This window comes from Paracoccus halophilus, assembly GCF_000763905.1.
GTDB classification, from domain to species: domain Bacteria; phylum Pseudomonadota; class Alphaproteobacteria; order Rhodobacterales; family Rhodobacteraceae; genus Paracoccus; species Paracoccus halophilus.
Genome location: NZ_JRKN01000022.1, coordinates 1 through 57,048, shown reverse-complemented (window position 1 = coordinate 57,048; position 57,048 = coordinate 1). Strand labels below are relative to the sequence as shown.

Annotated in this window: 50 protein-coding genes; 17 read left to right on the top strand and 33 right to left on the bottom strand. The window is 66.0% G+C overall.

The genetic code is table 11. From position 1 onward, the window contains the following. Positions 1-267 precede the first annotated feature (267 nt). The 6 genes from IT41_RS20095 to IT41_RS14095 all read right to left on the bottom strand — a co-directional run bounded on the left by IT41_RS20095 (position 268) and on the right by IT41_RS14095 (position 7,778). Entirely contained in the window at positions 268-1,368 is a 1,101-nt protein-coding gene (locus IT41_RS20095) for a flagellar basal body P-ring protein FlgI (RefSeq protein WP_074948157.1), read from the bottom strand. Next, positions 1,365-2,384: a flagellin gene (locus IT41_RS14115; RefSeq protein ID WP_036742559.1), complete on the bottom strand. Its 1,020-nt coding sequence runs from the start codon at positions 2,382-2,384 to the stop codon at positions 1,365-1,367. The genes IT41_RS20095 and IT41_RS14115 overlap by 4 nt, the downstream gene beginning before the upstream one ends. Further along, positions 2,381-3,841, bottom strand: coding sequence for a flagellar hook-associated protein FlgK (gene flgK, locus IT41_RS14110; protein WP_036742558.1), 1,461 nt, complete (start codon positions 3,839-3,841; stop codon positions 2,381-2,383). The genes IT41_RS14115 and flgK overlap by 4 nt, the downstream gene beginning before the upstream one ends. A 52-nt stretch (positions 3,842-3,893) precedes the next feature. Then, the gene (locus tag IT41_RS14105; protein ID WP_036742555.1) at positions 3,894-5,234 is read right to left on the bottom strand and encodes a flagellar hook protein FlgE; all 1,341 of its coding nucleotides are present in this window, start codon (positions 5,232-5,234) and stop codon (positions 3,894-3,896) included. 86 nt (positions 5,235-5,320) lie between these two features. Further along, positions 5,321-6,121, bottom strand: coding sequence for a flagellar motor protein MotB (locus tag IT41_RS14100; protein ID WP_036742553.1), 801 nt, complete (start codon positions 6,119-6,121; stop codon positions 5,321-5,323). A gap of 64 nt (positions 6,122-6,185) precedes the next feature. Continuing rightward, on the bottom strand, positions 6,186-7,778 hold the full coding sequence (locus tag IT41_RS14095) for a GMC family oxidoreductase (protein ID WP_036742552.1): 1,593 nt from the start codon (positions 7,776-7,778) through the stop codon (positions 6,186-6,188). Between the two features lie 98 nt (positions 7,779-7,876). Between IT41_RS14095 and IT41_RS14090 the strand changes: the two genes are divergently transcribed. Genes IT41_RS14090 through IT41_RS14075 form a run of 4 tightly spaced genes read left to right on the top strand, consistent with a single transcriptional unit; the run spans position 7,877 to position 11,967 of the window. Beyond that, positions 7,877-8,554: a paraquat-inducible protein A gene (locus IT41_RS14090; protein ID WP_036742550.1), complete on the top strand. Its 678-nt coding sequence runs from the start codon at positions 7,877-7,879 to the stop codon at positions 8,552-8,554. Then, positions 8,551-9,243, top strand: a complete 693-nt coding sequence (locus IT41_RS14085) for a paraquat-inducible protein A (RefSeq protein ID WP_052081576.1) — start codon at positions 8,551-8,553, stop codon at positions 9,241-9,243. Before IT41_RS14090 ends, IT41_RS14085 begins: the two co-directional genes overlap by 4 nt. Continuing rightward, on the top strand, positions 9,240-11,312 hold the full coding sequence (locus IT41_RS14080) for a PqiB family protein (RefSeq protein WP_052081574.1): 2,073 nt from the start codon (positions 9,240-9,242) through the stop codon (positions 11,310-11,312). Before IT41_RS14085 ends, IT41_RS14080 begins: the two co-directional genes overlap by 4 nt. A gap of 1 nt (position 11,313) precedes the next feature. Further along, a complete protein-coding gene (locus tag IT41_RS14075; protein ID WP_036742548.1) occupies positions 11,314-11,967 on the top strand; it encodes a PqiC family protein in 654 nt (217 codons plus the stop codon). Positions 11,968-11,978: 11 nt separating this feature from the next. Here the strand turns inward: IT41_RS14075 and ferA are convergent, their stop codons facing one another. From ferA to IT41_RS14055, 4 genes are all read right to left on the bottom strand, one after another. Continuing rightward, a complete protein-coding gene (gene ferA, locus IT41_RS14070) occupies positions 11,979-12,527 on the bottom strand; it encodes a flavin reductase FerA (protein WP_036742546.1) in 549 nt (182 codons plus the stop codon). A 50-nt stretch (positions 12,528-12,577) separates the two neighbouring features. Beyond that, entirely contained in the window at positions 12,578-13,399 is an 822-nt protein-coding gene (locus IT41_RS14065; RefSeq protein ID WP_036742545.1) for a 3'(2'),5'-bisphosphate nucleotidase CysQ, read from the bottom strand. Next, positions 13,386-14,738 carry a TldD/PmbA family protein gene (locus IT41_RS14060; protein WP_036742543.1) on the bottom strand — a complete coding sequence of 451 codons (1,353 nt, stop codon included), beginning with the start codon at positions 14,736-14,738 and terminating at the stop codon, positions 13,386-13,388. The genes IT41_RS14065 and IT41_RS14060 overlap by 14 nt, the downstream gene beginning before the upstream one ends. 100 nt (positions 14,739-14,838) lie before the next feature. Next, positions 14,839-16,425, bottom strand: a complete 1,587-nt coding sequence (locus tag IT41_RS14055; RefSeq protein ID WP_036742541.1) for a DUF2125 domain-containing protein — start codon at positions 16,423-16,425, stop codon at positions 14,839-14,841. A gap of 88 nt (positions 16,426-16,513) precedes the next feature. Between IT41_RS14055 and IT41_RS14050 the strand changes: the two genes are divergently transcribed. Continuing rightward, a complete protein-coding gene (locus IT41_RS14050; protein WP_036742540.1) occupies positions 16,514-17,131 on the top strand; it encodes an enoyl-CoA hydratase/isomerase family protein in 618 nt (205 codons plus the stop codon). An 83-nt stretch (positions 17,132-17,214) separates the two neighbouring features. Here IT41_RS14050 and IT41_RS14045 read toward each other — a convergent pair whose 3' ends face one another. The 3 genes from IT41_RS14045 to IT41_RS14035 form a co-directional block, all read right to left on the bottom strand. After that, on the bottom strand, positions 17,215-17,556 hold the full coding sequence (locus IT41_RS14045) for a DUF2853 family protein (RefSeq protein ID WP_036742538.1): 342 nt from the start codon (positions 17,554-17,556) through the stop codon (positions 17,215-17,217). 73 nt (positions 17,557-17,629) lie between these two features. Then, positions 17,630-19,021 carry an adenosylhomocysteinase gene (gene ahcY, locus IT41_RS14040; RefSeq protein ID WP_036742536.1) on the bottom strand — a complete coding sequence of 464 codons (1,392 nt, stop codon included), beginning with the start codon at positions 19,019-19,021 and terminating at the stop codon, positions 17,630-17,632. Between the two features lie 69 nt (positions 19,022-19,090). Further along, complete coding sequence (locus tag IT41_RS14035; protein WP_052081572.1) at positions 19,091-19,537, bottom strand: hypothetical protein; 447 nt, start codon at positions 19,535-19,537, stop codon at positions 19,091-19,093. A 161-nt stretch (positions 19,538-19,698) separates the two neighbouring features. On the opposite strand from IT41_RS14035, the gene IT41_RS14030 reads away from it, so the two are divergent. From IT41_RS14030 to IT41_RS14005, 6 genes are all read left to right on the top strand, one after another. Continuing rightward, complete coding sequence (locus IT41_RS14030; protein WP_036742535.1) at positions 19,699-20,625, top strand: glucokinase; 927 nt, start codon at positions 19,699-19,701, stop codon at positions 20,623-20,625. Positions 20,626-20,715: 90 nt separating this feature from the next. Beyond that, positions 20,716-22,602: an autotransporter assembly complex protein TamA gene (locus tag IT41_RS14025; RefSeq protein WP_036742534.1), complete on the top strand. Its 1,887-nt coding sequence runs from the start codon at positions 20,716-20,718 to the stop codon at positions 22,600-22,602. Beyond that, complete coding sequence (locus IT41_RS14020) at positions 22,602-27,110, top strand: translocation/assembly module TamB domain-containing protein (RefSeq protein WP_036742531.1); 4,509 nt, start codon at positions 22,602-22,604, stop codon at positions 27,108-27,110. The genes IT41_RS14025 and IT41_RS14020 overlap by 1 nt, the downstream gene beginning before the upstream one ends. A gap of 65 nt (positions 27,111-27,175) precedes the next feature. Beyond that, complete coding sequence (locus IT41_RS14015; protein WP_139221726.1) at positions 27,176-27,517, top strand: hypothetical protein; 342 nt, start codon at positions 27,176-27,178, stop codon at positions 27,515-27,517. A 78-nt stretch (positions 27,518-27,595) separates the two neighbouring features. Further along, entirely contained in the window at positions 27,596-28,042 is a 447-nt protein-coding gene (locus IT41_RS14010) for a DUF411 domain-containing protein (RefSeq protein WP_036742525.1), read from the top strand. Next, entirely contained in the window at positions 28,039-28,506 is a 468-nt protein-coding gene (locus IT41_RS14005) for a c-type cytochrome (protein ID WP_036742522.1), read from the top strand. Before IT41_RS14010 ends, IT41_RS14005 begins: the two co-directional genes overlap by 4 nt. A gap of 52 nt (positions 28,507-28,558) precedes the next feature. Here the strand turns inward: IT41_RS14005 and IT41_RS14000 are convergent, their stop codons facing one another. The 3 genes from IT41_RS14000 to IT41_RS13990 all read right to left on the bottom strand — a co-directional run bounded on the left by IT41_RS14000 (position 28,559) and on the right by IT41_RS13990 (position 33,889). After that, on the bottom strand, positions 28,559-31,240 hold the full coding sequence (locus IT41_RS14000; protein WP_036742521.1) for a DNA translocase FtsK: 2,682 nt from the start codon (positions 31,238-31,240) through the stop codon (positions 28,559-28,561). Positions 31,241-31,243: 3 nt separating this feature from the next. Continuing rightward, positions 31,244-32,437 carry an aminotransferase class I/II-fold pyridoxal phosphate-dependent enzyme gene (locus IT41_RS13995; protein WP_036742519.1) on the bottom strand — a complete coding sequence of 398 codons (1,194 nt, stop codon included), beginning with the start codon at positions 32,435-32,437 and terminating at the stop codon, positions 31,244-31,246. A 123-nt stretch (positions 32,438-32,560) separates the two neighbouring features. After that, a complete protein-coding gene (locus tag IT41_RS13990; RefSeq protein WP_036742568.1) occupies positions 32,561-33,889 on the bottom strand; it encodes an amidase in 1,329 nt (442 codons plus the stop codon). Between the two features lie 90 nt (positions 33,890-33,979). Here IT41_RS13990 and IT41_RS13985 point away from each other — a divergent pair, with 90 nt between their 5' ends. Both IT41_RS13985 and IT41_RS13980 read left to right on the top strand, forming a co-directional pair. Next, a complete protein-coding gene (locus IT41_RS13985) occupies positions 33,980-35,239 on the top strand; it encodes a UbiH/UbiF/VisC/COQ6 family ubiquinone biosynthesis hydroxylase (RefSeq protein WP_139221725.1) in 1,260 nt (419 codons plus the stop codon). Between the two features lie 102 nt (positions 35,240-35,341). Then, positions 35,342-35,938 (top strand): LolA family protein, encoded by a 597-nt coding sequence (locus IT41_RS13980; RefSeq protein ID WP_036742516.1) that lies wholly within the window; start codon positions 35,342-35,344, stop codon positions 35,936-35,938. A gap of 48 nt (positions 35,939-35,986) precedes the next feature. Here the strand turns inward: IT41_RS13980 and IT41_RS13975 are convergent, their stop codons facing one another. From IT41_RS13975 to IT41_RS13955, 5 genes are all read right to left on the bottom strand, one after another. Next, positions 35,987-36,565: a transglycosylase SLT domain-containing protein gene (locus IT41_RS13975; RefSeq protein ID WP_036742513.1), complete on the bottom strand. Its 579-nt coding sequence runs from the start codon at positions 36,563-36,565 to the stop codon at positions 35,987-35,989. Between the two features lie 74 nt (positions 36,566-36,639). Continuing rightward, positions 36,640-37,671 (bottom strand): molybdenum ABC transporter ATP-binding protein, encoded by a 1,032-nt coding sequence (gene modC / locus IT41_RS13970; protein ID WP_036742511.1) that lies wholly within the window; start codon positions 37,669-37,671, stop codon positions 36,640-36,642. Further along, positions 37,664-38,374, bottom strand: a complete 711-nt coding sequence (gene modB, locus IT41_RS13965; protein WP_036742507.1) for a molybdate ABC transporter permease subunit — start codon at positions 38,372-38,374, stop codon at positions 37,664-37,666. The genes modC and modB overlap by 8 nt, the downstream gene beginning before the upstream one ends. Next, a complete protein-coding gene (modA, locus tag IT41_RS13960) occupies positions 38,371-39,108 on the bottom strand; it encodes a molybdate ABC transporter substrate-binding protein (protein ID WP_036742506.1) in 738 nt (245 codons plus the stop codon). The genes modB and modA overlap by 4 nt, the downstream gene beginning before the upstream one ends. A gap of 73 nt (positions 39,109-39,181) precedes the next feature. Beyond that, positions 39,182-39,532, bottom strand: a complete 351-nt coding sequence (locus tag IT41_RS13955; RefSeq protein ID WP_036742503.1) for a winged helix-turn-helix domain-containing protein — start codon at positions 39,530-39,532, stop codon at positions 39,182-39,184. Between the two features lie 111 nt (positions 39,533-39,643). Between IT41_RS13955 and IT41_RS13950 the strand changes: the two genes are divergently transcribed. Beyond that, complete coding sequence (locus tag IT41_RS13950) at positions 39,644-40,825, top strand: acetyl-CoA C-acyltransferase family protein (protein WP_036742500.1); 1,182 nt, start codon at positions 39,644-39,646, stop codon at positions 40,823-40,825. 407 nt (positions 40,826-41,232) lie between these two features. Here the strand turns inward: IT41_RS13950 and IT41_RS13945 are convergent, their stop codons facing one another. Continuing rightward, positions 41,233-41,847 (bottom strand): VUT family protein, encoded by a 615-nt coding sequence (locus tag IT41_RS13945; RefSeq protein WP_036742499.1) that lies wholly within the window; start codon positions 41,845-41,847, stop codon positions 41,233-41,235. A gap of 211 nt (positions 41,848-42,058) precedes the next feature. Between IT41_RS13945 and IT41_RS13940 the strand changes: the two genes are divergently transcribed. Next, a complete protein-coding gene (locus IT41_RS13940) occupies positions 42,059-43,402 on the top strand; it encodes a hypothetical protein (RefSeq protein ID WP_036742498.1) in 1,344 nt (447 codons plus the stop codon). A gap of 24 nt (positions 43,403-43,426) precedes the next feature. Here IT41_RS13940 and IT41_RS13935 read toward each other — a convergent pair whose 3' ends face one another. Genes IT41_RS13935 through IT41_RS13920 form a run of 4 tightly spaced genes read right to left on the bottom strand, consistent with a single transcriptional unit; the run spans position 43,427 to position 47,204 of the window. After that, the gene (locus IT41_RS13935; RefSeq protein WP_036742496.1) at positions 43,427-44,389 is read right to left on the bottom strand and encodes an esterase-like activity of phytase family protein; all 963 of its coding nucleotides are present in this window, start codon (positions 44,387-44,389) and stop codon (positions 43,427-43,429) included. Continuing rightward, on the bottom strand, positions 44,362-45,234 hold the full coding sequence (gene mepA / locus IT41_RS13930) for a penicillin-insensitive murein endopeptidase (protein WP_036742494.1): 873 nt from the start codon (positions 45,232-45,234) through the stop codon (positions 44,362-44,364). Before mepA ends, IT41_RS13935 begins: the two co-directional genes overlap by 28 nt. Continuing rightward, positions 45,231-46,589, bottom strand: a complete 1,359-nt coding sequence (locus IT41_RS13925) for an MFS transporter (RefSeq protein WP_036742566.1) — start codon at positions 46,587-46,589, stop codon at positions 45,231-45,233. The genes mepA and IT41_RS13925 overlap by 4 nt, the downstream gene beginning before the upstream one ends. 42 nt (positions 46,590-46,631) lie before the next feature. After that, entirely contained in the window at positions 46,632-47,204 is a 573-nt protein-coding gene (locus tag IT41_RS13920; RefSeq protein ID WP_036742491.1) for an acyl-CoA thioesterase, read from the bottom strand. 135 nt (positions 47,205-47,339) lie between these two features. Between IT41_RS13920 and IT41_RS13915 the strand changes: the two genes are divergently transcribed. Continuing rightward, positions 47,340-47,633: a YggT family protein gene (locus tag IT41_RS13915; RefSeq protein WP_036742489.1), complete on the top strand. Its 294-nt coding sequence runs from the start codon at positions 47,340-47,342 to the stop codon at positions 47,631-47,633. 1 nt (position 47,634) lies between these two features. Beyond that, positions 47,635-49,659: a DNA helicase RecQ gene (gene recQ / locus IT41_RS13910; RefSeq protein WP_036742487.1), complete on the top strand. Its 2,025-nt coding sequence runs from the start codon at positions 47,635-47,637 to the stop codon at positions 49,657-49,659. Here recQ and IT41_RS13905 read toward each other — a convergent pair whose 3' ends face one another. The 7 genes from IT41_RS13905 to IT41_RS20805 all read right to left on the bottom strand — a co-directional run bounded on the left by IT41_RS13905 (position 49,660) and on the right by IT41_RS20805 (position 56,785). Beyond that, on the bottom strand, positions 49,660-52,755 hold the full coding sequence (locus IT41_RS13905; RefSeq protein WP_036742486.1) for an efflux RND transporter permease subunit: 3,096 nt from the start codon (positions 52,753-52,755) through the stop codon (positions 49,660-49,662). It abuts the gene before it with no gap. Beyond that, the gene (locus IT41_RS13900) at positions 52,752-53,852 is read right to left on the bottom strand and encodes an efflux RND transporter periplasmic adaptor subunit (RefSeq protein ID WP_036742485.1); all 1,101 of its coding nucleotides are present in this window, start codon (positions 53,850-53,852) and stop codon (positions 52,752-52,754) included. The genes IT41_RS13905 and IT41_RS13900 overlap by 4 nt, the downstream gene beginning before the upstream one ends. Then, positions 53,849-54,913 (bottom strand): efflux RND transporter periplasmic adaptor subunit, encoded by a 1,065-nt coding sequence (locus IT41_RS13895; RefSeq protein ID WP_052081570.1) that lies wholly within the window; start codon positions 54,911-54,913, stop codon positions 53,849-53,851. The genes IT41_RS13900 and IT41_RS13895 overlap by 4 nt, the downstream gene beginning before the upstream one ends. Positions 54,914-55,093: 180 nt before the next feature. Next, complete coding sequence (gene fliP, locus IT41_RS13890; RefSeq protein ID WP_036742484.1) at positions 55,094-55,819, bottom strand: flagellar type III secretion system pore protein FliP; 726 nt, start codon at positions 55,817-55,819, stop codon at positions 55,094-55,096. Next, positions 55,816-56,073: a FliM/FliN family flagellar motor switch protein gene (locus tag IT41_RS13885; protein WP_036742562.1), complete on the bottom strand. Its 258-nt coding sequence runs from the start codon at positions 56,071-56,073 to the stop codon at positions 55,816-55,818. The genes fliP and IT41_RS13885 overlap by 4 nt, the downstream gene beginning before the upstream one ends. 2 nt (positions 56,074-56,075) lie before the next feature. Next, complete coding sequence (locus tag IT41_RS13880; RefSeq protein ID WP_139221724.1) at positions 56,076-56,639, bottom strand: hypothetical protein; 564 nt, start codon at positions 56,637-56,639, stop codon at positions 56,076-56,078. Next, positions 56,636-56,785, bottom strand: coding sequence for a hypothetical protein (locus IT41_RS20805; RefSeq protein WP_156116961.1), 150 nt, complete (start codon positions 56,783-56,785; stop codon positions 56,636-56,638). The genes IT41_RS13880 and IT41_RS20805 overlap by 4 nt, the downstream gene beginning before the upstream one ends. Positions 56,786-57,048: the final 263 nt, after the last annotated feature.

The window sequence follows — 57,048 nt, the reverse complement described above, 5'->3', positions numbered from 1 at the left end:
GAGCCGCTTTGCGCTCGTATCGTTTCCGGGTGATTTCGGTCCAGGGCATCATGATCTCCGTTCGTTCTCACAAACAAACAGAATCATAACTCGCTGAAATCACCCAACTCATTTCCGATCAGGCTCTTAGACCGATGGCGGGCAGGCCCTCATTATTGCTGCTCGGACTGTGTGCGTGGTCGTGGCGCTTCCGTGACGAACCTGTCCTATAGGGCATCCTTCCATTCCGAAGAAAGGATCGCACCATCAAACTGTGGGATCAGACAGCTAGTTCACGATGAGCTCAGCATGTAGGGCGCCTGCCGCGTGAACCGCTTTTAGGATATCGATCATTTCGCGGGGTCGGATTCCGAGGGCATTGAGTCCCGCTACCACATCCGACAGCGACGATTCACCAGCAATCTCCGCAAAGCCGATACCCGGCTCATGTGTGATTTCTGCCTGCGTACGGGGCACCACTATCGTTTCTCCCGGCGAGAATGGATTTGGTTGAGAGACTAGCGGTGTTTCTCGCACACGGAGGGTGAGATTCCCCTGTGATACGGCGACGCGAGAGATGCGTACGTCTTCACCCATGACAATTGTGCCCGATTTGTGGTCAATAACAACCCGTGCCGCCGCCTCGGGTTCAACCGTGATATTTTCGATTTCGCCCACCAACCGTGCCGGATTCACCTGCCCCAGAACACTTGAATCGATAGCAATCGTCCCCGAATCAACAAGTTCGGCCAAACTGCGGCCAAGCTTTTTGTTGATCGCTGCCTCTACACGCGCTGCTGTCGTGAAATCAGGGTTCCGCAATGCAAGGCGCAGGCTGGTCATTTGCGAAAAATCAAATGCGACTTCGCGTTCCACCCTGGCGCCTGAAGGAATTGACCCAGCGGTCGGAACACCTTGGACGACTGATGCGCTCGCTCCTGATGCTTCGGCGCCACTGGCCAAAACGGACCCTTGGGCGACGGCATATATCTCGCCGTCAGCACCATTAAGCGGTGTCAGAACGAGAGTCCCGCCAAGCAGGCTTTTTGCGTCACCGATTGCGGCAACGTTGACGTCAATTTGTGAACCGGCCCGCGCAAAGGGGGGGAGGGTCGCTGTAACGATCACAGCTGCGACATTCTTTGGACGGAAGTTTTCGTCAGTAACGTTTACACCGAGCCGTTCTAGTAAACCTGCCATGATTTCTTCGGTGAAGGGTGAGTTTCGAAGGCTGTCTCCCGAGCCACTGAGACCGACGACCAAGCCATAGCCAATCAGATCATTTCCCCGGACACCATCTATGTTTACAAGGTCCTTGATACGAACCGGGGCGGCGATTGCTGCGCTGAGGTATGCCAAAATCAAGATAACAGCGCTCAGCAACCTCATGATAGATAATCCGTTAAGCTCAGGCGGGCAAGGCGCGCGGTCAGTGTATATAGGTTTTGGATACTGGCCTCTGCTTCTTGTAGGGCCGTTGCGGTTTCATAAGGGTCGGCGCCAATTAATCTTAAGCGCGTGACTGAAAGAGATGAGCTTTCAGCGGCATTGCGGGCTTGTGCTTGGCTGGCCGCTGATTGCTGTATGCCAATCTGAGCGCGGGCGCTGGTCAGATCAGTGCTGGCACTTACAAGCCGAAGGCCCGATACAGTGAACAGCTCACGGATAGTGGCGGAATCCAAACTCGCGCCGGATTTCGCTAGATAGGTCATGATAGCCATGCCCTTCAGTGTGTTTCGCAGTTGTGACGAGTTGGCGGTTAAACTGCTTCCGACTGTTCGGTCAGCGGACACCGCAAGTTCAGTACTTCCGCTTGCACTGCCTTGATACACATTGTCGGTAAAGCCGCCCGCTCCCGCTGGTGCATCGAACCAAGCATCTATCCGCGCCACGATGTCGTTGGCGGAGCTTGCTCCGGCGACTGTTGCATTCAACTCCGCGACCATCGTTTCAAAGTCCCCGAGCGGTGCAGTATCCGTTTTGGCACCGGAAAGCAGGTGACGCCCACTGGAACTTGTGTTGAGTGCACCAACAATGGACCGGAAATCTTCGGAAATCGCGTCCGCACGGAGCCGTAGCATGTCCTCGGATGAGCCGCCGGCTTCGCTCAGAAGACTTGGCCCGGTTTCGTCGACAGATATCTGAATGCGCTCAAGAGTATTTTGCATTGCGTCAAACATGCTGAGGGCTTCCGAAGCATTTTGTTGATATGTATTCAGCACCGTCAGCCGAGATTCGATATGCGCGATGCGCGACAAGTCGCCCTTCAGCGCAGAGGGGATATCGTTCTTGATCCCGGTCGTAGCCTCTTTTGTCAGGCGCTCGAGTTTGCTTTTCAGGAAGTATTGCGACAGTCGCAATTGATACGGTCGGGACTGGTCCCCTATTGAAGGATAACTCGTCATGTCAACCTCAGGACGGTGTCAAGCATGTCGTTGGCGGATTGGAATACCTTGGCGTTGGCGGAATAGGCCCGCTCTAATGCGAGCAGCGATTCCATTTCCTTATCGCTATCGACCCCATCACCCAACAGGGCGGTTCGTAGACTCTCGGCCCGTGAGCGATCTTGCAGTGCGATCGCCTCAGTTCTGATACGATTTGAAGCTGCATATGAAGAAATGTCAGATGAAAGCGAGTAGAGTGTTTTCTGGCTGCTCGAAAGATTTCCCGAAGCCGGGGAGCGAGATGCCGACAAAGCTTCGCTTAGGCCGTTCAGCAGAGCACTTTCGCCAGAATCCCCCGGGTCGGCGGCGTTGATGCCCGCGCGGATACGCCAAAGGTCGCCCCCGCTCGCTGGATCGACCAATCTGTTCACGACGATACGTCCGGCAAACCCTGGCTCGTTGGCGGCCAGAAGCTGGCCTTGATCATCCGTAAAAAGGCCTGCTCCACCCGAAGGAATTGTCGCGTCAATAGTTGGATCCGATGTCCTGTCATAAAGATCCCGCGCGAACGCATCCATCTGTTCCTGATATTTTGGAGCGATTTCATCGCGGATAGAAAAACTTGCGCCAAGACTCCCGCCGGAGAACATAGCTGCTTGTTGAAAGCTTGTCAGTTCTCTGCCGTTGAAGCTCAGATTGCCGAGCGTGCCGGCCGCCAAGCTCATTTCTGGACCGATTGGCCCAGCCGCTCCAAACTCGATCCTCGCGGGCTCGCTACCGTCAAGCAGGGTTGCCCCGCCAGTTGTAAATAAGGCAATCTGACCGTTCTCCCGGGGTACCTGCTTCAACGGTACGATCCCGGAAATGCTGTCAATCGCGGCCTGCCGGGAATCTATAAGGGAGGAGGCGTCCTTGCCTTGCGCCGTACGACCAGCAATTTGCTTGTTGAGAGAGGCAACTTGCTCGAGTGCAGCGTTCAAACGCAGGACATCGTTGGATATTGCCTTCTCGGCATCGGTTCGTGCGCCCTGGATATCCTTGGCAACATTGTTGAGTTTGTTGGCTAGTCCGCTTGCAGACTCAAGCACTGCTGTGAGGCGACTATCACTATCGGGTCTTGCCGCGGCACTGATTATCGCTGAGTCGAAGGCAGCAAGTAATCCCGCCAGCGACGATGGCTCTGTCGGTATTCCGACTGTTTTTTCCATCACGGTATGAAACTCTGCGATGGTATCGGATGCGCTGAACCCGGCCTGGGCCAAACGGCCGTCGGCCAGAAGACTGGCGTTGATGACCCGATAGACGCCATCGATCGTTACACCGCCGCCGTATCCGTGGACGCGCGAAGACAGGTCGAGTTCGCGCCGCCCGTAGCCGTCGGTATGCGCATTGGCGATATTGCTCGCGACGATTTCGGTGCCCCGCGATGTCGCAGTCAGGCCGGAAATCGCATTTGCGATGGCGCCGGATAAACTCATGGCGGAGTCCCTTTCCCTTGCTTTCGTGAAGGCTTGTCTAGTTTGATCAGCGTTAACGTTTTAGGTTCGTGGTTTCCTGCAGCATTTCGTCCACTGTCTGAATAACCTTGGCGTTCGAGGAATAGGCACGCTGGGTTTGGATCAGGTCTGTCAGCTCTGCTGCCACGTCGGTATTCGAGGCCTCGCGCGCATAGCCGACGACCGCGCCAGTGGGTCCGTCGCCTGCGTCCCAGAGATAGAACGCGCCCGAGTCCGGAGATATCCTGTAGGTCTGGTTGTCCAGCGCGATCAGGCCATTCGGGTTCGGGACATCCACCAGCGGGATCTGATACAATGTTTGGGTAAAGCCGGTGTCGTAGGTAGCTTGCAGCAACCCGGTTTCATCTACTTCGAGGCCCACCAGATTTCCCACCGGCGAGCCGTTCCGGGTAGCGTTGGCGGGAGAGAAGGCCGAACTTAGCTGTGTCATTCCCGAACTGTCGCCATAACGTCCGATGTCGATAGAAATCGGGCCGCCTGCGACATTGACCGAAAGCTCACCAGTTGCCGGGTCATATGCGCCGCCGGAAATGGTTGTCACATTGGCAAGGGTTCCGCCCCCGGTCTGGCTGTCGTTGAATTCCAGTGTATAGCTGCCAATCAGTGCTTCATCGGCTGCGGTGGCGGGGTCATCGGTGATTGCGGAGTCGCGAATTTCCATGGTCCAGCTGTTCGACCGGGTGCCCGCCGCCGCGCTGACATCGGGTGTAAACGAGATGGCCAAGGATTCCGAATTGCCGAGGTTTCCAAAGTACTGAACGTCCATCTCGCGAGGGTCGCCGACCGAGCCACCGATCGAGTCATTGGCCGGCAGGTTGATGCCAAGGCTGACTTGGGTGGTCGGATTGGCGGCCGTCTGGCTGGCGCTGATCATGATCGGCTCGAGCCCGGCAACCCCGTCGCGCGGCTGGTCGGGGACGGTTCCATCCGCATTTGCAGGCCAGCCCAACAGCACCAGACCCGAATTGCTGCGCAAGATGCCACGGCTGTCAGGGCTGAACGATCCGGTGCGCGTCATGGTCAGATCCTGGGCGCCGGCAGGCTGCGAACCGACCTGGCCAATGGTGGTGACCGGCAACATGCCGCGGCCTGAAATCGCCAGATCCAACGGGTTCGAGGTGGTCACCAGATTGCCGCGCTGATCGACCGTCCGGGTTGTCGTCGCACGGACCCCGCCTGCCGTATAAATGCCAGTACCTCGGGACTGGTTGATCACCATGCTTTCGAATTCGGTGTTCACCCGTTTGTAGCCATAGGTGCCGGAATTCGCGATATTGTCCGAGATATTGGCCAGGCGCGTGGCGTTGGCGGCCATTCCCGACACGCCGGCGCTGAGGGCAGATGAAATCGACATGCTGTAATCACCCTATGTGAGTCGTATTGCTTTCAGTGTTTCCCGGTCGGGTTAAGATGCAGCTAACGGTTCCGGCCCGGCCCGCATTATCTGAGTAGAATTATCTCGATTCTGTTGTTGTTCGGGTCCATCGGGTTGACCGAGCGGTTGCGACGATCGGCATAGGCGGTCACCCGCTGGATGCGGGTCGGCGCGAACCCGCTTTCCTCAAGCAGGTTCCGCACGGCATGAGCGCGGGCGTCGGAAAGTGCCCAGACGGGCGAATGGATCAGCATTTCCGGATAGGCGCGCACATGGCCCGAGATGGCGGTCTGGTTCTTCACCCGGCCCAGGACGCTGCTGAGGATGCCGGCCAGTTCGCGCATGGCGAGGGTCGGCTGGGCGCTGTCGCCTTCGAACAGGGGCGCATCCAGCAAATCGGTCAGTTCGATAATCAGCCCTTCGTCCGTCATGCGGGTCACGACATGGCGCAGGATATTGGTCTTTTGCATCGATTCGGCGCCGCTGCCGGTCAGCTGATCCTGGATGTGACGCGCCATGGCGTCGAAACCGGATTCCTGGCCGTCGCGCGCCTGGGCTGCCATCGTGTCCCGAGAAGCGCCGGCGCCTTTCCCGGAATCGGTTTCGGCATCCTGAACCTCGCCCCCGAAGGGGCCGTCCTGGCCGCTGCTGCTGGTCTGGACCAGCGTCGGGTTGAAATATTCGGCCAGCCCCTGTCGCTGTTTCTCTGTCGTCGCGTTCAGCAGCCACATCAGCAGGAAAAAGGCCATCATCGCCGTAACGAAATCGGCATAGGCAACCTTCCAGGCGCCGCCATGATGGCTGCCTTCGGCAGTGCCGCGCACGCGCTTGATGATGATCGGGGCGTTGCCCCCGTTCGCAGCCATGACCGTTTCCTTCCGATAGTCGGGGAAAGGTCTAGGCCGCGGCGCCTAATATCCAGTTAACGGCTCAAATGCCGCGCATTTCCTGCAGGATCATGCCCGCCGCCTTTTCGGCGATCATTACGGTCGGGCTGTTGGTATTGCCCGAGGTGATGGTCGGCATGACCGAGGCATCTGCCACCCTAATCCCTTGAAATCCCCGCAGCTTCAAGGTCGGATCGACGACCGAGCCGGGATCGGCGCCCATCCGGGCAGTGCCGACCGGGTGGAAGATGGTCGAGCCGATACGGCCCGCGGCCAGGGCCAGATCCTCGTCGCTGTCGCCGCCTGGTCCGGGCCTGAACTCCTGCGGGCGATAGCGCGCCATCGGCTCTTGCGCCATGATTCGGCGGGTCAGGCGGATGGCATTCGCGGCGGTGATCCGGTCGCCGGGGGTAGACAGGTAATTGGGCGCGATCTCGGGATGGGTCAGCGGGTCGGGCGACACGATGCGCACATGCCCGCGGCTTTCGGGGCGCAGGTGACAAACGCTGGCCGTGATCGCAGGGAAATCGTCGAGATCGCCGCCGAAACTGTCCAGGCTGAGCGGCTGGACATGGTATTCCAGATCGGGCGTCGCGACATCGGACGATGAGCGTGCGAATGCCCCCAACTGGCTGGGCGCCATGCTCATCGGGCCAGAGCGGAACAGCGCGTATTGCGCCGCGATCATTGCCTTGCCCCACAGGCTTTGCGTTATGGTGTTCAGGGTCCTTGCGCCCTCGACCCGATAGGCGCAGCGGATCTGAAGATGGTCCTGAAGGTTTTCGCCCACGGGCGCGTCGCGCAGCACCTCGATCCCCATGGACTGCAAGAGCGGGCCGGGACCGATGCCCGACAATTGCAGGATCTGCGGGCTGCCGATGGCCCCTGCCGAAAGGACGATTTGGGTGCCGCCGATCACCTCGGTCGTGCCGTCGCGCATGATCTCGACGCCGGTGGCGCGGCGCCCGTCAAAGATGATGCGGCGGACCTGCGCATGCGTCATCACGGTCAGATTGGCGCGCGCCATTGCCGGTTTCAGAAACGCCTTGGCGGTGGAAACGCGCCAGCCGCCGCGCTGGTTGACCTTGAAATAACCGACGCCCTCATTGTCGCCGGTGTTGAAATCGTCGCTGGCGGGGATGCCTGCGGCCTGCGCGGCGCGGGCGAAATCGTCCAGCACCCGCCAGCGCAGGCGCTGTTCCTCGACCCGCCATTCGCCGCCGGCGCCATGATCCCCGGACGCACCGGCGAAATAATCCTCGGAGGCCAGAAAATGCGGCTTCACATCCTCCCAGCCCCAGCCGGTGCAGCCCAGCTGCCGCCAGTGATCGTAATCGGCGGCCTGGCCGCGCATATAGATCATGCCGTTGATCGAGGAGCTGCCACCCAGCACCCGCCCGCGCGGATAGAGCAGCCGCCGCCCGCCAAGGCCCTGTTCGGCCACGGTCCTGTATTGCCAGTCGGTGCGCGGATTGCCGATGCAATAGAGATAGCCGACCGGAATGTGGATCCAATGGTAATTGTCGCGACCGCCCGCCTCGATCAGCAGCACGCGATGCCGGGAATCCGCGGACAGGCGATTGGCCAGAACGCAGCCGGCGCTGCCTGCGCCGATGATGACGAAATCGTAGGTCATGGGATCCTCCGGCACGGACTGTAAAAACCGCGTCAACCTTGTGCAAGTCAGTGATTTCGCCCTCTTGCGCGGTGACGCGACGTCGATATCTTGCGCCAATGCAGACCGAGGACGGATATGACCTGACCACGGGCGCGGGGCTGATTGCCTGCCCGCGCTGCGACACGCTGCATGTCGAACGCGAACTGGAACCGGGCGAGACGGCGCGCTGCGTGCGCTGCAATACCGTTCTGGCCAGCCCAAGGGCGGGTGCCTTTACCCGGATCATCGCCTTGTCCTTTGCCTCGCTGGTGCTGATGGTGGGGGCGGTGTTCTTTCCCTTCCTGCAGATTTCGCGAATGGGTTTCGGCAACGAGACCTCGCTTTTCGGTGTCGCCATGGCGTTTTCCGAGGGCGCGCTGATGCCGCTGACTTTCGCGCTGCTGGGCAGCATCGTCGGCCTGCCGGTGCTGCGTTCGCTGCTGCTTCTTTATACGCTGACGCCCCTGTCGCGGAACCGGCCGCCCTATCGCCATGCCGTCGGTGCGTTTCGGCTGTCGGAAAAGCTGCGCCCCTGGTCCATGGCCGAGATTTTCGTCATCGGCACGGCGGTCGCGCTGGTCAAGGTCGCCGGGCTGGCCAATATCAGCCTGGGTCCGGCCTTCTGGGCCTTTTGCGGGCTGATTCTCGTGAACGCGGCCAGCAATGTATTCACCAGCGCGACCACGATCTGGGATGCGATCGAGGATGAAGGCATGGCGACCGACGGGCGCGAAATGGCCGGAGGGCGGGGATGAGCGCGCCGCAAGGGCAGGGCCTGCCCGATCAGGGCCACCCGCAGCAGGGCGGTGCGGTGCTGACGGCGCATCGCGCCGGGCTGGTCGGCTGCCGCGCCTGCGGCCGGGTCTGGCCCGAGGCCGAAACCACCTGCGCGCGCTGCGGCAGCGCGCTGATGCCGCCGGACCGGCGCAGCCTCGGCGCGGTCTGGGCCTGGCTTCTGGCCGGGCTGATCTTCTATATCCCGGCAAATCTGTTTCCCATGCTCCGGACCTCAACACTGGGCGGGCTGATGGGATCGAGCGAATCCACCATTCTGGGCGGCGTGATCGAGTTGATCCATTACGGCAGCTGGGGGATCGCGGCGATCGTCTTTGTTGCCTCGATCGTGGTGCCGATCTCGAAGTTCGTCGTCATCATCTGGCTGGCGCGGGTGGCAGGGCGGCCGGCGACGACCCGCGACGCGCATCGGCGGCTGGTCATCTACGAGATCGTGGAATTCATCGGCCGCTGGTCGATGATCGACGTCTTCGTCGTCGCGATCCTGTCGGCGCTGGTCCAGCTTGGGTTCGTGGCCTCGATCCATCCCGGCCCGGCGGCCGTATCCTTTGCGCTGTCGGTTGCGTTTACCATGCTTTCCGCGCAAAGTTTCGACCCCAGGTTGATCTGGCGCGGCCTGCCGCTGCGCAATCGCAAGGAACATGAATGACGGACGAAAATCCGCCCGGCCGCGACACTGCCGCATTGAAGCCCTCTGAACCCGTCCGCAAGTCCTCGGCCCGTGGCGCCGGCGCGCGCAGCGGCGCCTCGCTGATCTGGCTGGTGCCGATCCTGGCGCTGATCGTGACGCTGGGGGTGGGCTGGAACATGATCGCCGGGCGGGGCACGCTGATCTCGGTGGCGTTCAAGGACGCGACCGGCATCACCCCGGGCGAGACGGCGGTGAAGTTCCGCGAGATCACCGTGGGCAATGTCGAGGCCGTGCGCTTTACCGAGGATCTGCAGCGCGTCGTCGTCGATATCCGGATCGAAAGGGATCTGGCGGAATATATCGACAGCGACGCCGAATTCTGGATCGTCCGGCCGCAGGTCTCGGCACAGGGGATTTCGCGGCTCGACACGGTGCTGACCGGCTCTTTCATCGAGGGGTACTGGGACGACCGGCCCGGCGAGCCGCAGCGAAGCTTTGTCGGGCTCGACAAGCCGCCGCTGATCAGCCAGGGCGAGCAGGGCACCCGGGTCGTGCTCTCGACCAGCCAGACGCGCGGCATGTCCGAGGGCGCGCCGGTCACCTATCGCGGCCTGCAGGTCGGACGGATGCAGAACCTGCGCCTGTCGGATGACGGCGAGAACGTGCTGGCGGATGTCTTCATCGAGGCGCCGCATGACCGGCGGCTGACCACCAGCACGGTGTTCTGGGACACTTCCGGCTTTTCGGTGTCGCTGGGCGCGCAGGGCTTGTCGCTGAACGTGAACTCGCTGGCATCGGTGCTGCAGGGGGGCGCGGAATTCGCCACGCTGACCTCGGGCGGGGCGCCGGTCGAGGACGGGCATGTCTTTGTCCTGCAACGGGATGGGGCGGCGGCCCGCGACAACCTGTTTGCCGACGAATCCAGCCTGCTGCGCCTGACCATGCTGATCGACGAATCGGTGACCGGGCTGGAAATCGGCGCGAATGTGCAGTTCATGGGCCTGACCGTGGGGCGGGTCACCGCCCTGGCCGCGCGTGTGGTTTCGGACGAACAGGGGCGCGACCGCGTCCAGCAGGAGGTGACGCTGGCCGTGACCCCGACCCGGCTTGGCCTGCCCGCCGATACCGGCCAGGACGCGGCGCTCGATTTCATTGCCGGCCAGGTCGAGGCGGGGCTTCGCGCGCGCCTGTCCAGCGCCGGCTTCTTCGGCACCTCGCTGGAGGTGGAACTGGTCGAACTGCCCGATGCCGCGCCGGCGCGGCTGGACCGTGCCGCCCAGCCCCATCCCGTGATCCCCTCGGTCCCCGGCGAGATCACCGATTTCAGCGAGACCGCGCAGGGCTTCCTGAGCCGCGTGGGCAATCTGCCGATCGAGGAGGCGCTGAAATCCGCCACCGACATGATGAACAGCGTCACCGCGCTGGCGAGCAGCGAGGACACGCGTGCCATCCCCGGCGCCCTGCGCGGCACCCTGGACGAGGCCCAGGCCGCCGCCGGAGAGATCCGCGGCGCCACTGCGGAGCTGCGCGAATCCGGCGCGCTGACGCAGATCAGCGCCATGGTCGACGAGGCCACGGCGGCGGCCGAGGCGGTCAAGCTGGCCGCCGCCGATGTGCCCGCGATGGTCGACCAGATCGACGCCACCGCCGCCAAGGTCGAGGCGGTCGATTACGCCGCCATCGGCGCCGAGGCCGAGGGCATCCTGCGCGATATCCGCGCGCTTCTGGGCACCGAGGATGCCGAGCAACTGCCCCGCAACCTGTCGGACACCCTGCAGGCGGCCTCGGGGCTGCTGAACGATCTGCGCGACGGCAATGCCGCCGGCAGCCTCAATGAGGCACTGGCCTCGGCCAGCACGGCGGCGCAGGATGTCTCGGCCTCGGTGCAGCGTCTGCCGCAGCTTTCGGCGCGGCTGGAACGGCTGGCGGCGCGGGCCGATGCGGTGCTGGCCGCCTATGGCGAGCGCTCGAGCTTCAATACCGAAACCGTCAACCTGATGCGCGAGATGCGCCGCGCGGCCAATGCCTTCGGCAGCCTCGCGCGGATGATCGAACGCAATCCGCAAGCCTTCATTCTGGGACGATAAGATGCGCCTGTTTCTTCTACCGCTGGTCTCGGTGGCGCTGCTGGGCGCCTGCTCGAACGGCGAAAGCACCGCCCGCTACCTGATCGACCCGCCGATCGGCGGCGAGCGGGTCGCGAACCGGCTGGGCACGGCCGAGCTGATGGATGTCTCGCTGCCCGAATATGCCGCCTCGGACGAGGTCGCCTGGCAGACCGGCGACGGGGCCGTGCGCTCGAATACCGGCCAGCTCTGGGCGGACAATCCGCAGCGCGCCTTTACCCAGACGCTGGCGCGGGCGATCTCGGACATCTCGGGCGCCACGGTCATCGCCGAGCCATGGCCGCTGGCCGAGCCGCCGCGCCGCCGCCTGCAGGTGCGCGTCGAAAAGGCGCTGGCGCAGGCCGACGGGATCTATCGGCTCAGCGGGCGCTATTTCGTGGCCGATGACGCGGCGGGCGGTGCCAATCAGGCGCGCAGCTTCGATATTTCCGTGCCGCTGGCCGGGGATGGCGACCCCGCCGAGATCGCCCGGGCGCAGTCGCAGGCCATCGCCTGGCTTGCCCGCCAGATCGCGGCGCTGGCCGGGCCGGGCCGCGTGATCACGACCACCGCGCCGCCGGTGCCGCGGATCGATGACCTGTTTTCGCAGCCATTGCCGCCGCTTGAGGGCAGCTGATCCGAAGCGCCTTAAACCGCGTCCTCGGGATCGAACTGCCCGAAACGCCCGGCGGCAAAGACCAGCGGGTGATCGCCGGGGCCGGCCACGGTCACCCGCAGCACGCGGCCGATCAGAACCGAATGGTCGCCCCCTTCATGCGCCGCATGGTGCAGGCAGTCGAAGCGCGCCGCCGCGCCGGGCAGGATCGGCACGCCGTCCTCGGTGATGACCGGGCTCAGCCCCTCGAACTGGCGGCCGCCCTTGGTAAAGCGCAGACAGATCTCCAGCTGCTCGGCGCCCAGGACATGGACCGACCAGGCCTCGGCCTTGGTGAATACCTCGTGGCGGGTCGAGTTGCGCGCCGGGCACCACAGCAGCAGCGGCGGCTCCAGCGAGACGCTGGTGAAGCTGTTCACCGTCATCCCCACCGGGCCGCGCGACCCCATGGTGGTGACCACGGTCACGCCGGTCGCGAAACGGCCAAGCGCCTCGCGCAGCAGCCTCGCCTCGGCATTGGCGGGGTGAAAGGTGATCTCGTCAGCCAGCCGGTCTCGGGTCGCTGGGGGAAGGCGGCTCATGGGCGGGCCCTGTCATCTGCGGCGCACGGCCGGAACGGGTTTGCCCTTTCTTAGCCGCCGCGCGGCAGGGCATCAAGCTGCGCCGCGCCTGCTGCCTTGCGCGGCGTCATTGCCGCCAGCATCTGCCCGTGCAGCGCCGCCCCCGCGACCAGCAGCCCGTCCGTGCGCGCCCCCGGCCGGTTGAAGCGCAAGGGCGCGCCGCCCAGTTCGGTCGCCCGGCAACCGGCGCGTTCGGCGATCAGGCTGCCGGCCGCGATGTCCCATTCCCAGGCCGGGCGCACCGACAGCGCGGCGTCAAAGCGCCCCTCGGCCACCAGGCACAGCCGCCAGGCCAGCGAGGGGCGGAACTTGCGCAGCAGGGGCGGGGCCACGCCCCGCCAATGCGCCGGATCGAGGCCCGGCTTGCCGGTCAGCACGGTCGCGTCCTCGAACCCGTGATCCGAGGCCGAGATCGCCACGCCGTTCAGCGCAGCCGGGCCGGTTTCGGCCGCGCAATAGGTCAGATCCTGCGCCGGCAGATGCACCACGGCGGCGGTGATCCGGCCGCCGCGCGCGATCGCCAGCGAGCTGGAAAATCCCGGCTGACCGTCGATAAAGGCGCGGGTGCCGTCGATCGGGTCGATGATAAAGCAATATTCGGCGGCCAGACGCGCGGGATCGTCGGGGCTTTCCTCGCTCAGCCAGCCGTAATCCGGGCGGGCGCCGCGCAGAAGCGTCTCGAGATGCGCGTTCACCGCCAGATCCGCCTCGGTCACCGGGCCGGCGCCGCCGGGCTTGTCCCAGACCTGCGGGTCGCGCCGCCAGTGGCGCAGCGCGATCTCGCCGGCCTCATGGGCGGCTTGTTGCAGCAGGCTCAGATCATCCGCCGGCAACGGTCATCCCCTCGACCAGCAGGCTGGGCACGCGCATCGCGCGCCAGTCGGGCAGGTCGTCGGCGGCGGTGATCCGGACCAGCATCTCGCGCAGGTTACCGGCGATGGTGCATTCATTGACCGGATAGGCGATCTCGCCGTTCTCGACCCAGAACCCGGCCGCGCCGCGCGAATAATCGCCGGTCGTCGCGTTGACCGAGCTGCCCAGCATCGAGGTCACCACCAGCCCGCGCCCCATGTCGCGGATCAGATCGTCCCGGCCCCTGTCGCCGGGGGTCAGTTCCAGATTGGTGATGCCGGGCGCGGGCGGGCTGCCGGGCCCGCGCATGGCGCTGGCGGTCGAGGCCATGCCCAGCTTGCGCCCGGTGGCCAGATCCAGCGTCCAGCCCTGCAACACGCCGTCCCGCACGATCAGGCGCGGCGCGGTGGCCAGCCCCTCGGCGTCGAACATGCGCGAGGCGCCATGGCGCGGCCGGTGCGGATCCTCGCGCAGGTCGAAGCCGGGGGGCAGCACCGCCTCGCCCAGGGCCTGGCGCAGCCAGCTTGCGCCGCGCGCGACGGCGCTGCCATTGGCGGCGCTGACCAGATGCCCGATCAGGCTTGACGCCACGCGTTCGTCGTAAAGGATCGGAAAGGCGCCGGTCGGCGGCTTGCGCGCCCCGGCCCGTTCTACCGCGCGCGTGCCGGCCAGGCGGCCGATTTCCTCGGGCGGGGGCATGTCGGCGGCGTGGACGCGGCTTTCGCCGGCCCAGTCACGCTCCATCCCGAGCCCCTCGCCGGTGATCGCGATGGCCGACAGGCTGCGCCCGCTGCGCCCGTAGCCGGCGGAGAACCCGTTCGAGCCGGCCAGCCAGATCCGCCGCCGCGAATGGCTGGCGCTGGCCGATTCCACCGTGGCGACGCCGGTGATGGCCAGCGCCGCGGCCTCGGCCCGCCGGGCGGCTTCCTGCAATTCCTCGGGACTGGGATCGGGGCCGGCATCGTTCAGGTCCAGCATCGCAGGATCGGTCGCGCGGGCCAGTTGCTCCGGCTCGGCCAGTCCCAGCGTGTCGTCCACCGGCGCCTCGCGCGCCATGGCGACGGCGCGGGCGGCCATTTCGGCGATCGTGCCCGCCGAATGTTCCGAGGCGGAAACGCAGGCCTGCCGCCCGCCCAACAGCACGCGCAGCCCGATCTCGACCCCTTCGGCGCGCTCGGCATGTTCCAGCCGGCCGCCGCGCACATCGACCGAGACGGCCGCCGCCTCAAGCGCGATGGCGTCGGCCTGATCCGCGCCGGCCTTGGCCGCCGCCGTCAGCAGCGCTTGCGCCAGCCCTTCGAGACGCTGGAATTCGGTCATGCTGTACCTCGGATAGATGAGCGGGGGCCGCGATGCCGGCACGCCCCCCAAAGCGTTCGTCCCGCATGCCGGCGCGGCCGGAACCGCGCCGGGCAGGTTGTTACTTGACCTGCTGGCCGTTGGCAAAGACGGAGCCGTCCTCCTTGAACTCCAGCCGGGTTTCCAGCTTGTCCTCGCCCTCGGCGGCGGGCTTGGCGAACATTGCCAGCATCATGCGCGTGCTCATCAGCTGTTCCTCGGGGATCAGCCCCATCGAGGCCAGCGTGTCGATCAGCCCGTTGACGCCCTCATAGGTGACGTTCAGCTGGCCGGTCGGCGTGCTGGTCAGATCGCCGCCTTCAGGTGCCATCAGCTTGCCATCGGCGTCGATCCGGGCGCCCAGCATCGACAGCGCGACGCGGTTGATCGCGACCTCGACCGGGGTGATCGGCTCGGGCATGGCGGCGTCCATGTCATCGGCCATATCCCCGGTCCCGTCGGTTGCCGCGTCACCCGGCATCGGCGCGTCCTCGGGCATCGGCATGGGCGGCATCATGCTTGCGGGATCGAGCAGGTCGGCATTGACCTTCAGCAATCCGGTTATGTCGAGAGACAGCGAGGCCGGATCGCGCGGCAGCTTGCCGGTGGCGTCGAATATCTCCCAGATCGCGTCGCCGATGGTCAGCCCGTCCAGCAGATAGGACAGCTTGAAGGGCTGCGGCTCGTCACTGACCATCACCGGGAACTGCAGGTCGAAGCCGGCGCTTTCCGCCGCGTATTCGATCGGGAAGGGCAGGGTGCCGCCGCTCATATTCGCGGCAAAGGCGTCCGAACTGCCGCGATAGCTCACGCCTTCCTGCGACATGGCAAAGCTCAGCTCGAAGCCCTTGCCGTCATAGCTGCCGCTGCCGGCCTGCGGATTGCCCTCGGGATCGGCGGCGGTGTAATCCAAGGTGCCGGTGACCGGACCCGATGTGAGCCGGCCCTCCATCTCCATGCCGGATTTCAGCGCGCCATTGATGTCGGCATTGATGTCGATATCGCCGGACACGCTCATCTCGCCCGAGGCTTCCAGTCCGGAAAGGTTCAGATCAAGCGTGATACTTTCGCCCTCGGTGGGCGCCATGTCGCCGGTCAGGGTCACCCGGTCCGAGGTCATGCTATAGTCGTATTTCGCCGGCGGGCCGGCGATCGTGCGCATGCGCCCCGTCGTGTTGACGATGCCCATCTTGATGTCCATCTGCGTTTCCGCGCCGTCGACGGTGACGGTGGCCAAAGCGATATCCATCGTCGGATAGTCGAATTCATGCATCATTTCCTCGGGCGCACCCGAGGTGATCATGGCATTGCCCGGCATGTCGATGGTAAAGGGCACCTCAAATTCCATGCCGTTGACATCGGTGCCTTTGCTCATGCCGGTCACGCGGTCGGAAAATACCGAGCGCACCTTGCCGTCGCCGGTTTCGGTCAGCGTCACCCGGTCCAGGCTCATGCTGACTTCGCCTTCGGCCGGGCCGCCGCTCACGGTCAGGTCGCGGATCGTCAGCGTATCGCCGGCCTTGTCGCGGGCGCTTTCCTCGACGCTGTAGCCGACCGACTCGTAATAATCGATCCAGGATTGCCAGACCTGCTCGGCGGTGACCTCTGCGAGAGCCGGCGCGGCCATGACGATCAGCGCCACGGTCGAGCTTGTCAGTCGAAGATTCATCTTATTACCTCTCTCAAGACGAGAATTGCATGGATATGCTTGCCGGGGTTCTGCCATAGCCAGCCCCCGGCTCCAAGGAGGGATATGCGTGATCACGAGTGAATTTACCGGGGGAATCGGCACTGTCGTCATCGACCGGCCGCACAAGGCCAATGCCCTGACCGAGCCGATGCTGCGCGATCTGACCGCCGCTTTCGACGCTTTTGCGGCAAGGCCCGAATTGCGCGCGGTAATCCTGACCGGCCGGGGCAGGGTGTTTTCGGCCGGGGCCGATCTGGATGCCGCGCGCGCGGGGCTGGCCGTGTCGCCGGAATGGCAGCGCCTGTCGGCGCGGGTGGCGGCGATGCCCTGCCTGACCATCGCGGCGCTCAACGGGACGGCGGCGGGCGGGTCGCTGGGCATGGTGATGGCCTGCGATCTGCGGCTGGCGGTGCCGGATGCGAAATTCTTCTATCCCGTCATGCGCCTGGGCTTTCTGCCCCGGCCCGGCGACCCCGAGCGGATGGTGGCGCTGATCGGGCCGTCGCGCGCCAAGATGATCCTGATGGGCGGCCAGCGAATCGCCGCGGACGAGGCGCTGGCCTGGGGGCTGGTGGACCGGCTGGTCGCGCCAGAGGCGTTGATGCAGGACGCGGCGGCACTGGCCGGCGACGCCTGCGGCGCCGATGCCCGCCATGTCGAGGCGATCAAGTCGCTGATCGGCTAGGGCGGGCGCGCCACAAGGCAGGGGCAAGGCCGCCGGCCGGGCCTTGCCTGCCGTTTCGGGCCGCATCGGCCTGTGGGTCAGGATCAGGCGTAGGCGGCCTGTTTCCCGAAATGCACGCAAAGCGCGTAATAGACGACCGGCCGGTATTTGTTGCGATTGCTGCTGCCGTATTTCGTCAGCACCTCCTGAATCGCGGCCATCAGGTCCGGGCCGTCGGGCAGGCCCAGCTTTTTCATCAGGTAGTTGGTCTTGACCCGTTCCAGCTCGGTCTTGTCCGAGCCGGCGATGGTTTCGGCATCGGCGTTGTAGATCGAAGGGCCGCAGCCGACCACCACCTTGGTGAGCAGCTCCATATCGGGCGAGACGCCCAGTTTTTCCTTCATGTCGGCCGCGTATTTGGCAATCAGATCGTCACGTTTGCTCATCTCCGTCCCCCGGATCGTTATGTCCGGGGAGGAGCCTAGCGCGTGACAGGCAAATATCAACCTGTTCGAAGGTTCAGTAGCGGTAATGATCGGATTTATACGGGCCTTCGGGCGAGACGCCGATATAGGCGGCCTGTTCGGGCGAGAGCTTGCTCAGCTTCACGCCGATCCGGTCCAGATGCAGCCGGGCGACCTTTTCGTCCAGCGCCTTGGGCAGGATATAGACGCCGGGCTGGTAGTCGTCGCCCCTGGTCCACAGCTCGATCTGGGCCAGCACCTGGTTGGTGAAGCTGGCCGACATGACAAAGCTGGGATGGCCGGTGGCATTCCCCAGGTTCAGCAGGCGGCCTTCGGACAGCAGGATGATCCGCGCGCCCGAGGGCATCTCGATCATGTCCACCTGGTCCTTGATATTGGTCCATTTGTGGTTCTTCAGCGCCGCGACCTGAATTTCATTGTCGAAATGGCCGATATTGCCGACGATGGCCATGTCCTTCATCGCGCGCATATGCTCGATGCGGATCACGTCCTTGTTGCCGGTGGTGGTGACGAAGATATCGGCGCTGGCGACGACATCTTCCAGCGTGACCACCTCGAACCCGTCCATCGCGGCCTGCAGCGCGCAGATCGGATCGACTTCGGTCACTTTCACACGCGCGCCGGCGCCGGCCAGCGAGGCGGCCGAGCCCTTGCCGACATCGCCATAGCCGCAGACCACCGCGACCTTGCCGGCCATCATCACATCGGTGGCGCGGCGGATGCCGTCGACCAGCGATTCCTTGCAGCCATATTTGTTGTCGAATTTCGACTTGGTGACGCTGTCATTCACGTTGATCGCCGGGAAAGGCAGCAGCCCTTTCTTGTGCAGATCGTACAGGCGGTGAACGCCGGTAGTGGTTTCCTCGGAAACGCCCTGGATCGCGTCGCGCTGTTGGGTGAACCAGCCGGGGCTTTCCTCCAGCCGCTTCCGGATCTGTGCGAAAAGCGCCTCTTCCTCTTCGCTGGTGGGCGTCTCGATCAGCCCGGTCTCGCCGGCCTCGACCCGGGCGCCCAGCAGCACATACATGGTCGCATCGCCGCCATCGTCCAGGATCATGTTGGCGGTGCCTTCCGCGAAACGAAAGATCTGGTCGGTATAGGACCAGTATTCGGGCAGCGTCTCGCCCTTGATGGCAAAGACCGGAATGCCGGCCCGGGCGATCGCGGCCGCCGCGTGATCCTGGGTCGAGAAGATATTGCACGAGGCCCAGCGGACCTCGGCGCCCAGAGCCACCAGCGTCTCGATCAGCACGGCGGTCTGGATCGTCATGTGCAGGCTGCCGGCGATGCGCGCGCCCCTGAGCGGCCTGCTGTCACCATATTCCGCGCGCAGCGCCATCAGGCCGGGCATTTCGGTTTCAGCGATGTCCAGCTCCTTGCGGCCATAGGCGGCAAGCGAGATGTCCCGGATGATATGATCGGCCATGTGGCACCCTGTACAAGGAAATCTGCCCGGCCCTTACCATTCCGCGGCGCGGTCTGCAAACCGCCGCGATCAGCCGCTCAGCCCGGCGCTGGTGAAAAAGTGCCGCGGGCTGGCACCGTCGCGATAACCGACGCCCGAGGCCACCACGCAGCTTGTCGCATCGGGCCGCTCCAGCACCATCGTCCAGGTGCCCGTCAGGTCCGAGCCCCAGAGCACCGTGCCGCCGCCGCCGGAGGCCACCCTTTCCTCGTCGAAATCATGGCTCAGGACCTGCGCCACCTCGGCGCTGTGGTCGCACCAGGGCTGATCGGGCGAGGCGCTTTCCGACAGCGGCAGGCGGCGCGCCAGTTCGATCACCGCGCGGGTATCCATGCCGGCAATGGCCGGCCAGCCGCGCGGATCGGCGCTGTCGTCGCGCTGCCGGGTCAGCGCCAGCGCACCCGAACCCGCGATGGCCAGAACCGTCGCCGCGACAATGGCCGCAGCCTTGAAATCGTTGCGTTTCGGCAGGGTCATCGTGCAAACCTTTCGCGTCTTGCCTTGGTTTCGCGTAAAAAAACGCCAAAATCCGAAACGGGTTCCCGATAGGTTCCGGCCCATGCCGCCCGTGAGCGCTAGCAGCCGGCAGCGGGATCGCCTAGAACGAAACCTTACCGAGTTGCGGGGGAGGAGGAGTGATGACCTTTTTGCTGGCGGATGTAGGCGGCACCAATGCGCGGCTGGCGCTGGCGCGCGACGGCGCGATAGACGGCGCGACGATCACCCGGTTTCTGGGCGACGATCACGGCAGCTTCGACGAGGTCGTGCGCCTGTATCTGGACCAGCAGGGCGGCCCCCGGATCAACGCCGTCTGCGTCGATGTCGCCGGTCCCGTCTCGGGCGGGGCGGCGCGGTTGACCAATCGCGACTGGGATTTCACCGAGACGCGGCTGCGCGACCTGACCGGCGCACCGCGCGCGCGGCTGATCAACGACCTGCTGGCGCTTGGCTACGCCACCCCGGCGCTGGACGGCGATGCGGCCGGCTTTCTGCGCGTCGCGCCGCAGGGATCGCCGGGCAATGGCCAGCGGCTGGTGGTGAATGCCGGCACCGGCTTCAATGTCTGCGCGGTCAAGGTCCTGCCCGGCGGCGGCATCGCCTGCCTGGAATCCGAAGAGGGACATACCCGCCTGCCATATTCGGTCAGGCTGGCGCTGGCGCGGGAACTGGGCGATGAGGCCACCGATCCGCTTGACTCGGTCGAGGAGCTTTTCGCCGGCCGCGGTCTGGCGAAACTGCATGCGCTGCGAACCGGCCAGGCCGCGGTCCGGGCCGAGGCGGTGTGCGCCGCCGCCGCACAGGGCGATGCCGCGGCCGAGGCCAGCTGCGCGCTTTATGCGCGCCTGTTCGGCCTGCTCTGCCGCGAACTGGCGCTGCGCTTCATGCCGCTTGAGGGCATGTTTCTGGCCGGCAGCGTGGCGCGGTCCTGCACCGACCGTTTCGAGATCTTCGAACAGGCATTTCTGTCGGATCCGCTGATGGCCCGGATCGTTCAGGCGGTCCCGATCGGCGTCATCCGTGACGACATGGCCGCATTGCATGGCTGTCTTGCCGCACTCGCGTGAAAATTACCCGGATCGCGGCCTGCGCGCTGGATTTCGCCGACCATGCCTGCGATGTTGCGACAAAACTCGCGAAACACGGCAGGAGTGGTAATGAAAGCCTGGCTCAGGGCGGGAACGGTTGTCGCGATCACGCTTGGGACCGGTGCCGGCATGGTGCTGGCGCAATCCTCGGGCCCGTCCTCATCCTCGCCCTTTTCGGGCTGGTTCGGTCGCTCGGACGGCAACGAGGCCTCGCCCGTCGATCTTGATTTCCGCATGAACGGCGGCGATGACGGGCTGCTGCGGGCGCTGCGCGCCACCTCGCTCCTGGTCAGCGCGCAGGACGAGGGGCGCGTGACCGGGCAGGACATGCTGGCCGCCGCGCGCGGGGACTATGCCCGGTTCCTGGGCGTGCTTTACGACGAGGGTTATTATTCCGGCCTCATCGACATCAAGCTGGACGGGGTCGAGGCCGCGACCATCGCGCCGCTTGACGCGCCCGAACTGGTCCGCCGGGTCGAGGTCTCGGTCACGCCGGGGCCGATCTTCAAATACAGCCGCGCCGATATCGGCCCGGTCGCGCCGGGCACCGAACTGCCCAGCGGCTACCGCCGGGGCGAGATCGCGCGCACCGGCGACATGAAGGCCGCCGCCGCCAGCGCGGTCGAGGGCTGGCGCGATGTCGGCCATGCCAAGGCCGAGGTCGCGGCGACCGACATCATCGCCGATCACGCGATCAACCGCGTGGACAGCCGCATCACCATGGCCCCCGGTCCCGAACTGCGTTTCGGCAGCATGACCATTCGCGGCTACAAGCGCATGGACCCGCGCCGGCTGCGCAAGATCGCCGGCTTTCCCGAGGGTGAGCGTTTCGACCCCGAAGAACTTGAGGACGTGCGCAAGCGCCTGCGCCGCTCGGGCGTGTTCTCGGCCATCACGCTCAGCGAGGCGGATTACGTCAATCCCGACGACACGCTGGATGTGGATCTGCTGGTGGTCGAACAAAAGCTGCGCCGCCTGGGCGCCGGTTTCGAATATTCCAATACCGAGGGGCTGGCGCTGACCGGCTACTGGATCCATCGCAACCTGTTTCGCGGCGGCGAGCGGCTGCGCGTCGATGCCAGCGTTTCGGATATCGGCGGCAGCACCGGCATGGATTACGGGCTGGGCGTGCGCATCGACCGGCCCGCGACGATCAACGCCGATACCACCGCCTATGTGCAGGCCGAGGTCAAAAGCGAGCAAGAGGATGACTATGATCTGAAATCCGGCACCTTCGGCTTTGGCTTCATCTGGCTGCCCAGCGACGAGCTGACCGCAGATATCGCGCTGCAATACCGCGCGCTGCGCGTCGACGACGAATCCGGGCGCACCAATTTCCGGCTTTTCGCGCTGCCCGCCTCGGTCGAATGGGACAAGCGCGACGAGCCCACCGATGCCAAGCGCGGCTACTGGCTTTCGGGCAAGGTGGTGCCCTTTGCCGGCTTGCAGGATGAAACCGGCAGCGGCGCGCAGACCATCGCCGAGGGCCGCGTCTATTACAGTTTCGGGACCGATGACCGCTTCACGCTGGCCGGGCGGGGGCGGCTGGGTTCGGTCTTCGGTTCGGAGATCGACGAAACGCCGCGCGACTACCTGTTCTTTTCCGGTGGCGGCGGCACCGTGCGCGGCCAGCCCTATGAATCGCTGGGCGTGCGCGTCATCCAGGGCGAGGATGGCCGGGTCAAGACCGGCGGGCTGAGCGTCGCGAACCTGACCGCCGAGGCCCGCATCCAGATCCGCGAAAAGGTCGGCATGGCGATCTTTGCCGATGCCGGGCGGGTCTGGGCCGATAACGGCTTTTCCGGCGACAGCGACTGGCATGCGGGGGCGGGTGCGGGGATCCGCTACAAGACGCCCATCGGCCCGCTGCGCTTCGACCTCGCGGCGCCGGTGGGCGGGGGCTATGACGACGATTCCGGGGTTCAGCTTTACATCGGACTGGGGCAGGCATTCTGATGCGCGATCTTGCTTACCGAATCCTTTTCGCCCTTTGTCTGGCCCTTGCCGTGCCGCTGGCCGCGCAGGCGCAGGACAGCGCCGCCGAAATCTCGCAGGAGGCCGAGGACGACAAGGGCTTCATCACCAGCTTCCTCGAGGAGAAACTGTCCGGCGCCGGGCGCAGCGTGGTGATCGACGGCTTTCAGGGCGCGTTGTCCTCGCGCGCGACCTTCGATCGCATGACCATTTCCGACGATGACGGCGTCTGGCTGACGCTGGAGGGCGGCGCCATGCAATGGACCCGCAGCGCGCTGCTGGGCCGCCGGGTCATGATCAACGAGCTTTCGGCCGAACGCATCATCCTGCCGCGCCTGCCCGGCGCCGGCAAGGACGCCGCGCCGCAGGCCGAGGCGACCGAGTTTTCGCTGCCGGAACTGCCGGTCTCGGTGGCGATCGAACAGATCGCCGTCGAGCGGGTCGAGCTCGGCGCCGGCATCATTGGCCAGGAGGCGGTGCTGGCGATCAACGGCGCAATGAACCTGGCCGATGGCGAGGGAAGCACCAAGCTGACCATCGATCGCGTCGACGGGCCCCGCGGGCAGTTCGCGCTCGAGACCGATTTTTCCAATGAAACCCGAATGCTGAACCTTGACCTGACGCTGGACGAGGATGCCGACGGGCTGTTCAGCAATATCGTCAAGCTGCATGGCCGCCCGGCCGTGCAGGCCGCGATCAAGGGCCAGGGGCCGCTGTCGGATTTCTCGGCCGATATTTCGCTGGCGACCGACGGCCAGCCGCGCGTCACCGGCGCGGTCGCGGTGATGGCGCAGGAACGCGGCGGCGCGCCCGGCACCGGCTTTCGCGCGGAACTGGGCGGCGATGTCGCGGCGCTGGCGCCGCCGCAGCACAAGGCGTTCTTCGGCGGTCAGTCGCAGCTTCTGGCCGAGGGCTGGCGCGGCGATGACGGCCGGCTGCTGATTCCGTCGCTGAACGTCACCACCCAGGCGCTGAAGCTGGACGGCAATCTGGCGACCACCGGGCGGGGGGCGCCGGAAAGCGTGCATCTGACGCTGCTTCTGGGCGAGGATGCGGGGGCGACGCAGCTGCCCGCGCTGCTGCCCTGGGCGGACAAGCCGACGACCGTGCAGACGGGCAATCTGCGGCTGGATTACGAGGCGGCCCAGGGCTCGGGCTGGGCGCTCAAGGGTGTGGTCGGGGATATTTCGCGCGACGATATCTCGCTGTCCGAACTGGAACTGGGCGGGCGCGGCCGGGTGGTGCTGACCGACGAACAGGCGCTCAGCGAGATCCGCGGCTGGATCGCCTTCGGCATGACCGATCTGGAACCCGCCGATCCGGCGCAGGCGCAGGCCCTGGGCGATACGCTGAACGGCGGTCTCAACTTTGCCTTCAGCCCCGGCAATGCGCTGAAGTTCTGGGGCATGAACATCAATGGCGACGCGTTCCGCTTTACCGGCGAGACCGAGGTCGCGGGCCTGGCCACCGGCATCACGCTGTCGGGCAATATCAATGCCGAACATCGCGACCTGTCGCGTTTCTCTGCGCTGGCCGGGCGCGATCTGTCGGGCACGGCGGATATGCAGATCAAGGGCAATTACGCGCTTCTGGGCAAGGGCTTCGATATCGAGGCGCTGGTTCAGGGCAACGATATCGGCATCGGCCAGGACCATGCGGACCGCATGCTGGCGGGCCAGTCGCGGATCGCGCTCAGCGCGCGGCGCGACAGGACGGGGATCAATCTGCGCAACCTGACGGTGAACGCGCGGAACCTGACCGCGCAGGCGCAGGGCCGGCTGGACAGCAATACCGCCGATCTGACCGCGCTGGTGGAAATGCCCGACCTGTCGGTCGCCGATCCCGCCTGGACGGGGGCCTTTCGCACCGAGGCGCGCGTCTCGGGTCCCAACGGCCAGCGCGCGATCAGCCTGAACGGCACCGCCGCGGATGTGGCCCTGGGTATCGCGGAGCTGGACGGTGTGCTGGCCGGCGAGACCACGCTGCTGGTCGAGGCGCTGGAGAATGCCGGCACCTATAACGTGCAGCAGTTCCAGCTGACCAATCCGCAGGTCAGCGCCACCGGCAGCGGCAATTTCTCGGCGCAGATGGTGGACGGCCGGCTGAATGTCTCGATGCCCGACCTGACGGTGCTGGGGCGGGGGCTCTCGGGCGCGCTGACCGCGCAGGCCACGGCCTCGCAACAGGGCGCGACCCGCCGGATCGAGCTGACCGGCCTTGGCACCGATCTGCGGCTTGGTCAGCAGGATGTGAACGGTGCGCTGCCCGGCAATACCGAACTGACCCTGACCGCCGAGGAAGAGAACGGCGACATCACCATCGAGACGTTCGACCTGAAGAACGACCAGATGCTGGCCAGCGCGCAGGGCCGCATCGGCCGCGCCGAAACCGACCTGACCGGCCGCGTCGATATCCGTTCGCTGGCCAGTTTCGGCAAGGGCTGGCGCGGCGCGCTGCAGGCGCAGGGCGCCTTCCGGGGCGATGGCAGCGGCGCGCGGCTTCTGGACGTGACCGGCACCGCGCGCGATCTGTCCTTTGGCCAGGCGCAGGTCGATGGCGCGCTGGCCGGCGAGACCGAGCTGGCCGTCAAGGGGGTCGAGCGTGACGGCGTCTTCACGATCGAGACCGCGCGTGTCGCGAACCCGCGCCTGAACCTGTCGGCCGATGGCCGGGTGGGGCAGGGCGCCACCGATGTCGCCGCCACGCTTCAGGCCGATGACCTGCGCTTTCTGGGCCGGGGTTTTCGCGGGGCGCTGAACGCCTCGGGCCGGGTCGCGGACCAGCCGCAAGGCGGCCGCACGATCACCGCGCAGGGCAATGCGCGCGGGTTGGCGATCGGCAATCCGCAGGCCGATGCCGTGCTGGCGGGGGAAACCAGCCTGGACCTGACCGCCCGGCAACTTGCCGATGGCAGCCTCAAGGTGGACCGCCTGCGCGCCGGCAACGGCCAGTTCAGCGTCACCGGCGACGGCAGCCCGACCGAGGGGCTGAACCTCGATGCGCGGCTGAACGATCTGGGTCTGGTGGCGCGGGGCTTTCCGGGCGCCGCCACGCTGGGCGGCACGATCCGCAATACCGGCACCAGCTATGACGTGAACCTGACGGCCAGCGGCCCGGGCGGCAGCCAGGCCAGTGCGACGGGCTCGGTCGCGACCGACCTGTCCAGCGCCGATCTGCGCATCAGCGGCAGCAGCGATGCCGCCGCCGCCAACCCCTTTCTGCGCACCCGCAGCGTCGAGGGGCCGCTGAATTTCGATCTGCGCATCAATGGCCGGCCGGGGCTGGAATCGCTTAGTGGCCGGGTCGCGCTGAGCGGCGGGCGGCTGGCCGAGCCGCGCTTCGGCCTGCGCATCGACGATCTGAACGCCAATGCCGATTTCAACGGTGGCCGGATCGATGTCGATGTGCGCGGCGGCGTCGCCGCCGGCGGCGTGATCACGGTGACCGGCCCGGTGAACCTGACCGGCGACCGGAGCATGAACCTGGATGTGCAGGCCAGCGATGTCGTGCTGCGCGATCCCAGTCTTTACGAGGTCAATGCCGATGCCCGGATCAATGTCGCGGGGCAACTGGGCGAAGGGCCGCTGGTCTCGGGGCGGATCGATGTCGCGCGGGCGGAACTGCGCATCCCCTCGACCGGGCTGGGCGGCGCCAAGTCGATCCCCGATATCCGCCACCTCTCGGACCGGCCGCCGCAGCGCCAGACCCGGGCCAAGGCCGGGCTGCTGGAATTCTCCAGCCAAGCCTCCAGGGATGCCGGCATGGCGGCCCCGCCCGCCACGCCGCCGGCGCAGGCAGCGCGGTTCGAGCTGCTGCTCTCGGCCCCGGATCAGGTCTTTGTGCGCGGCCGCGGCGTCGATGCCGAACTGGGCGGCGAGATCCGCCTGACCGGCGACGCGCGCCAGCCCATTCCCATCGGCCAGCTGGAACTGATCCGCGGCCGGGTGGCTCTGCTGGGCAAGCGCTTCGACCTGACCGAGGGCCTGATCGAGATGCAGGGCAGCCTGATCCCGGTGATCCGGCTCGTCGCCCAGACCCTGCAGGACGGCATCACCACCCGCATCATTATCGACGGCGAGGCGCGCGACCCCGAGATCACCTTTGAAGCCTCGCCCGAAATGCCGGAGGAGGAGGTGCTGTCGCAGCTGCTCTTCGGTCGCGGTCTGGACAAGATCAGCCCGCTGCAGGCCGCCCAGCTGGCCAGCGCGGTGGCGACGCTGGCCGGGCGCGGCGGCGATGGCATCGTCGGGCGGCTGCGTGCCTCGACCGGGCTCGACGATCTCGACCTGACCACCGATGACGAGGGCAATGTCTCGGTCCGGGCGGGCAAATACCTGACCGAGAACGTCTATACCGATGTGCAGGTCGGCGCCGACGGCAAGACCCGGCTGAACCTGAACCTCGACATGTCCGACACGCTGACCACGCGCGGCTCGGTCGATAGCGAGGGGGAAAGCACCATCGGCCTGTTCTACGAACGCGACTACTGACGGCGGGCCCGCTTAGGCGCTTGTGTCGCATTGCGCCGCCGGGGGCGGGGGCATATCTTGGCGGCATGCCAGTTTTGCGCGGCCTTGTGATTCTGCTGTTCGTCCTGCTCAGCCCCCTGCATGCGGCGGCGGAGCGGGGGGATGGCGGCATGGCCGGGATGCCGGGCATGGCGGCCATGCCGGTCATGCAGGCGGTCGCGGATATGGCGAGCGACGAGGGCATGGCCAGGTGCTGCGACAGCGGCGCGCATCAGGGCTTTTCCTGCCAGAGCCTGACCGCCCTGCCGGGCATTCTGACCCTTGCCGCGCCTGCAACCGCCATGCGCCGGATGGCCGGGCCGCCCGCGCGGCACCTGCCACGCGGATATGAGCCCGCGCTGGATCTGCGCCCGCCGATCGCGCTCTGACGATCCGGTTCCTGCCGGCCGGCTGCCGCTTGCGGCGCGGCCCGGCGCGCTCAGACATCCATTCAAGGGAAGATTCCGATGAAAACCCAGATTGCGGGCCTTGTCGCCCTGTTCACCACCATGGCTCTGCCGGTTCTGGCGCAGGATACCCAGATGACCCTGCACAAGGACCCCTATTGCGGCTGCTGCACGGCCTGGGCCGATCTGGCCGCAGAGGCCGGCTATCAGGTCACCACCGTCGAGACCGAGGATATCGCGGCGACCAAGCTGGAAGCCGGCGTGCCCGAGGCCTTCTGGTCGTGCCACACCACCCGTATCGGCGGCTATGTGATCGAGGGGCATGTGCCGCTGGACGCCGTCGCGCGGCTGCTTGAGACCCGGCCCGACATCAGCGGCATCGCCGTCCCGGGCATGCCCGCTGGTTCGCCCGGCATGGGCGACGACCCCGCCGCCAGCTATGATGTGGTCGCCTGGGGTGGCGATGCCGGCGAGGGCGCGATCTATCAGCAAGTCCGGGGCAAATGAACCGAGGCCTGCTGGGTCGGGCGGTGGCCGGCATGGCCGCCATCGCCCTGATCGCGGCGGGGGCCCGGCTGGTCTGGACCTCCGCCCCCGGAGAGCTGCGCCTGCGCGCCGATGACGCCCGCGTCGTCGCCCAAGGGCGCGAGATCTATGCCGCCCAATGCGCCGCCTGCCATGGCGCGGATCTGGCCGGCCAGCCCGACTGGAAGCGGCCCTTGCCTGATGGCCGGCTGCCGGCGCCGCCCCATGACGAGAACGGCCATACCTGGCATCACGACAGCCAGTTGCTGTTCGATCTGACGAAATTCGGTATCGGCGCGATGATCGACGACCCGGATTACCTGACCGATATGCCGGTCTATGACGGCCTGCTGAGCGATGACCAGATCGTCGCGGTGCTCAGCTATATCAAATCGACCTGGCCGGCCGGTATCCGCGCGCGCCACGACCGGCTGGACCGGGAATGACACGGGCCGGGTCGCTGACCCGGCCCGAAGCCATCCGGCAAGGTCCCGTGCGTCAGACCTCGGGGACCAGTACCTCGCGCTTGCCGACATGGTTGGCGGAGCTGACGACGCCCTGATCCTCCATCTGCTCCACCAGCCGCGCGGCCTTGTTATAGCCGATGGCCAGCTTGCGCTGGATATAGCTGGTCGAGCATTTGCGGTCCTTGGCGACGATCGCCACCGCCATGTCGTAAAGCTCGGCATCGCCCCCTTCGCCCGAGGACAGGCCCAGCACCTGGTCGATGCTGTCGGCGCGGTCCTCGTCCGGGCCTTCGACCACGCCCGACATGTAGCTGGGCGGGCCGAAGCTTTTCAGATGGTTGACGATTTCCTCGACCTCTTCGTCGCTGACAAAGGGGCCATGGACGCGGGTGATTTTCGATCCGCCGGCCATGTAGAGCATGTCGCCCTGGCCCAGCAATTGCTCGGCCCCCTGTTCGCCCAGGATCGTGCGGCTGTCGATCTTCGAGGTGACCTGAAAGCTGATCCGGGTCGGGAAGTTCGCCTTGATCGTGCCGGTGATCACATCGACCGAAGGCCGCTGCGTCGCCATGATCAGATGGATCCCCGAGGCCCGCGCCATCTGCGCAAGGCGCTGGATGCAGGCCTCGATCTCCTTGCCGGCGACCATCATCAGATCGGCCATCTCGTCGACGATGACGACGATATAGGGGAAGGTCTCGGGCTGGAATTCCTCGGTCTCGAAGACCGGCTCGCCGGTATCCTCGTCAAAGCCGGTCTGGACCGTGCGCCGGAACATCTCGTTGCGGGCCAGCGCCTCGCGGACGCGGCCGTTATAGCCCTCGATATTGCGCACGCCCATCTTGGACATCCGGCGATAGCGCTCCTCCATCTCGCCGACGACCCATTTCAGCGCGACGACGGCCTTTTTCGGATCGGTGACGACCGGCGACAGCAGATGCGGGATGCCGTCATAGACCGAGAGTTCCAGCATTTTCGGGTCGATCATGATCAGCCGGCATTCATCGGGCGTCAGCTTGTAAAGCAGGCTCAGGATCATGGTGTTGATGGCCACGGATTTCCCCGAGCCGGTGGTGCCCGCGATCAGCAGATGCGGCATCTTGGCCAGGTTCGCGACCACCGGGCCGCCGCCGATATCCTTGCCAAGCGCCAGCGGCAGCGGCTGCGTGCCGTCGCCATAGGATTTCGAGGCAAGGATTTCGCGCAGCACCACCTTTTCGCGCCGCGCATTGGGCAGTTCGATCCCGATGACGCTGCGCCCGGGCACGGTCGAGACCCGCGCCGACAGGGCCGACATGGAGCGCGCGATGTCATCGGCCAGACCGATCACCCGGCTGGCCTTGAGCCCCGGCGCGGGTTCCAGTTCGTAAAGCGTGACGACCGGGCCGGGCCGGACCTCGGTGATCTGGCCCTTGACGCCGTAATCGTCCAGCACCGCCTCAAGCATGCGGGCGTTTTCCATCAGCGCTTCCTGCGAAAGCTGATGGCGCTGCACGGTATCGGGGGCGGCCAGCAGCGACAGGGGCGGGTGCTCGTACTGGCTGGCGGCATCGTCAAAACGCAGCGCCGGCTGCGCCTCGGACTGCGCCTGGCGCGAGGCCGGGGCGGGCCGTTTCGGCGGCACCACCACCCGCGCCGTTTCGGCGCCAAAGGGCTCGGCGGTGGCCGGCGGCGGCAGGTCGTGGCCGTCCTCGTCCATGCTCAGCGGCGGCTCGACGCGCGGCAGCGGCGCGCGGCTTCCGGTCAGGCGCGAGGTCACCACCGAGAGCAGGCTCTTGCCGTCGCCGCGTTCCGTGCGCTGGCGGATGGCATCGCTGATCCGGGCGCTGATCGCGGCGTTGCTGGGGGCCTCGTCATCGTCGTCGTAATGGGTTTCCGGCTCGACCAGTTCCGGCTCAAGCGCGCGGTCATGGGCCAGCGGCGCGGGCGCCCGGCCCAGCCCCGGCAGGGCGGCATCATGCGCCATTCCGGGCTGCGGCAGACTGGCCGAAGCAGCGCGGCCGACCCGCTCGCGCCGCGCCTCGGAGCGGGATTTCAGGTTCCGCGCCGCGCCCGAGGACATCCGCGCGCCGCGATCCAGCGCCCGCAGCGCCAGCAGCCGCGCGGTGGCCAACCCGTTCAGCAGATAGCCGCGGATGGCGGTCAGCTCCTTGCGGTCGAAACCCAGCACAAAGGTCAGAAAGGCGACCGCGCCCAGGGCGGTCAGCAGCGCCAGGATCTTGATCGCGATGGCGGCGCGCATCGGCATGGCGGACAGCATGCCGCCCATCAGCATGTCGCCCAGATGGCCGCCCAGGCCAAAGCTTTGCGTCCAGCCCGCCGGCGGCGCCATCGAGGTCGCGTAAAGCGATACCAGCACCACCCCGATCGGCAGGAAGACGCCGCGCGTGATGCGTTCCTCGCCCCGATGCAGCATCAGGCGCAGCCCCCAGACCACCGCGCCAAGGACCAGCGCCCAGGTGCCGTAGCCGGTGATCATGACCAGCGCCGAGGCGATATAGGCGCCCGGCCGGCCCAGGTAATTGGTCGCCGGCTGGTCGGTCGCCGACATGACGCTGGGATCTTCGGGCGAATAGCTGATCAGCAGCATCGCGATCAGCACGCCCAGAACGATCAGACCCGCGCCCAGCAATTCCTTGCCGCGCCGTTGCAGCGCGACCTGCGTGTTCTGGTCAAACAACGGATCGCGGTGCTTCGCCTGCCAGCTCGCCATGCGTCAACCCCCTTGGTACAAACAGTTTTTCAGGCGGTTCAGCGCCGCCTCGGTTTCGTCGGCCGACGCGACCAGCGCCACCCGGATGAAGTGCCGGCCCGGATTGCCCTGCGCGGTATCGCGCGACAGATAGGTGCCGGGCAGAACCTGGATGCCGGCCTCGGCCCAGAGTTTTTTTGCCGCATCCTCGCTGTCGCCGATCTCGGCCGGAATGGGCAGCCACAGGAAGAAGCCGCCCGCTACCGGCGCGTAGCCGGGCACATTGCCCAGCACGCGGTCGGCAATGGCGTATTTCTGCTGGTACAGCGCGCGGCTGGCCTCGACATGCGCCTCATCCGCCCAGGCGGCGGCGCTGACGCGCTGTGCGGGCAGCGGCAGCGGTGCGCCGGCATAGCTGCGCAGCCGGCGCATATGGGCGATCCGCCCCGGCCCGCCGGCGGCAAAGCCCGAGCGCAGCCCCGGCAGGTTCGAGCGTTTCGAGAGCGAGTTGAACATCACCACCCGATCCGCCAGCCCCATCCGCGTGGCCACTGCCAGCGCCCCGGGCGGCGGCGCGGCGCGCCAGATCTCGGAATAGCATTCGTCGGAAAGGATCAGGAAATCGTGGCGCTCGGCCAGGGCGATCAGCTCCTCGAGGTAATCCTCGCCGGCGATGGCGCCCTGCGGATTGGCGGGCGAGCACAGATAGGCGATGGCCGCGCGATCCAGCAGCGCCGGGTCCAGATCGGCGTAGCGCGGCATATGGCCGGTTTCCGGCGTGGCATTGACGAAAACCGGCTCGGCGCCGATGGCGGCGGCGGCCACGGCATAGACCTGATAGAACGGGTTCGGGATCAGGATCGCTGGTTGCCGGCCGTTCTTGTCATTCGGGCACAGCGCGAGGGCTGCGTTGAACAGCCCCTCGCGGGTGCCGTTCAGCGTGACGATCCGGTCCGGCGCGACCAGGATCCGGTGACGCCGCGCGATCCAGTCCGATATCGCCTGCAACAGTTCCGGCGTGCCCTCGTTCGAGGGGTATTTGCCGAATTCGGCCACATGCGCGGCCAGGATCGGGCCGGTGAAATCGGGCAGCGCATGGCGCGGCTCGCCGATGGTCATGACCATCGGGGTGTCGCCGGGCTCAAGACCCGCGAGCAGCTTCCGCAGGCGCGGAAACGCGTAATCCGGCAGGTTCGAGAACCGCTCGGTTGATGCCATATCTGCCTCTCATTCGGGGTCGTTGCGCCCCGTTGGTCGTGAGATTACCGGGATTGCGCCAATGCGTCCAGCGTTTCGCGGCCAAATCCCGACAGTTTCCCGGTATTTGGTGGTGACAATCGTTCAGTCGCGCAGCGCGGCCTCGGCCGCGGCTGCCACGGTCAGCAGGGCGCGGTCGCCGCCGGCCCGACCCATCAGCATGATGCCGCAGGCCGGCTGCGCCGTGGGCAGGCTGACGGCGGGCAGACCCAGCAGGTTGCCGATGCGGGTATTGCGCAGGGTCAGCAGGTTCTCGGTAGCGAAAAACCCGGGCTCGGCCAGCAAGCGGTCGGCATCGGGGGGCAGGATCGGCGCGGTCGGCAGGATCACCGCGTCGAACCCGGCGACGATCCGCGCCCAGTCGGCGCGCAGGAGGTGCAACTGCTCCCACGCGGCGACGTAATCCGGGCCGGAGATCTGCCTGCCGCCCCGGAAACGTTCGAGAATCGGCGGATACATCAGTTCCGGCGCGTCCTCGATCTGGTCGCGCCAGATGCCATAGGCCTCGGGGGCGAAGAGCGTGGGCGACAGCGCGATCGCCTCGGCCACGCAGGGGGGCTGGGCGTGGGTGATGCGCGCGCCGGCCGCCGCCAGCCGCTTGACCGCCTCCTCGAAGGCGGCGACGGGGGCTTTGCGGGCATCGTCGAACGGCACGCCGTCCAGCACCATCAGCCGCAGCCGGCGCGATGCCGCGCCATTCAGATCGACCGCCTTCTCGCCGCGCAGGATGGCCAGGATTTCGGCGCAATCCTCGACCGTGCGGGCAATCGGGCCGGCCACGTCAAAGCGGCGGCACAGCGGCAGGACGCCTTTGCTGCTGACCATGCCATGGGTCGGCTTGAAGCCCACCAGCCCGTTCCAGGCCGCCGGCACCCGGATCGAGCCGCCGGTATCCGAGCCGACCGCCGCCGCCGCCAGCCCCAATGCGACCGAGACGGCGGCGCCGGAACTTGAGCCGCCGGGCGCCAGCGCCGGGTCGATGCTGTTGGGCGGTGTCGCGGTCATCGGGTTCAGCCCCAGCCCGGAAAAGGCAAGTTCGGTCATATGCGTCTTGCCCAGGCAAACCAGCCCGTTCAGCGTCGCGCCGGCCAGGATTTCCGCGTCATGATCGGGCTTGCGGCCGCCGAGCAAACGCGAGCCGCCCTCGGTCGCGATGCCGGCGCTGTCGATATTGTCCTTCCAGTTGATCGCGATGCCGTCCAGCAAGGCGCGCCGCAGCCCGGCGCGGGCGCGATCATGGGCGGCGATGGCCTCGGCGCGGGCGCGCTCGGGGGTGGTACGGGCATAGATGCGGTCGGCATAGGGGTGGCGCGCGATTGCCTCGAGATAGGCCTCGACCTGGTCGATCGGGCTGAGCACGCCCGCCAGAATCGCCCGTCCCTGTTCCGCCGCCGGCGCCCTGAGCCAGTCCATGCGCATCCCCCGAAATCACCCGCAGATCCACCCGGCACAGGCTATCCGGGCAGCAAGGCGCCTGCAATGCGCAAGCCGCGGCTTTGTCGCATGGACATTACGCCCGCGCGCGTCATATTGCGCAGCATGAAGACGGATTTCGACATCGTGATCGCGGGGGGCGGGCTGAACGGCCCCGCTTTGGCGCTGGCGCTGGCCGATGCCGGGCTGTCGCTCGCCGTGGTCGATGCCCGGCCCGCCGATCTCCGCGCCGGCGACGCCTTTGACGGGCGCGCCTATGCGCTGGCGCTGGCCTCGCAGCGGCTGCTGGCGGCCCTGGGCCTGTGGGACGATCTGGCCGCGAAGGCGCAGGTGATCCGCAAGGTTCAGGCGCGGCAGGGCCGGCCCGGCGACGGGCCGGGTCCGTTTGGCCTGCATTTCGACGGGGCCGAGATCGAAGAGGGCCGGCTGGGCTATATGCTCGAGGACCGGTTCCTGTATCGCGCGCTGCTCTGTGCGATGCGGGGGCGCATCGACCATCTGCCCGGCATATCGGTCGAGGCGCAGGAGCTTGCGCCGGCCGGCATCCGCGCCACCCTGTCCGATGGCCGCGTTTTGGGTGCGCGGCTGCTGATCGGCGCCGACGGGCGGCAATCGGGCACCGCCGCGCGGGCCGGGATCGGGCGCGTCGGCCATGATTACGGCCAGATCGCGCTGGTCGCCGCGGTCGATCACGAATTGCCGCATGAGGGCACGGCGCATCAGTATTTCATGCCGACCGGGCCGCTGGCGATCCTGCCCCTGCCGGGCAATCGCAGCTCGATCGTCTGGTCCGAGCGGCGGGAAAACGCCCGTGCCATCATGGAATTGCCGGATGATGATTTTCTGGCGGTGCTGCGTCCGCGCTTTGGCGATTTCCTGGGCGCGATCAGCCTGGCCGGGCCGCGCTTTTCCTATCCGCTGAACCTGACCCTGGCCGAGCGTTACGTCGCGCCGCGCGTCGCGCTGGTCGGCGACGCGGCCCATGGCGTGCATCCGATCGCCGGGCAGGGCCTGAACCTTGGCCTGCGCGACGTGGCCGCGCTGGCCGAGGTGATCGTTACCGCCCGCCGCCGGGGCGAGGATATCGGCGCCGCGCAGGTGCTGGCGCGCTATCAGCAGTGGCGCCGGCCGGACGCGACCGCGCTGGCCCTGGGCATGGATGGCGTGAACGCGCTGTTTTCCAATGCCAATCCGGTGCTGCGCGCGGCGCGCGAACTGGGCATGGGGCTGGTCGATGCGGTCCCGCCGCTGCGGCGCGGCTTCATGCGCCAGGCGGCCGGGCTGAGCCTTGACCCGATGCCGCGCCTGCTGACCGGGCAGCGGCTCTAGGCGGGACAGGCCCGAAAGGCTCACGCCCGGGCGAGCGTTTGCGCCCGTATCTCCAAGCGAATGTGATGTGCAAGCCGATCCGGAAACGGTATTCTGCGGCGCATGAAAATCCGATCGCTCGCCCTTGCGCCCGTCCTTGTCCTCGCCATGGTCTTGCCCGCCTTGGCCGAGAAAATTCCGCTCAGCGAGATCTCGCGCTATCTCAACGGCCTGAAGACCGCCCAGGCGGAGTTCACGCAGGTCAACAATGACGGCTCGATCTCGACCGGGACGGTGTTCATCCATCGCCCGAACCGGGTGCGGTTCGAATACAAGGGCGACAATACGCTGGTGCTGGCCTCGGCCGGGCAGGTGGCGGTGTTCGACGGCAAGTCGCGCGGCGGACCGCAGCAATATCCGCTTGCCAAGACGCCGCTGTCGCTGATCCTCGCGCCGGATATCAACCTGGGCCGGGCGCGGATGGTCACCGCCCATGCCGAGCGCAAGAACACCACCGTGGTCACCGCCCAGGACCCGCAGCATCCGGAATATGGCAATATCCAGATGGTCTTTACCGCCAGCCCGACGCAATTGCGGCAATGGGTGGTCACGGATGAAAGCGGGCAGCGCACCACGGTCATTCTGGGCGACATGCGCACCGGGGTTTCCTTTCCGCCGTCGAAATTCGCGATCCCGAACGAAATCGCCCGCCGTCAATAGGCGGGCGAACCGGCGGGCAGTAATGGCCCGGCGTCGCTACGGCATGTCTCAGCGGCAGGAGGCGAGCTGCCGGCGATAGATCTCGGACCGGGCGCTGACCTTGGCCGCGACATCCATCAGCCAGCGCTTGCCGCGATATGTGCCGCGGGAAAAGCCGCCGCGCCCCTCGTGATAGGCCAGATATTGCGAAGCGGCGTCACTGCGGGAAATCCCCAGTTCCCGCGACGAGCCGTCCATGTACCAGCCCATGAAATCGGTCGCGTCGCGGATATCGTTGCGCCGCGCGCGGCGCTTGCCGGTGGCGCGGCGATATTCGTCCCAGGTGCCGTCCAGCGCCTGGCTGTAGCCATAGGCCGAGCTTTGCCGCCCGATCGGGATGATCCCGAGCGCATAGCGATGCGGGGTCCTTGCGTCGCCGATGAAACGCGATTCCTGATAGATCGTGGCCATCTGCACGTGAACCGGGATGTTCCAGCGCCGCGCGGTCGTCTGCATGGCGCGCATATAGGCCGGCCGCTCGGCCGCGATGGCGCAGGCGTTATCCAGATTGCGCGGTGCCTTGTAGCTTCCTCCTGCCCCGCAGGAAGCGACCATCCCGACGATGGCCAGCTTGAGAAACCTGTTCATACTGCCCTCATGTTTTTGCGCAGAGCATAAGCGAAATCGCGGGGGCGGCGCAAATGACAAAGGCTCGAGAGGGTCTAGCTGGGCAGCACCGAGACCGATTTCACGATGGCGTGGCAGGCGATGCCGGGCCGCAGATCCAGCGCCTTGGCCGAGCGTGGCGTGACCTGCGCAAGCATCCGCTCATCGCCAAGCGCAAGCTGCACCAGCCCGTCGCGCATGCGCGTGATCCTGACCGGCAGCACGTTCAGGGCGGAAAGCCCGCGCGGCGCTTCGCGCGACAGGATCACCTCGTGGGCGAGGATACGCAGGCGCAATTGCCGCCCCTCGGCCGCGGGCATCGCCGGCAGCAGGATTTCGCCGCCGGCGGTCGCGGCGCGGATCATGCCATCGCTCTCGGTGCCGACCACCCGGGCCGAGATCAGCGCGCCCGCCTCGCGCGGGCCCAGTTCCGGGGCCAGATCGGGATCGGCAAGCACGTCGGTCAGGGGGGCGGCATGCGTGACGCGGCCCTGCCGCATCAGGACCAGCGTGTTGGCCAGCCGCAGCACCTCGGGAATCGCGTGGCTGACGTAAAGGATCGGCAGCCGGGTATCGTCCCGCAGCCGCTCCAGCCAGGGCATGATCTCGGATTTGCGGGCCGCGTCCAGCGCCGCCAGCGGCTCGTCCATGACCAGCAGCGCCGGGTCGGAGAGGAGCGCGCGGCCGATGGCGACACGCTGGCGCTCGCCGCCCGACAGGTTGGCGGGGCGGCGCCCGAGCAGATGCCCCAGGCCCAGCATTTCGGTGATGCGGTCGAAATCGCGGCCGGCGCCGCGCCGCCAGCGCGCCGGATAGCGCAGGTTCGCGCGCACGGTCATATGCGGGAAAAGCCTTGCATCCTGAAAGACATAGCCGATGCGGCGGGCCTGTGGCGGCAGTTCGGTCAGGTCGCGCCCCTCCAGCAGGATGCGCCCCTGATCGGGTCGCATCAACCCGGCGATGGCATTGACCGTCGTGGTCTTGCCGCAGCCCGAGGGGCCGAACAGCGCGGTAATGCCGGCAGGGGCGCTGAACGCGACATCCAGCGACAGGCCGGGAAAACGGTGGCGAAAGGCGACCTCAAGCATCGGCCCGGCCCTGCAGGCGCGCCTTCATGCGCCGCGCCATCCATTCCGAGACCAGCACCGCGCCAATGGCGATCACCGCCGAGACCGCGACCAGCCGCAGCGCCGCGCTTTCGCCTCCGGGCACCTGCAGCAGCGCGTAGATGGCCGAGGGGAGCGTCTGGGTCTGCCCCGGAATATTCGACACAAAGGTGATCGTGGCGCCGAATTCCCCCATCGCCTTGGCGAATCCCAATGTCGCCCCGGCCAGCATGGCAGGCAGGATCAGCGGCAGGGTGACGGTCAGGAAGATCCAGGCGCGCGGCGCGCCCAGGGTGGCGGCGGCCTGTTCAAGCCTGGGGTCCACCGCCTCGAAACCCAGCCGGATGGCGCGCACCATCAGCGGAAAGCCCATGATCCCCGCAGCCAGGGCGGCGCCGGTCCAGCGAAAGGCAAAGACGATGCCAAGGGATTTCAGCGGCCCGCCGATCGGGCCTTGCGTCCCGAATGTCAGCAGCAGCAGATAGCCGGTGACCACCGGCGGCAGGACAAGCGGCAGATGCACCATGCCGCTCAGCAGCCCGTGGCCGGGAAAGCTGCGCCGCGCCAGCAGCCAGGCCACGGCGACGGCAAAGGGCATGCCGACAACCGTCGCCACGGCCGAGACTTTCAGGGACAGAAGCACGGCCTGCCATTCCTGCGGGCCGAGCCAGCCGGTATCGATCATGGGACGACGGTGAAACCCTGTGCCTCGAAGATCGAGCGGGCCGGCTCCTGCGAGAGGCTTGCCAGGAAGGCGGCGGCTTGCGGCGTATCCGCACCCTCGGTCAGGGCGGCGGGATAGGTGATCGGCTTGTGGCTGTCGGCGGGGAAGGTGGCGACGATGCCAACCGCCGGCTCGGCGGTCGCGTCGCTGCCATAGACGATGCCCAGCGGCGCCTCGCCGGTCGCGACCAGCTTCAGCGCGGCGCGGACGTTATCGGCCTGCGCGACCTGCGGCGCGACCGCGTCCCAAAGGCCCAGGAAGGTCAGCGCCTCCTTGCCATATTGGCCGGCGGGAACGGAATCGACCATCGCCATGGCAAGCTTGGCGTCGCCCAGCAGCCGGGGCAGATCCGCCGGCGCCGCCGCCGCCGGGGTGCCAGTGCCGATCAGCACAAGCGTGTTGCCCAGCAGGTCGCGACGCGTGGCCGGGTCGATATCGCCGCTGTCCTGAACCGCGTCCATCCAGCCGGTCGAGGCCGAGATGAACAGATCCGCCGGCGCGCCCTGCTGGATCTGCTTGGCCAGCGCCGAGCTGCCGGCATAGGAGACCACGACCGTATCGCCACTGCTTTCCTGCCACCCGGCGGCGATTTCATCGAGCGCGGTCTTGAGACTGGCGGCAGCGAAAACGGTTATTTCGTCGGCCATTGCGGTCGGGGCTATGGCGATCAATGCGGCGATCAGCGGCATGCGCATGGGATGGCTCCGTTTGGTTGTGCACGATCAGACATAACCAAGCCGGAAAGGCCCGGGCAAGCGATATTTACCTTCATTCATAACGCTGCGCATCCCGCATCCTCTGCAAGGGCCTGGCGCCCTGTCCGCGCAGCACGGCCTCCAGCGCGCGATAATCGGCCAGCACCTGCCGCCCCAGATCGGTCAGCGAGGCGCCGCCGCCGCGCGCGCCGCCGCGGCTGCTGTCGACCAGCGGCGCCGCGAAATGGCCGTTCATTTCCTCGACCAGCGACCATGCGCGGCGATAACTCATCTTCATCCGCCGCCCCGCCGCCGAGATCGAGCCTTCTTCCGCGATGCCCTGCAACAGATCCGCCTTGCCGCGCCCGAAGGTCAGCCCGGATGAGAAATGAAGCCGAAGGCTCAGGCGGGGATCGTCGCTCATGGGCATGTTCTGGCCTTTTTCCGTAGGGTCGCGATTGCAGAGTCTTTTCACTGCGTCCAGTGGTAGATAGCAGTAATATTATTTCGACGGCAATTCTTGGGGGAATGAACCATGTCTGACAACGAAATCGTCATCCTTTCGGGGGCGCGGACCGCAATCGGCACCTTTGGCGGCAGCCTCGCCGCGGTGCCTCCGATCCAGCTGGCGACGGCCGTGACCCGCGCCGCCATCGAGCGCGCCGGGATCGGCGCCGACAAGATCGGCAATGTCGTCTTTGGCCATGTCCTGAACACCGAGCCGAGGGACGCCTATCTGTCCCGCGTGGCGATGCTGGATTCCGGCGTGCCGAATACCACGCCGGCGATGAATGTGAACCGGCTGTGCGGTTCCGGCGCGCAGGCGATCGTCTCGGCGGTGCAGTCGCTGATCCTTGGCGATGCCGATTTCGCCGTGGCGGGCGGCGCCGAAGCGATGAGCCGCGCCCCCTATGCGGTGCCGGCCGCGCGGTTCGGGGCCAAGATGGGCGATGTGCAGATGCTCGACATGATGGTCGGCGCGCTGACCTGCCCGATGGGCACCGGCCATATGGGGGTGACGGCGGAAAACGTCGCGCGCGAGCATGACATTTCGCGCCAGGCCCAGGACGAATTCGCGCTGGAGAGCCAGAAGCGGGCGGCCAATGCCATCGCGCAGGGCTATTTCAAGGAGCAGATCGTCCCCATCGAGGTCAAGGGCCGCAAGGGCGTGGTGTCCTTCGATACGGATGAGCACCCGAAAGCGACCGATATGGACAAGCTGGCCGCCCTGAAGACCGTGTTCCAGAAGGATGGAACCGTGACGGCGGGCAACGCGTCGGGGATCAATGACGGCGCGGGGGCCCTGGTCCTGGCCCGGGCCGAGGCCGCCAGGGCCGAGGGTGCCAAGCCGCTGTTCCGCGTCCTGGGCTATGCCGTCGCCGGCGTGCGCCCCGAGGTCATGGGCATTGGCCCGATCCCGGCGGTCGAGGCGCTGCTGAAAAAGACGGAGTTGCAGGCCGGCGATTTCGACGTGATCGAATCGAACGAGGCTTTTGCAGCCCAGGCGCTGGCGGTCAACAAGGGCCTCGGCCTCGATCCGGCCAGGGTGAATCCGAATGGCGGGGCCATCGCACTGGGCCACCCGGTCGGCGCGACCGGCGCCATCATCACCGTCAAGGCGATGTATGAGCTGATGCGCACATCGGGCAGCAAGGGCCTGATCACCATGTGCATCGGCGGCGGTCAGGGCATTGCGCTGGCGATCGAGCGCATCTGACCGGTCCCAAACAGGCAAGTTGCGACCCTTGCTCCCGACAGGGGGCAGGGGTCCGTCTTGCCAGCTTCGGGTCTGGATATTTGGATGAAGAAGAAGCGGTGCGCGTGTTTCTTCTTCATCCAAATATCCCTGCCGGCCGGGCAAACGGCGATATGGCCGGTTGTCACGCGCGGCGATGAAAATGGAACGAGCCGCCCCTGGGGAACGGCTCGCGAGATCCACGGAGATGGTCCGGTTAGGGCAGGTGCCTACCGTCCCAGCCAGGGCTTACGACCCTTGGGGTTGCCCTCAGGCCACGGCCCCCCTGACTGTCCCGACACCTCTCTCCAATATCACTCTCGACACTGGACCACCTCCTTTCAATATGTTGCCGTATGAATATCAGCCTGCCACAGCAAAATGACCTGTCAATGAATTTGCGCCCGGCGCCGGATCAAATTTCCGACGACGATGCGAAATGGGATGAGCGCGATCACCGCCTGGGCGAGTTTCACCAGCCAGTCCGCGACCGCCAGAGAAAGCCATAATGGCGAAACCGGGCCGCTTCCCAGCAGCGGAACCTGTTCATTTGCCCAGGAAACATCGTCGAACGGAAAAATCCGGCTCAGTTCGGCGGCGAATGCGATGCTGAAAAACACGCCGGTATCCACGACCGATCCGACCAGGCTGGCCACAAGGGGTGGTAGCCACCAGTTGTATTTCCGCAACTGGTTGAATACTGAAATATCCATCAGCTGCGCCGCAAGGAAGGCCGCGCCCGAGGCGACGGCGATGCGCAGCGTCGTCTTGTCCAGCCCTGCGGCAAGCAGCGAACACAGCACGCCGGTCACGAAGCCCGCGTAGACGACCCTGCGCGCGGCCTCGGAACCATAGACCCGGTTCATGATGTCCGTGACGAGAAAGGCGATCGGGTAGGAGATCGCGCCCCAGGTCAGCCAGTCGCCCAACTGATACTGGACAAGGATATTCGAAGCCACGACGATCAATGCCATGGCAAGGACGCCGGGAATAATGCGAGACATGCTTGTGCTTCCGTTTTACAAGGTTGCGGAAAAACTCGGCCCCGCTTATCGGGACAGCGGCGCGGATAGGTCAGTTTGGCGACCGAGTCAACGCCGCGCGCCCGGTTGGCGCCCCTTTGGGCCGGGGGGTGCGGTGCGGTTTTCGGGATGCCGCGTCCGGCGGGTTGTTGCGTATGTTCTGACGGGTTCCCGCTCGTTATGCGCTCTGGTCATGCTGGGCCTGTCCCTGAACCTGTCCGGGGCGGCGGCCGAACCGCAGGCCCTGTGGTCACGCCCCGCCCTGGGCAGGTTCATTTCCAGCCCGCGCATCCTGCCTTCGAAGGGGATCGCCCTTGCCATCGTCGAGCCGGAAACCGGCGCGATGCCGATGCAGGGGGAAAGCGCCGCGCTTTCCGAAAGCCTGATCGCGGTCCTCGATCTGGCGACCGGCGCGTCGCGCCATGCCATCCGGCCAAGGATCGACGGGGTGCAGGATCCGCTGTCAGTGCTGGATCTGGCGGTCGGTGACAGCGTGATCGCGGTCCTCGCCAGTGATGCCGGGCAGGACGACGCGCGGCGCTATTTCATCCTGGCATATGACGCCGGCAGCTATGCGCAGCTTTACCGGATCGAGATTCCGAGCCCCGGCTATCCGCGTCATGTGCCCAATGAGGGCGGGCATTCGCTGCTGATCGCGGGCGATCACCTGCTGCTCTCGACCCGGCTGCGCAGCCGCTTTGCGCGCAGCGAGCCGACCATGCTGGAATCGACCCGGTTCAGCGGCTGGCCCGATCACCTCGATCCGGTGCTGCTGGATTTCGATCTGGCGACCGGGCGCTTTCTGCGGGGTCTGGGGCTGGCCGAGATGGACGGCACGGCGAAAGCCGGGCAATCCGGCCCGCGCCTGCCCGGGCCGGATGATTTGTTCGACGGGGTGCTGGCCCGTCAAGAGACGCTGTTTGTGTCCCATCCTCGTCCGGGGGATGAAGGTCCGCCCCGGCTGCTCGGCTATGATCTGACGGCCGGCAAGCCGGGGCCCGCCGCTGTGATCGCGGGGCCGGAGGATCGGAAGTTGCGCCTGAGCGCCATGGATGCGAAGCGCGCCTATTACAGCGCCGAGACACCCGCCGCGCCAGAGGACGGCGCGGTCATGCGGGGCGAGTTGCTCGCGGTCCCGCGCCGGGGCGGGGCATCCCCGATCCGCTACAGCGATCCTTATGCCGGGGATGGCGGGGCGGTTCCGCTCGACGCGCTTGCCGAGCAGTTCGGCCAGACCGGCACACTGCCGTTTACCGGCAGTCTTTTCCCGGGCGAAGTGCAGGTCTCTGGCGGCCATGTCGTCGCCTCGGCGCCCAATACGCCGGGTGATCGGATGGGGGTGACGACGCTGGTGATCTTCGAGGCCGAAACCGGCGCCCGGCTGGCTATCCTGACCGCCGACAGGCCGGATGAGGCATCCCTGGGCGACGGCTTCGCCCTTGCCGGCGATCTTTTGCTCGTCAGCGTCAGGCGGGACCTCGATCAGCGGCCGGATGCGCTGCATGATCTGGTGCTTTACCGGCTCGATTACCCGTGACGCTTGCAAGGTTGCGCGCCCGCGCTACTCCTGAACGCGATACTCGACCAGTTCGGTGCGCTGGAACATCCGGAAATTATCGTCCGAGATCAGGGTTATGCGGATGTCCTTGCCATCGCTCCAGACCGAGATCCCTTCGAGGTTGTCATATTGAAGCGGGCCGGATTCGAGCAGCACGGCTTCATTCGTGACCCCGGTTTCCGACAGATCGAACCGCCGCACGCGGCTGCGAAAGCCCAGCAAACCCCTGAAATCCCGTTCGAGCAGGTAGAGCCGACCGTCCGGGCCGATATCTGCGCCCACCGGCAGCCAGTCGCCGCTGCGCGTGATGGCAAAGGGCTGATCCCAGGCGCCATCGCGCCAGCGCCAGACGGGAAAGGGGCGCGTCAGGCGGCCCGAACGCTCGGGCAGGGTCAGCAGCGTGCCATCGGCGGCGATCGCCAGCGCCTCGAACGAGGAATTGCGCTGGAGGTCGTCGAATTCCGGCGGTCGCGGCAGGGGCTCGCCCGGGCTGTCGGGCGTCGCGTAGCGCGCGATCCGTGCCGTGCCCTCGAAACTGATCCATAGGGTGCCGTCGGCGGCGCGGGCCAGCCCTTCGCTGTCGCCCTGCCAGTCGGCGGGCAGGGGGTCTCCATTCTCGTCACGCAAAAGCGCGCGGCCGGCGGCCTCCATGGCGGTGATGCGGCCTTCGGCATCGCGCAGGATGCTGCCCCAGCGAATTTCGGCGCGATCGGATATGACGATGAAATCCCGGCCATCGTCGCCGATCTCGATGCCTGAAAAGCCGCCGAATGTCTGGTCGTCCATGCGCCAGATATGGGTGGCGACATAGGTCGCGCGGGTGGCGCGCGCGGGCGCGGGTTCCGCCGCGCAGGCCGAGAACGGGCCGGCCAGCAGAAGCGCCAGCGCAAGGCCGGGCAGCCGGCCCGTTCCCTGCCAGCCCCGCCGCCGGACCCGCCTCAGCGGGCGGTGCCGACGATCTGGCATTGCCGGGGCATCTCGCTCAGTCGGTAAGTGCGGGGGTGGCGGTAATCCGGGTCGGGCGGCACCGGCTTCACACGGCTGGGATCGATGCGGTTCTTGATCCATTCGCCGGCCTCGGCGCAACCGTCGCCGGGCGGCGGCGGATCCTGCTTCGTGCAGACCGAGCCGGCCGGGCAGGCCATGCGGACATGAAAATGATAGTCGTGATTGTTCAGCGGACGCACCTTGCTCAGCCAGGCGCGGTTGCCGTTCTCGAGCTGGCACATGGCGACCTTGACCACCGGATCGACAAAGATCCGCTCGATCCTCGGATCGCGGGCGGCGGCGCGCAGAATCGACATATGGCCCGGATTCCAGGCCGAGGTCAGCGCCGTGCCCGCCCGGTTGACCACTGAAACCGACGAGATGCTTTCCCGCTGCGACCGGCTGAGAGCCAGGCTTGACGGCGGCAGCATCCAGATATCGGCATCCAGCCCCATCTGGTGGCTGGCATGGCCCGAGGTCATCGGACCGCCGCGCGGCTGGCTGATATCGCCGATGTAAAGCCCCTGCCAGCCGGCCTGACGTGCGGCCTGCGACAGGCCGATCAGGAAACTGACCATCTGCGGGTGGCCCCAGTTGCGGTTGCGCGACAGGCGCATCGCCTGCCAGGTGGGACCGCTTTCGGGCAGTTGCGCCGCGCCCGAGACGCAGCCCTTGGAATAGAAGCCGATGGCGGCGGGCTGACCCGCGGTCGGCCCCGGCACTCCGCCAAAGACGCTGCGCGCCAGCGGGTCTGCCTGGGCGGGGGCGGTCAGGCCGATGCCGGACAGCGCCAGAATCGCGGCGGTGAAAAACTTGCGGATCACTGCTGAGCCTCTCCTTGGGTTTTGACCCACCCTAGCAGAACCAGCGCCAGAAGAAATATCAAGATCAGCGGAGCAACCCCGAGGCTGGGACTGCCCGTCGCCTGGGTGGTGACGGCGATCAGAAAGGGCGCCAGAAAGGCGGTGGCCTTGCCGGAAAGGGCATAAAGGCCAAAGGCTTCGGTGGCGCGCCCGGCCGTGGTGTGGCGCACCATCATGGTGCGCGATGCCGCCTGCAAGGCGCCGCCCGCGCCGCCGATCAATGCGCCGCACAGAAAGAACAATATGTCGGGCAGGCGGGAATCCGCGGCCAGCGGCTGGCCGAAGAACTGCTGCCGGCTCATCCCGGCGACCAGCAGGCAGACCCCGCTCAGGACCAGGGTGCAGGTGACGATGACCGGCTTGGGGCCCCAGCGGCGGTCCGCGCGGCCGCCGATCCAGCTGACCAGCGCGGCCGAGACGGCGCTGACCACGCCGAACACCCCCGCCAGAAAGACCGGCCAGCCCAGCACCGTGGCGGCGAACACGCCGCCAAAGGCGTAAAGCGCGTTCAGCGCGTCGCGCAGAAACATCGAGGACAGCAGCCATGCGCTGAGCGAGCGGCGCCGGGGCAGGCTGGCCAGCAGGCGCCACAGATCGGCCATCGCCGCGCGCAGGTTCAGTTCGCGACGCGGGCCGGGGGTTTCCCTGACCCAGAGCGCAAAGGGGATCATGAAGACCAGGTACCACAATGCGCTGAACGGGCCGGCGGCGCGCGTGCCCTCGCGCAGGCCGGGCTCCAGTCCCAGCACGGGCGGGATGCCCAGCAGGGTGCGGCCGGTCTCCTCGTTCTCGGCCAGAAACAGCAGCACGATGGCCAGCGAGATCAGCCCGCCCAGATAGCCGAAGGCATAGCCCGAACCCGAGATGCGGCCGATCTCGTCGCGTGGGGCAAGTCCGGGCAGCAGCGAATTGGTGAAGATGCCGGCGAATTCCAGCCCGATCAGCCCGACGCCAAAGGAAAACACGGCAAAGATCAGGTCGGGCTGGTCGGGCAGCAGGAACCACAGCCCCCAGGAGCCGGCGATATAGAGCAGCGAAAAGAACCAGATCCAGACCAGTCTTCGGCCGCTGTAATCGGCAATCGCGCCCAGAATCGGCGCCAGCAGGGCGATGACGATTCCGCAGGTCGCCAGCCCGTATCCCCAAAGCGTCTGCGCAGCGGCGCCGGCCGCCTCGGGTGTCATGCCCTGCGCGGTGTAATGGGCGCGGGCGACCCCGGCGAAATAGACCGGAAAGATGAAGGTGGTCAGCAGCGTGGCAAAGGGCTGGCTGGCCCAGTCAAAGAACCACCAGCCCCAGATGCGTTTGCGTTCCATGGCGCCCCCCGCCTGCTTCGGGCGCATAAGGCCCGACGGGGCCTAGGCTGGCAAGTCGCTATTGCGCTCGGCCGGTTTGATCGCGGGCAGTTCGGGCGGCCAGGGGCGCTGCGCGTCCGCCGCGATCCAGGCCTGGACCCAGCCGGGCAGGGGCGGCCCCTCCGGGTCGCGGCCGGCGGCCTTGAGCATTTCGGCCGGGGCCAGGATGCCGTTCTCCGAGGTGATCGCGCCGCGCAGCAGCATGTGGTTGCAGCACTCGCCCTTGCGCCACATGCTTTGCTCCATGTACAAAAACCGCGCGTCCCAGCCCAGCACGCGCGAGACCATCGTGAAACGGTCGAAAGCCCTGATCCGGCGGCGATACCGGACCGAGTTTCCGGCCACCGTGATCCCCCAGCGATTGGCCTTCATCGTGTCCACCATGCCGGTGCGCACGATCATCGGCAGCCGCCCCAGATCGTACAGCGTCAGGGTGCGGCCGTTGTTCAGCTCGATCCACGGGTCCAGATCCCAGGGCCAGCAGCGATGGGTCGAGACATGCGCCTCGAGCATGTCGATGCGGGGCGCGCGGCGGAACTTGATCACTTCCTTGGCGAAACGAAGCAAGGGGTACATGGGCCGGATTCTCCTGCCTTTCGGGGGTTTGGCTCGGGCTAGCCGCGCCTTCCGCGCAGGTCAACCGAGACGCTGCGGCTTGCGCAGCCGGGCCACCTGCCTTACCTGTTCGCCTGAAAGCCGAAGAGGGATGGAATGGGCACGATCTTCGAAGCCTTGATGCTGATACTTGATGTGGTCTGGTTCGTGATGATCGCCCATATCATCATGTCCTGGCTGATCAACTTTCAGGTGCTGAACCTGCGCCAGCCGCTGATCTGGCAGATCTGGAACGGGCTGAACCGGCTGCTCGAGCCGATCTATGCGCCGGTGCGCCGCATCCTGCCCAATACCGGCGGTCTGGATCTGGCGCCGCTGGTGGTGTTCATCGGGATCATCATCCTGCAACGCGCGCTGGTCAATAACGCTGGCTGGTTCTACGGAGTCTAGGATGTCCGCCGCGCCTCTCTTGCGGCAGGTCTTTGGCTTTGACGCGTTCCGCCCGGGGCAGGAAGAGATCGTCGAGGCGGTCGCGGCCGGGCGTGACGTGCTGGCGATCATGCCGACGGGCGGCGGAAAATCCCTGTGCTACCAGTTGCCGGCGCTGATGCGCGACGGGCTGACGGTGGTCATCTCGCCGCTGATCGCGTTGATGCGCGATCAGGTCCGCGCCCTGACCGAGGCGGGCGTGGCGGCGGCCGCCCTGACCAGCGGTAATTCCGAGGATGAGAATGCCGAGGTCATCCGGTCCCTGAACGCGTGTGAATTGCGGCTGCTCTACATGGCGCCGGAGCGCCTTGCCTCGGGGGCGACGATCCCGATGCTGCGCCGCGCCGGGGTGCGGGCGATCGCCGTGGACGAGGCGCATTGCGTCAGCCAGTGGGGCCATGATTTCCGCCCCGACTATCTGCGCGTGGGCGAATTGCGCCGGGCGTTGCAGGTGCCTCTGGCCGCATTTACCGCCACCGCGGATGCCGAAACCCGCGACGAGATCGTGGCGCGGCTGTTCGACGGCGCCCGGCCGCAAAGCTTTCTGCGCGGCTTCGACCGGCCGAATATCCATCTGGCCTTTCAGCCCAAGGACGGGCCGCGGCGCCAGATCCTGGATTTGGCGACCGCGCGGCGGGGGCAATCGGGCATCGTCTATTGCGGCACGCGGGCCAAGACCGAGACCCTGGCGGGGGCGCTGAACGAAGCCGGCCTGACGGCCGTGGCCTATCACGGCGGCATGGAATCCGATCACCGCCGCGCGGTCGAGGCGCGTTTCCAGCGCGAGGACGGGCTGATCGTCACCGCCACCGTGGCCTTTGGCATGGGCATCGACAAGCCCGATATCCGCTGGGTCGCCCATGCCGATCTGCCGAAATCCATCGAGGCCTATTATCAGGAAATCGGCCGCGCCGGCCGCGATGGCGCGCCGGCGGAGACGCTGACCCTGTTCGGTCCCGATGACATCCGCCTGCGGCGAAGCCAGATCGACGAGGGCCTTGCCCCGCCCGAACGCAAGAGCGCCGATCACGCGCGGCTGAACGCGCTTCTGGGTCTGGCCGAGGCGACCGGTTGCCGCCGCATGGCCCTGCTGCGCTATTTCGGCGAGACGCCCGAACCCTGCGGCAATTGCGACATCTGCGACGCCCCGCCCGAGATATTCGACGGAACCGAGGCGGTGCAAAAGGTGCTGTCGGCCATCCTGCGCACCGGCGAAACCTTTGGCGCGGGCCATGTCATCGACGTGCTGACCGGCAACGCGACCGAGCGCATCCGCCAGCGCGGCCATGACCGGCTGCCGACCTTTGGCGTCGGGCGCGATCTGGGCAAGGCTGGGTGGCAGGCGGTGATCCGTCAGATGCTGGGGCTCGACCTGATTCGGCCGGACCCGGAACGCCATGGCGGCCTGGCGATCACGCTGGCCGCCCATCCCGTCCTGCGCGGCGAGGAGCGCATCACCCTGCGCCGCGACGCCATGCGTCCCGCGCGCCCCGCCACCGTCATCCGCACCCAGGTCGATGAAGAGGACGCGCCGCTTCTCTCGGCGCTGAAGGCCAGGCGCCGGGCCCTGGCCGAGGCCGCCCGCGTGCCCGCCTATGTCATCTTTCCCGACCGAACCCTGATCGAAATGGCGCAGTCGCGACCGCAGACGCTGGACGAAATGGCGCGCGTGAGCGGCGTCGGCGCGAAAAAGCTGGACAGCTATGGCGCGGAATTCCTGCAGGTGATCGCCGGCGAGGTCGCGCCCATGCACCCCGCGCGCAAGGCGCTGGCCGGGCGCGCCGCGGGCGATCTGTTCGACCGGCTGGCACGGGCGCAAAGCCGGCTGCAGCGGGGCGAGGACGGCACGGAAAAGGCTTTGTCGGTCAGCAACTCCCTGCTGCGCCGCATCGCCGAGGATCGCCCGCGCGACCTGTCGCGCTATCTGGACGAGGCACGGCTGGACCGCTTTGGCGATGCCTTCGGCGCTGAAATCCGCGCCGACTGATCATCCCCGTGCCGCTGAACCGGCGCCCTGTCCGGCGACCGGAACGCCCTGGCCCTCGGGCGGGGTGACGCCGAAAATCGCGCAGTAAAGCGCGGGCACGAAAATCAGTGTCACCAGTGTGCCGGCGATGATGCCGCCCATCATGGCGAATGCCATCGGTCCCCAGAACACCTGTCGCGCAATCGGGATCAGGGCCAGGCTTGCCGCCGCGGCGGTCAGCAGGATCGGCCGCGCGCGGCTGTCCGAGGCCCGGAATACCGCGTCCCATTTCGCATGGCCGCCGGCGATCAGCACCTGGATTTCGTGGACCAGAATGATCGAGTTGCGGATCAGGATGCCGCCCAGTGCCAGAATGCCAAGAATGGCCACGAAGCCCATCGGAACGCCGAAGGGCAGCAGCGCGGCCACGACGCCGATCAAACCCAGCGGTGCTGCGGCAAAGACGATGAAGGACAGCCGGAAGCTCTGCATCTGGATCATCACCAAGAGCGCGATGATCAGCAGCATGACCGGCACCACCGCGGCAATCGGCTCCTGGCTTTCAAGCGAGGTTTCGACCGTACCGCCCGTGACGATGCGCACCTGGGGCGGCAGTCCGGCCTGAAATTCGGCGATGCGCGGGGCAAGCGCCCTGACCAGCGTCGCGGCCTGTTCCTTGCCCGCGATATCCGCCCTGACCGTCACGGTCGGCAGGCCGTCGCGCTGCATGATCAGCGGCTGCTCAATGTCGTATTCCAGCTTGCCAAGCCCGGTCAGCGGGATCGGAGTTCCCGAGAGCGTGGCGAGTTGCAGGTCCTGGATCGATTCCAGCGAGGTGCGGTCGCTCTCTTCGCTGCGGGCGATCACGTCGATCAGAAAGATGTCGTCGCGGATCTGGGTGATCCTGAGGCCGGTGAAGGTCGCGGCCAGCGAGCCGGCGATATCCTCGTTCGTGATGCCAAGCTGGCGTGCCAGATCCTGATCGACCTGCAGCCGAACGACGCGTGCCGGCTCGCCCCAGTCCAGCGCGATATCGCGCAGCCGCGGCTCGTTCGCCAGGAGCGCGGCCAGTTCGCGGCCAAAGTCCCGCGCCTCGTTCGGATCGGGCGAAGAGATGCGGTACTGTACGGGCTTGCCGACCGGCGGGCCGATTTCCAGGTTCTTGACGTAGATATTGACACCGATCAGCTCGCGTTTGGCGAATTCGGCGATCCGCGCCCTGAGCCGGTCGCGGGCCGCCAGATCGGGTGTCTGGATCACCATCTGGCCCATATAGGGACCGGGGGTCGGCACATCCATCGACAGGATGAAGCGCGGTGCGCCCTGGCCGACATAGCTGGTCCAGAACAGTGCGTCCTTGTCCTGCGCCAACAGGTTTTCCAGGCGCGAGATGTCCTCATTCGTCTGTGCTATCGAGGCATTGGCGCGTTCATTGACATCGACGATCAGCTCGGTCCGGTCCGAGGTCGGAAAGAACTGCTGCTCGACGAACAGCATGCCGAAAACGGACAGGCCGAAGGCGGTAACGGTCACCATGATCGTCAGCCATTTGTGCCGCATCCCCAAAATAAGCAGGCGATGAAAGCCGCGGCGCCACCAGCCGGATTGCCCGGATCGGTGCCGCATCTGCGCTGGCAGCATCGTCACGCCCAGAAGCGGCGCGAAGAGCACCGCGACGATCCAGCTGACCACCAGCGCCACGGCGATCACCACGAAGAGCGAAAAGGTGAACTCTCCCGCCGCCGAGTTGTTCAGCCCGATCGGGATGAACCCCGCCACCGTGACCAATGTTCCGGTCAGCATCGGAAAAGCGATAGAGCGCCAGGCGTGGCTTGCCGCCCGTTCGCGGCTTTCGCCGATCTCAAGACGTGAGATCATGGTTTCGATGGCGATCATCGCGTCATCGACCAGCAAGCCCAGGGCGATGATCAGCGCGCCCAGGGATATCCGCTGCAGCGTGACCCCGTAGATGTCCATGACGAAGAATGTGATCGCCAGCACCAGGGGGATGGTCAGCGTCACCACCAGGCCGGCCCGCACACCCAGGCTGATGAAGCTGACCAGCAGCACGATGCCGACAGCCTCGACCAGTGCCCGAATGAACTGACCGACGGCATCTTTCACGACATGCGGCTGATCGGCGAATTTCGCCATCTCGATCCCGATGGGCAGATCGCTGGCGACCCGGGCCATCAGCTCGTCGATCTGCTGACCGAATTCCAGAATGTTCTCGCCGTCGCGCATGCCGATCTGCAGCCCGATCGCCGGCTTGCCATTATAGCGAAACAGCGAGCCTGGCGGGTCCTGATATCCGCGCCGAACAGTCGCCACATCGCCGATGTTGAAATAGCGGTCGCCCAGGCGCAGATTGACCGCCGCGATCGCGTCGGCGTCATCGAACTGGCCGCCGACCCTGATCAGAACCTGCTCGGGGCCCGACTGCACGGTTCCCGAGGGCGCGATAGCGTTCTGCACGGCCAGCGTCTGCATGACCTGATATTGGTTGATGCCCATGGCCGCCAGCCGCGACGAGGAGAACTCGAGGTAGATTTCCTCTTTCCTGACCCCCAGCAGCGCCGTCTTGCCAGCGATCGGCAGCGCCTGCACCTGTTTGCGGATATCCTCGACCCGGTCGCGCAACTCGCGCGCGGTAAAGCCATCGGCGGTAAAGGCATAGATGCTTCCGAAAACCTCGCCGAAATCGTCGTTGAACTGAAAGCCCTGAAACTCCTGCGGAAAATCTGGCCTGATGTCCGACATCATGTTGCGGACCCGTTTCCAGACCTCGGGCACGTCGTCGCCAGGGGTGGTCGGATCAAGCTCCAGATAGACCACCGATTGCCCCGGCATGGTAACCGAGCGGGTATATTTCAGCTCATCCAGTTCCTCCAGCTTGGTTTCGATACGCGCGGTGACCTGATTGAGCGTCTCATCCATGGTCGCGCCGGGGATTGACGCGCTGATCACCATGATCTTGACGGTGAAGTCCGGATCCTCCTCGCGGCCCAGCCGGGCGTAGCTGATCATGCCCGCGAGCATCGAGGTGATCAGCAGAAACCAGACAAGCGAGCGGTGCGCCAGCGCCCAGTCCGACAGGTTGAAGCGGGACGGAGTCATGGCGCCACGCGTCTTCCGACGGTTTGCCCGTCGGTCAGGGAGTGGATGCCGCGGATCACCACCTCATCGCCGGGACTGATGCCCGAGGCGATGCCGATCAGCCCGCCCTCGGCAGGGCCTGCCAATGTGACGTCGCGCCGCGACACCGTGCGGCTGGCTCCGTCATCGGCGACGACCCAGACCTGTGCTTTGCCTGCGGTGGTCAGCAGGGCGGATTGCGGCAGCGATATGGCGGCGTCACCCGTCGCGATTCGCCGGACCCGGATCAATGCGCCCAGCCGGAACTGCGCCTGGTCGGTCAACGCCATGTGGACGCGACGTGTGCGCGTGGTCGTGCTGGCGATGGGTTCAATTCGCGATATCGTCGCGGGCTGCAGATCGTCCGGGTCGTTTTCCGACCAGACCTGATAGCGATCATCCGGCCGGAGCCGCTTCAACACCCCCTCGGGAAGGTCGATCACAGCCTCCAGCCCCTCTTGCGCGGAAAGCTGGACCACGGGTTCGCCGGCGCTGACCACGGCGCCGGCATTGACATAGACCGCGCTGATGACACCATCGAAAGGGGCATCCATCACGGCGAAACCCTCGGCGTCCTGAGCGCGGATTAGTTCGGCCTGCGCTTGCAGAAGGGCGGATCGGGCGGCGCTGAGTGCGCGCTCTGCCCGTTCGAGCTGCGCCGTCGAGGCGACGTTGCGCTGCACAAGCGTCCGGGTCCGGTCGGCCGTCGCCTGGGCGGTCTTCAGCTCTACCTGTGCGGCATCGACCGCAGCCCGGGCGGCGCGCACGTCCCCCTGCAGATCCTCCGGGTTCAGCGTTGCCAGAATGTCGCCCTTCCGCACCACCGAGCCGACATCGACGTTGCGCCGGGTGACCCGGCCAAGTGTCTGAAACCCTATCTCTACCTCGATGCGCGAGGCGATCACGCCCGGGATCGAGTGTTCCGGCGCAAGACGGTCGGTGACGATGATGCTGGCGATCGGGCGCGGTGGGGCCGCGGCCCGGACATCTTCCGTGCCGCGATGAAATGCCATTGCGGCCGGACCGATCATCATTATCAGGATGGCAAGGATGATGAAGCGGCGGCATTTACGGATCATTCCTGCCCCCTTGTCATTTCTGCATTCCTGACCGTCCGGCCGGGGTAAAGCAGATGAGATCCCTTGCCAACGACAATCTGCCCGGGGGATAGTCCGCGGCCAAGAATGACCTTCTCCTTGTCGAACCGCTCGATTGTGACCGGGGCTATCGTGACACGATTGTCATCGCTCACGATCCAGACCGCCGGGCTGTTGCCGACCGTGGTCAGCGCGGTCCAGGGAACCGCGATGCCCATGCCCGCCGGGTAATGTATCGCGCCACGCACCGCCGTGCCCAGCAGGCTGATATTGGTCGGAGGGTTGTCGATCGTCGCGCGAACCGACACAGAGCCGGTTCCCGGATCGACGATGGGCGCGATTTCGCTGACATGGGCCGTCATTTTCAGATCGGGTAAATCAATGCCTGACAGCGTGACATAGGCACCGATGGCATCACGCAGGAGCGGGGTGTCCGGGGTCCGGAACACCGCCTCGCGACCTGTTATCGAGGCAAGCTCCAGCACCGATTGCGCAGCTCCGACGATCTGGCCGGGCTCGGCCATGCGCAAGGTTACGATGGCGTCGCTCGGGGCGCGGATCACCGTATCGATCAGCGCGCGTTCAGCCCGGCCAAGTGCGGTCCTGGCCTGGGTCAGCCTGCCGGCTGTCGCGGAAAAGCCCTGGTTGGCCGCATCCAGTGAAGCGCGAGTACCGACGCCGCGCTCCAGCATGGCTTGGGCGCGCAGTCGTGCCTGATTGGCCTCTTCCCAGGCGGCCGTGGCCGAGGCCACGCTGGCCTGTGCGACACGCAGGGCCTGTTCCTGTTGCAGGGAATCGGTCCTGGCGAGGATCTGCCCCTTCGCGACGGTATCCCCCTCCTGAACAAGCACATCGGAAACGCGCCCGCCAAGGCGAAAGCCGATCTCGACACTGTCCATGGCATTGATCGTGCCGGTAAGGGCGACATCAAGGGTCAGCGGCGTCGACACGACCTCGACGAGCTCGACGTGCAATGCCGCCTCGGCCGAGGCGGAGCCTGTCAGACAGGTCAGGATCAAAATCGCGCTTGTCAAACGTCGCACGGGCGTAGCGCCACTTGTTTTCAATGTATCGAACAATTTTTTGCAGCCGACGAGAGCTTTCTTCCAAAGGACGTCGTAAAGATCCTCATTCCGCTGAAGTGAAATATGGGGCCGGTGTCGAGGGCACCTATTATTATTGCGCCTCCGCGACGAGTTGAAAATGCTCCCTGTTCTCCCGGATCACTGATAGCTGCGAACCAGTGCCGCAGCAACCATGCCCCATCCGTCGACGACAACGAAAAACGCCAGCTTGAATGGCAGGGCGACGACTGTAGGAGGCACCATCATCATGCCCATGGACATGAGCACCGCTGATACCACAAGGTCGATGATCAGGAATGGCAAAGCCACCAGAAAGCCGATCTCGAAGGCGCGCTGAATCTCGCTGAGCATGAAAGCGGGGATCAGCACCGACAACCGCTCGGGCGGGGCATCGGGTCGGGCCGAAACCTCGGCAAGCGCGACCAGCATTTCGGGATCTGCGCGCGCTTCCATGAAGCCGCGAAACGGGATCATGCCCCGCGTAAATGCCTGCTCGATCGAGATCGTGCCATCGCGCAAGGGGGCGCCTGCCGTGTTCCATGCCTCTGTCAGGACCGGGTCCATGACGAACCAGGTCAGAAAAATCGCCAGGCTGACGATCAGCATGTTCGGTGGCGATTGCTGCAAGCCGATACTTTGTCGCAGAATCGACAGAACGGTCACGATGAAGGGGAAGCAGGTCACCATGATTGCGATCCCCGGCGCCAGTGACAACGCCGTCATGACCGCTAGAAGGGCGATCGCGTTGCGGCCGATGCCGTTCGAGACGGTCTCTATGCCGGTGTCCGGGATCATGCCCGACAGGTCCTGAGCGGTGGCGAGCCCCGGAAGCAGTAGCGCCACCAGAATGAATACCTGTTTCACGACAGGCTGGCCGGGCCGAGGATGCGGACGCAGAGGCGGTTGTCTGTTTCCTCGTTCGCGGCAAGTTCGCCCTTGGCGATTACCTTGTCGCCCACACAGATATCGACGCCATCCGTCATATCCTGATCCAATGTCAGGATATCATCAGGTCGTAGCCGGGCCAGTTCTGCGACCGAGATCTGCGTGCTGCCAAGCCTGATGCTGATCTCGACCTGGATTTGATCAGTCGCGATAAGGTTTGTGATATCATCCATGATCATTCCTCAGTCACGATGTCTTTGATGATTGATTGCAATTCGGCAGTGGTCCGAGCGGTATCGAATGTGATTGTCGCCTTGTCGGCGATCAGGTCGACACTCGCCGTGTCGCCGGAAATCTCCTCGACTGACACTTGGGTGAGGTTCGTTTTTTTCAGGCAGAGTTCCACCTCGGGACGCAGGGCGGCAGCGCATCTGATCCGCAATCTCTTCTGCGGGGCCGACTCGCTCAACCGCAGCAATTCTGCCCTCAAGGCCTCGCCCATTCGTCTTTTATCCGAATGAGTTCCCAACAGTTCGACCATCGCCGACAGAACCGGGGCGAGGCTTGCCACCGTCTCGCGGCGTGAACTCGCAGCAACAGCTTCGACCGCCGCGATCTCCTGACGCAATACATCCATGCTGGCGCTCAACGCGTCGAGGCTGGTCCTGCGGCCGTCCGGCAGACCCTGTGCGTATCCTTTTTGAAACGCTTCGTCCAGGTCGGCAGGGGTAAGCGGCCGTTGGCCGGGCTGGATCATCGCGGCTGAAAAGGAATCAAGGCGAATGGCAGCCGGTTTCATGCCGGATCCTCACGCTTTTCAATCCACCCGGACAGCACTTTCATGCTTTCGTCCTTGCGGGATTTCATCAGTTCCTTCAGCCGATCGACCGGGTCGGTCTGAACACCAGCAGAGGGAGAGAATTCGATTTCCGGCACCGCAGTCATGATGGCCGGAGAAATCTCCGGAGTACGGGCAGCATGGGATCCGGAGTTGTCCAGAACGACCCCGGGAGCGCGAATTGAGGGCAGGGAAGAAGTGTCATCCAGTTTTGCCGTTGAAGCTTGGCTGGATTTGGACCTTAGAGCCTGATCGGAAATGAGTTGGGTGATTTCAGCGAGTTATGATTCTGTTTGTTTGTGAGAACGAACGGAGATCATGATGCCCTGGACCGAAATCACCCGGAAACGATACGAGCGCAAAGCGGCTC

Bases quoted from the DNA above. Each gene is read 5' to 3' on its own strand.
- modC (WP_036742511.1), bottom strand. From the start codon at position 37,671: ATGCTTGAGGTCGCCTTTCGCCACCGTTTTCCCGGCCTGTCGCTGGAT.
- IT41_RS14010 (WP_036742525.1), top strand. From the start codon at position 27,596: ATGAAAACCCAGATTGCGGGCCTTGTCGCCCTGTTCACCACCATGGCT.
- IT41_RS13995 (WP_036742519.1), bottom strand. From the start codon at position 32,437: ATGGCATCAACCGAGCGGTTCTCGAACCTGCCGGATTACGCGTTTCCG.
- IT41_RS13955 (WP_036742503.1), bottom strand. From the start codon at position 39,532: ATGAGCGACGATCCCCGCCTGAGCCTTCGGCTTCATTTCTCATCCGGG.
- IT41_RS14025 (WP_036742534.1), top strand. From the start codon at position 20,716: ATGAAAGCCTGGCTCAGGGCGGGAACGGTTGTCGCGATCACGCTTGGG.
- modB (WP_036742507.1), bottom strand. From the start codon at position 38,374: ATGATCGATACCGGCTGGCTCGGCCCGCAGGAATGGCAGGCCGTGCTT.
- IT41_RS13950 (WP_036742500.1), top strand. From the start codon at position 39,644: ATGTCTGACAACGAAATCGTCATCCTTTCGGGGGCGCGGACCGCAATC.
- ahcY (WP_036742536.1), bottom strand. From the start codon at position 19,021: ATGGCCGATCATATCATCCGGGACATCTCGCTTGCCGCCTATGGCCGC.
- IT41_RS14045 (WP_036742538.1), bottom strand. From the start codon at position 17,556: ATGAGCAAACGTGACGATCTGATTGCCAAATACGCGGCCGACATGAAG.
- IT41_RS14095 (WP_036742552.1), bottom strand. From the start codon at position 7,778: ATGACCTACGATTTCGTCATCATCGGCGCAGGCAGCGCCGGCTGCGTT.
- IT41_RS20805 (WP_156116961.1), bottom strand. From the start codon at position 56,785: ATGACTGCGGTGCCGGAAATCGAATTCTCTCCCTCTGCTGGTGTTCAG.
- IT41_RS14100 (WP_036742553.1), bottom strand. From the start codon at position 6,121: ATGGCTGCGAACGGGGGCAACGCCCCGATCATCATCAAGCGCGTGCGC.
- IT41_RS14030 (WP_036742535.1), top strand. From the start codon at position 19,699: ATGACCTTTTTGCTGGCGGATGTAGGCGGCACCAATGCGCGGCTGGCG.
- IT41_RS13945 (WP_036742499.1), bottom strand. From the start codon at position 41,847: ATGTCTCGCATTATTCCCGGCGTCCTTGCCATGGCATTGATCGTCGTG.
- IT41_RS13900 (WP_036742485.1), bottom strand. From the start codon at position 53,852: ATGATCCGTAAATGCCGCCGCTTCATCATCCTTGCCATCCTGATAATG.
- IT41_RS13975 (WP_036742513.1), bottom strand. From the start codon at position 36,565: ATGAACAGGTTTCTCAAGCTGGCCATCGTCGGGATGGTCGCTTCCTGC.
- flgK (WP_036742558.1), bottom strand. From the start codon at position 3,841: ATGAGTTTATCCGGCGCCATCGCAAATGCGATTTCCGGCCTGACTGCG.
- IT41_RS14090 (WP_036742550.1), top strand. From the start codon at position 7,877: ATGCAGACCGAGGACGGATATGACCTGACCACGGGCGCGGGGCTGATT.
- IT41_RS13925 (WP_036742566.1), bottom strand. From the start codon at position 46,589: ATGGAACGCAAACGCATCTGGGGCTGGTGGTTCTTTGACTGGGCCAGC.
- IT41_RS14080 (WP_052081574.1), top strand. From the start codon at position 9,240: ATGACGGACGAAAATCCGCCCGGCCGCGACACTGCCGCATTGAAGCCC.
- IT41_RS13905 (WP_036742486.1), bottom strand. From the start codon at position 52,755: ATGACTCCGTCCCGCTTCAACCTGTCGGACTGGGCGCTGGCGCACCGC.
- IT41_RS14015 (WP_139221726.1), top strand. From the start codon at position 27,176: ATGCCAGTTTTGCGCGGCCTTGTGATTCTGCTGTTCGTCCTGCTCAGC.
- IT41_RS14060 (WP_036742543.1), bottom strand. From the start codon at position 14,738: ATGACCGAATTCCAGCGTCTCGAAGGGCTGGCGCAAGCGCTGCTGACG.
- IT41_RS20095 (WP_074948157.1), bottom strand. From the start codon at position 1,368: ATGAGGTTGCTGAGCGCTGTTATCTTGATTTTGGCATACCTCAGCGCA.
- IT41_RS14085 (WP_052081576.1), top strand. From the start codon at position 8,551: ATGAGCGCGCCGCAAGGGCAGGGCCTGCCCGATCAGGGCCACCCGCAG.
- IT41_RS13880 (WP_139221724.1), bottom strand. From the start codon at position 56,639: ATGAAACCGGCTGCCATTCGCCTTGATTCCTTTTCAGCCGCGATGATC.
- modA (WP_036742506.1), bottom strand. From the start codon at position 39,108: ATGCGCATGCCGCTGATCGCCGCATTGATCGCCATAGCCCCGACCGCA.
- IT41_RS13915 (WP_036742489.1), top strand. From the start codon at position 47,340: ATGGGCACGATCTTCGAAGCCTTGATGCTGATACTTGATGTGGTCTGG.
- IT41_RS14020 (WP_036742531.1), top strand. From the start codon at position 22,602: ATGCGCGATCTTGCTTACCGAATCCTTTTCGCCCTTTGTCTGGCCCTT.
- IT41_RS14115 (WP_036742559.1), bottom strand. From the start codon at position 2,384: ATGACGAGTTATCCTTCAATAGGGGACCAGTCCCGACCGTATCAATTG.
- IT41_RS13985 (WP_139221725.1), top strand. From the start codon at position 33,980: ATGGACATTACGCCCGCGCGCGTCATATTGCGCAGCATGAAGACGGAT.
- recQ (WP_036742487.1), top strand. From the start codon at position 47,635: ATGTCCGCCGCGCCTCTCTTGCGGCAGGTCTTTGGCTTTGACGCGTTC.
- IT41_RS14005 (WP_036742522.1), top strand. From the start codon at position 28,039: ATGAACCGAGGCCTGCTGGGTCGGGCGGTGGCCGGCATGGCCGCCATC.
- IT41_RS14075 (WP_036742548.1), top strand. From the start codon at position 11,314: ATGCGCCTGTTTCTTCTACCGCTGGTCTCGGTGGCGCTGCTGGGCGCC.
- IT41_RS13980 (WP_036742516.1), top strand. From the start codon at position 35,342: ATGAAAATCCGATCGCTCGCCCTTGCGCCCGTCCTTGTCCTCGCCATG.
- IT41_RS14055 (WP_036742541.1), bottom strand. From the start codon at position 16,425: ATGAATCTTCGACTGACAAGCTCGACCGTGGCGCTGATCGTCATGGCC.
- IT41_RS13885 (WP_036742562.1), bottom strand. From the start codon at position 56,073: ATGGATGATATCACAAACCTTATCGCGACTGATCAAATCCAGGTCGAG.
- IT41_RS13920 (WP_036742491.1), bottom strand. From the start codon at position 47,204: ATGTACCCCTTGCTTCGTTTCGCCAAGGAAGTGATCAAGTTCCGCCGC.
- IT41_RS14035 (WP_052081572.1), bottom strand. From the start codon at position 19,537: ATGACCCTGCCGAAACGCAACGATTTCAAGGCTGCGGCCATTGTCGCG.
- IT41_RS14000 (WP_036742521.1), bottom strand. From the start codon at position 31,240: ATGGCGAGCTGGCAGGCGAAGCACCGCGATCCGTTGTTTGACCAGAAC.
- IT41_RS13940 (WP_036742498.1), top strand. From the start codon at position 42,059: ATGCTGGGCCTGTCCCTGAACCTGTCCGGGGCGGCGGCCGAACCGCAG.
- IT41_RS13935 (WP_036742496.1), bottom strand. From the start codon at position 44,389: ATGCCAGATCGTCGGCACCGCCCGCTGAGGCGGGTCCGGCGGCGGGGC.
- IT41_RS14105 (WP_036742555.1), bottom strand. From the start codon at position 5,234: ATGTCGATTTCATCTGCCCTCAGCGCCGGCGTGTCGGGAATGGCCGCC.
- IT41_RS13990 (WP_036742568.1), bottom strand. From the start codon at position 33,889: ATGGACTGGCTCAGGGCGCCGGCGGCGGAACAGGGACGGGCGATTCTG.
- ferA (WP_036742546.1), bottom strand. From the start codon at position 12,527: ATGAGCCGCCTTCCCCCAGCGACCCGAGACCGGCTGGCTGACGAGATC.